This window comes from Mycolicibacterium palauense (assembly GCF_002592005.1).
Classification (GTDB): domain Bacteria; phylum Actinomycetota; class Actinomycetes; order Mycobacteriales; family Mycobacteriaceae; genus Mycobacterium; species Mycobacterium palauense.
Map to the genome: position 1 here is coordinate 56324 of NZ_NVQF01000008.1, position 54189 is coordinate 110512.

Below are 54189 nucleotides of genomic sequence, written 5' to 3' on the forward strand. Positions count from 1 at the left end.
ACCAGGCCCATCGGCCCCGATCCGACGAAGAAGAAGGAGGCCCACGCCAAGAAGAGCACCCAGACCGGCAGCGGCCAGACGGTGGCCGTCATCAGTGTGGAGAGCATCCCCAGTATCCCGACGCTGATCGACAGCGCCGTGAGCTTCGACATCGCGCTTCCTTTCAGCGGCCGAGGCCGTGGTCGTGGTTGTGGTCATGGCCATGGTCATGGTCATGGTCATGGTCATCGTGTGACAGCCTGCGCAATTCCGCGGCGGTGCGCGCATCTAGGAGCGCGGCGTCGAAGAAGTCGCGGTCGGCGGCAAGCCGGCAGAACGCCTCGCCGAACTGGCGGTAATACACTGCAGGATCACTGGTCTCATCCACCGCGCTGTCGCCGATGACCGCGATGAGATGCTCCTTGAACTCGTCCCACTCGAAGGCGCCGGCCTGGCACAGGTGTACCACCAGTCCGAACAGGCGCCCCTGCCACGGCGCGTCGAAGACGAGCTCACCGTTGGACCGCGGTAGTGCGCCGGCGGTGCCCGGTATGTCGAATGTCCCCAGGTCCAATGCGGTCGACGTCATTGCGCCGCCTCCGGGGCCGAGAGCAGCACGGTACCCACCATTGAATCGCGAGTGATCAGCGGGACGAGCTCGTCGGCCGACATTCCTTCTGTTCCCTTGGGCCGCTGCGGCACCACCAGGTAGCGAATCTCTGCGCTGCTGTCCCACACGTCGATCTTGACCCGGTCGGGAAGCGTCACCCCGAACTCGGCGAGCACGCTGCGCGGATCCTTGACGACACGCGCGCGGTACTGTGGGTATTTGAACCAGGCCGGCGGGATCCCCAGCAGTGTCCACGGGTAGCACGAGCACAGCGTGCAGACCACCATGTTGTGGACATCGTCGGTGTTCTCCACGGCGACCATGTGCTCGGTCTGCAGGCCGGTGAAGCCCATATCGGCGATCGCGGCAGTGGCATCCGACAACAGCCAGTCGTGGTATTTCGGATCGGTCCATGCGCGAGCGACGACCTTGGCGCCGTTGATCGGACCCATGTCGTTCTCGAACGACGCCACCACGGCATCGACGGCCTCGTGCTCGGCGAGCCCCTTCTCCACCATGAGGGACTCCAGTGCATTCACCCGAGCCTCGACGTCAGACATTGACAGCCAGTTCATTTCGTTGATCTCCCAATTCTCCTAGTTGACGGGTTCGAGATAGTTCTCGAAAAGGTCGGCGTACAGGTCGAAGTCCTCGGCGGCATCGTCGCCCCAGAGCTCCTTGGAGCTGAACTTGACCATGTAGAGGTGGTGCGGCGAGTCGACCTGCTTGTGGGCGCTGTCGGCGGGATCGTGAAACGCGCCGTACTGCCGGACGACGACGCCCTTGATCTTGTTCAGATACCCCGGCAGACGGTTGTGCGTGACCTCGTTGATGTTGCGGACGACGACCTCGGCGCCGACCGCGAACGCGGGATCGGCATCGGAGGGCAGGTCGTGTGGTGTTCCCTTCCACAGCACCTCGATCATGTCCCGGGCGAACGGCGTGAGTTGCTCCGGTTTCTCGGGGTGGGGTTTCATGTCGGGCGCGCCGAGTTCGCGCATCCGCTCGTCGACCTGCTCGTGGGTGATGTAGCCCTTGTCGTTGAGCAACTTCTCCACCGAGAAGAGCCAGTGGGCGTAGTAGGTGGAGTCGAGGTAGTCGCTCCACTTCATCAGCTCGATCCCGTGGCGTTGTTCATCGAGATTGAATGCGCCGTTCTTGATCGCCATCGCTGTGATCGCGTGCATCCTGCCCTCGAAGGGGTAGCGCCAGTCGGGAATCCCGGGCTCGAGAAACTCGGGCTCGATGGGTCCCAGCCCGTCGCGGCCCCCCAGGTCGTGTGGCCCGTGCATCGCATCAGCTCCAATCATTATTTCGGATGGTTAATACTTCCGTTGTGAAAGTGTGTAGGCAGCTACGACATGACGCAATCGCTGGATGCCGACGTAACAGACGTTTTACATGGTGGGCCCACCGGTTGTTAAGCGCATATTTCCAGATGGAAATACCCGTGCGCCCAGGTTGACGCGTCGACGTGCGCCGCGTAAAGAATGTCATGCAATATTTGTCTCTTGGAACTATTTGGCGTGCGCGACCGGTGTTTCGCGGCGCACGCCGCGCCCAGTGGTGACCCCGGCAGCAGGCCGGGACCAGCCCCGGGCCGTTGTCGACGACACGAAGGAGCCTCGCATGCACATCATCGACTTCACCCCCGCGCGCGATCAGTACGTGTGGACGTTCGGCGGAGCCGCTCCTGTCATGGAGGTGGCTCCCGGGACGGCGTTGCGTCTGTGGACCGAGGATGCGTTCGCCGGGCGGGTCACCTCCCCGGCGGACAAACCCAGTCAGGTGCTCAATCCCAAAGAACTCAACCCGCAAACCGGCCCGTTCTTCGTGACCGGCGCCGAACCCGGGGACACCCTGGCGTTGCACTTCGCCGCGATCCAGCCGGCTCGCGACTGGGCGGCCTCCACCACCATCCCGTTGTTCGGCGCACTGACCGGAACCGACAAGACCGCCACGCTGCAGCCGCCCCTGCCCGAGCTCACCTGGATCTACCGGGTGAATGCCGCCGCGGGTACCGCGACGTTCGTGGCCCACGACGGCGACTTCACCCTCGACCTACCGCTGGCGCCGATGCTGGGGACCGTCGGCGTGGCACCGGCGCTGCGCGAGGTCCGTACCACCCTGGTGCCCGACTATTTCGGGGGCAACATGGACTCCCCCGAGCTTCGCGCCGGTACCACCGTGTATCTCGGCGTCAACGTCCCCGGGGCGTTGTTCTCCGTGGGCGACGGCCACTACCGCCAGGGCGAGGGCGAGACCTGCGGAACGGCCCTTGAGGGCGCCATGAACGTCACCGTGATCGTCGATCTGATCAAGGGCTCGGCACCGGCCTGGCCACGCTTCGAACACGACGATGCGTTGATCACCGTCGGCTCGGCACGACCCCTCGAAGACGCCTGGCGGGCAAGCCAGGTCGAGATGGTGCGCTGGCTCACCGAGCTCTACGACCTCACCGACATGGACGCCTACCAACTGTGCAGTCAGCTGTCCCTGTCGCCCCTGGCCAACGTCGTCGACGTCAACTACAGTGCCGTCACCAAGATCCACAAGACCCTGCTGCCCGCCGCCACCCCGTTCGGCGGCGTGCATCGCCGGCTTCGCGATCAGTCCAGACTGCTCGCCGGCTGAGGGTGCGCATCGACGACTCCGACGAGCGAGCCCCGCAGGGCATCGCGCAGCTGCCCGGTCGTCGACGGACTGGCACCGGCAGGCAGAACGCCGTCGCCGATCAACTCCCGGGCCAATGCCATCAGCCAGGGCATCCTCAACCTCGCCCGCGCCAGCAGGGGTTCGTCGGCGAGAACCTCGACCGGCCTGCCCTGCCGCACCCGCCCACGCTCGATGACGGCCACGGAGTCCGCCCATTCCAGTGCGAGCGCAGTGTCGTGCGTCGAGAGCACCACGGTGGTGCCCTCGCGCTCGAGTCCGGCCAATGTGGCGAACAGCTCATCCACTCCCGCGGGATCGACGCCCGCCGTCGGCTCGTCCAGCAGTAGCACGCAGGGTCGCATCGCGATGGCACCGGCGATGGCGACACGTTTGCGTTGCCCGAACGACAACTGATGCGTCGGCCGGTCCTGCAGTGCGGTGATCGCGAGCAGGGCGCACGCCCGGTCGACTCGCTCGTCGATCTCGGCCCGGGACAATCCCAGGTTCATCGGACCGTAGGCAATGTCCTCGCGCACATTCGCCGAGAACAACTGGTCATCGGGATCCTGGAAGACGAGCTGCACCCGCTGGCGGTGCTCGCGCAGCCCACGCCGAGTCTGCCGCAGCGGATGACCGTCGATGCAGATCTCGCCCGCCGCCGGAGCCAGAATGCCCGACAGGCACTGCAGCAGTGTGCTCTTGCCCGAGCCGTTGGCGCCCAGGAGCGCAACCCGCGATCCCGGCGCGACGTCCAGGCACGCACCGTGCAGCACGTCCTGGCCCCGCTGGTAGCCGAAGCGAATACCGGCGGCGGTGAGGTGTCGGTGACTCATCGAGGACTCCTTCAGAAGAGGGGCAGCCTGGCGGACACGACCGACGACACCACGGCGACGCAGAGCACCGTCGCCAGGGCGGCCCCGAGGAACCTCCGCGACACACCGACGGGGGCGAGCACGATGTGAGTCCGGCCGAAACTGCGCCCGGACAGGCCGCGCTCGAGGGCGTGGCCGCGCTGCCAGGCCCGCACGAGGATGGCCGCGGTCAACATCCCCGCCGATCGGACCGAGCGGCCCGCCGTGCTGTACCCCAGCCGTGCGGTCTGCGACTTGCGCACAACCGTCACCGACTCCAGGAACAGGAACACCATCCGGTACATCGCCGTGATGATGTCCACGCATGCGGCCGGGATCCCGCACCGCCGCATCCCGGCCGCGAGGTCGCTCATCGGTGTCGTCGATGCCAGCAGCACCATGGCCGCCGTGGCCGCGAGCGCGCGGGTCGCCGTGGCGATCGCGGGCAGCACGGAGCCGTCCGGGATCGTCAGCGCCGCCCCGTCAGGGTCCCAGGTCAGCGCTGTCGATCCAGCCGCCACGAGGATGAAGACCGCGGGCACCCGCAACATCCGAAACAGATGTGCCCGCGGCGCGCGCGCCATGCGGGCGGCGACCATGGCGACGATCATCACCAGCGGCGCCGCCGGCCACGCGGGCAGGAGCAAAGCACATCCCAGCAGGCCGCAGCACAGGGTCATCTTCTCGGTCACCGACCGCGTCCGCCAACGGCTGTCCCAGGCGACGGCGTCCAACCGGGGCTGGATCACCGGGGCTCATCGGATGCTGAGGGTACCGGCGAGATCCTTGGGCGCCTGCGGCGCATCGCGCCCAGGACATAGCCGAAGACCCCCGCGCCGACCGCTGCCTGAAGCGCGAACAGCCCGGACTCGATCTCCGCAGACGGGGGCGAGAACACACTGTGGAACCACGGTTCGTAGCCGGGGTCCGTCCTCGCGATCGACTCCACGGCCGCGGTGTCGGTACCGACGAACCCACCGTCGGGAGAGGCCGGGGACCGACCGAGCGCGACGCAGCACACGAACACCGCGACGACCGCCAACAGCAGCGCGATGTTGACCCCGACAGAGCTCGGATACTTCCGTCCTTCACGCATGTTCGTTCGCCTTCCCCCGGGCGTCGACGACGCCCAGTTGATCCAACTCGGGACCCGCAACACTCATCAGAACGCGTAGCACGACGACGCCCAGCAGCCCTTCGATCACCGCCAGCGGCACCTGTGTCACCGCGAACACGGAGAGGAACTTGACCATCGCACCGGCGACTCCGTGATGTGCGTCCGGGAAGGCCAGCGCCAGCTGGATCGAGGTGGTGCAGTAGGTGGCCAGATCAGCGGCCGCCATCGCCGCGAAGATCGCCGCCGATACCCCGGCGACCGGCCTGACGGCCCGCCACAACCCGTAACCCACCCAGGGACCGACGACCGCCAGTGAGAATGCGTTGGCCCCCAGTGTGGTCAGGCCACCGTGCCCCAGCAGCAGCGCCTGGAAGAGCAGCACGACGGTGCCGAGAAATGCCATCACCGGGGGCCGAAACAGCACTGCCCCCAGTCCTGTTCCGGTGGGGTGGCTCGAACTGCCGGTCAGTGAGGGCAGTTTGATCGCCGACAAGACGAAGACGAAGGCACCCGCCGCGGCCAGTAGCAGTCGCGACTCGGGGCGCCGACGTACCTCCCGCACCACCGCGCGTGCGCCGTGCACGACAAAGGGTGCTGCCAGGACGGTCCATGCCGCGGCATGAAGGGGTGGAAGAAATCCCTCGGCGATGTGCATTGTCGGGCCTTTCGTTCGAGCCGGTTCGGCATCATCGTCGGTGCACTGGCCTGCTTGCCGACCTCGCTAGGTCGTGTCACGGGTGGAAACAATCGTTCTCGTCTACATTCCTTTCCCAACAGGACTTCTGGCGGCATGCGCGGGACGCCGGTCGATGTTTATTTCTGTTTGGAAAGTATTGCTCTATGGCACTATCGAGACGGTGCCAGGGGGCTTTGTCGTGGCGGTGACGCCGCTGTTAAGCGCCGGTAACAGCGGCCTCCGCAACCGTGGTTCGCCGGATCGAACAGCGTGGATCCGCCGCCGCATCCACCCGTAGACGGTCGAGCCGGAGAAGCTGCTTCCCAACAATATTGGCAACCACAGCGCCGCCGTCCCCGCCGAGATATCGGCTCTAGACCTGGCACCCCGATGCGGTATCCGCGCACCGCGGCGTCCGCGGCGCAAGGTGTTTGGACCAGCCCGAGGCGCACCGCACCGTCGACGCGGCCGCCAGCACTCCGAGACAGGCCAGCATCACCGGATAGCTGACATAGCGCGCCAGGGCGGCAAGCAGAGCGGGGAAGAGGAATCCGACGTAGGCCAGCGAATAGTAGACACCCGTCAGTCCGACAACCCCGTCGGGCCCGGCGATCCTCTGCACCTCCAGCAGGCCGGAGACGATGGCGATGCCGTATGCGGCGCCCAGGAGCCCGGCCACCAGAACCGCGGCGGCGGCGGAGCGCATCATCGCCGCTCCGGCTGCCGCGATGACGCCGACGGTGATCAGCACCATGGCCACGACGATGGCCCGTGCGCTGGACCGGTCGTCGAGACGTCGGGCGATCGGTTGGACCACAACGCCGCATCCCAGCGTCAGCACGGTGACGGCCGCGGTGTAGAGCAGCGCCCACCGTCCCAGTCCATCGCCGACCGACGCGGGCAGCACGGCGTAGGCGATGGCGGCAGAGCCGAAGATCCACGGCGCCATCGGGACAACCACATGGGTGAACCGACGGTGGGCAACGCCCGGTACCCGCAATGCCGGCAGCCCGGATCCACGCGCTGCGGGCACGCGTGTCTCCACCGTCCGGGTGCAGACCAACCACAGCACGGGCACGCCCAGCAGGGCGTGCAGCACATAGGTGATCACCAGGGGGTCCGGCGCAAACGTCGCGAGCAGTCCCGAACACAACGGGCCGGCACCGAGACCCATCGAGAGCCAGGTGGACGCGCGGCGGGCGCCGGCCCCCGGTCGGACGACCGCGTTGGGCGGTGCGCACAGCTCGATGATCCACGTGGACCCGACGGCCATCGCGATCCCGACGGCCAGCCCGCTGAGCAGGCGTCCGGCCAGCAGCGGACCGTAGCCCGCGACATCGCCGAGCGCCAGCACGAGGCTGCCCATCGCCGAACAGGCGAGCCCGACCGCCAGCACCGGCCGGCGTCCCTGGCGATCGGACAGCGCCGAGGCCAGCAGCAGCCCGGGGACGAGCCCGAGGACGTAGGCGCCCAGGAGGATGTCGACGTCGATCCGGCGGTATCCGCCCTGTTGGTAGGCGATCAGTAGCGGGGTGAACTGATTGCCGCCCCAGGTTGTCCAGGCGACGGCGATCGCGACGGCGAGCCAGGGCGCAATCCCCTTGCGCCGGCCGGACCTCGACCCGCACCTCGGCCCGGACCCTGACGCCGCCGTAGTGGCCGGCAACGCCCTCACGTCAGCGTCACCCGATAGGTCGCCTCCAGATGCCGCAACAGCTCGGCCTCGAAGAGGCCGGTATCCCGTCGCGCGATCGCCGAGATGAGCCTGGCGTGCTCGTCGATGAGCCGCGCCACCTGACCCGGATCGGCCTCAACGGCACCGGCCAGCATTCGCCTTTGTCGGTCACTGAGCGAACAGTAGAACCGTTGACCAATGGAGTTGCCCGCGATCTCGACGATGTGGCGGTGAAAAGCGTCGTCGGCGGCCGCATATTGCCGTAGGTCGCCGGACGACGCGCCGCTGCGTTGCTCATCGAGCAGCGCCTCCAGTTCACCGACCAGCCGGCCGACGGAGTCGGGGCTTCGGAGCACTCTGCGGACGGCGGCGGTCTCCAGCGCCACCCGCATTTCCAGGAGATCCACGGCCTCCCCCACGGTGGGCGGCACGACGACGGCGCCGCGGCGCGGCATCAGGTGCAGCAGGTCCTCGGCGGCCAGACGAAGGAAGGCCTCGTGCACGGGCGTGCGACTGACCCCGAGTGCCGTGGCAACCTCGACCTCGCTCAACAACTCGCCACCCCGGGCGTCTCCGGACAGGATCCGCTCCTTGGTCTGGCGGTAGACACGTTCGCTGCTGGACTGGTCGGCCGTGCTCACCGGCACACGGTATCAGATCTTGCATACAAGCTTGCATGCAAGATCTGATACCCGCACCGGAAGCCGGTCGCGGGCCCGGATCACGGTGTCAGGGCCAGCGCGAAGGCCAGCGCGAACGGCCACCGTCAGTGCGGCGCGCGTTCGTGATGCCAGGCCTCGTCGTGCATGTCCTCCAGCGCCTTGCCCTTGGTCTCCTCGACGAACTGCCAGACGAAGAGGAAGGAGAGCACCGCACAGATGGCGTAGAAGCCGTAGGCCATTCCCAGGACGTCGCGCAGCCCCGGGAAGGTCCAGGAGATGATGAAGTTGGCGATCCACTGGGCGGCGGCGGCCAGACCGAGGGCGGCGGCGCGGATGCGGTTGGGGAACATCTCGCCGAGCAGCACCCACACCACCGGGCCCCAGGACATGCCGAACGCCACGACGAACAGGTTCGCCGCGATGAGCGCGATCGGCCCGGCGGCACCGCTGAGCACCGGATTGCCGTCGACCTGCGGGGCGGTGCCGAACACCACCGCCATGGTGCCGAGGGTGACGGCCATGCCGGTGGAGCCGATCAACAGCAGCGGCTTGCGCCCCACCTTGTCGATGAGCGCGATCGCGATCAGCGTCGTGGCGATGTTGGTCACCGAGGTGATCACCGTGATGACGAACGCGTTCTGCTCCTCGAACCCGACGGCCTCCCACAGCACGTTGGAGTAGTAGAAGATGACGTTGATCCCGACGAACTGCTGGAAGACCGACAGCCCCAGGCCGACCCACACGATGCCGTACAGACCGCCGGTGATACCCACCCACACGGCGAGAGCGACGAAGACGATCGCCAACGGCCACAGTCCGATTCCGAACGAGGTGACCGCCAGTACGCCGAAGATCAGCAGTAGCCACCACATGTACTGCCTGACCACACTGCCCAGCCCGGAGGCGGCCGCGCGCGGTTTGCACAGGTCCATCCAGGACGGCGGTTTCTCCCGGCGCAGGCTGTCCTCGATGCGGCCGATGGTGATCTCGAGATTCTTCTCGCCGAGCAGCATCGTCAGCACCCGGCGCGCCTCGGGAATGCGGTGGGTGGCCACCAGATAGCGCGGTGACTCGGGAATGGTGAACGCGAGCAGGCCATAGGCCAGCGCCGGGACGACCTCGGCGAGGAACATCCACCGCCAGGCCTCCAGGCCCAGCCACAGCTCGTTGGACGACCCGCCCGCGAGCCGGGCCAGGAGCCAGTCGACGGCCAGCGACACGAAGATGCCGCTGACGATGGCGAGCTGCTGCAGCGAACCCAGCCGGCCGCGGATCCGCGGGGGTGAGGTCTCGGCGATGTAGGCGGGCGCGATCACCGACGCGACACCGACGGCGACACCGCCGATCACGCGGAACGCCATGATGATCCAGATGTTCGTACCGACACCGGTGACGACGGCGCTGATCAGGAACAGCAGGGCCGCCAGCTTCATCACCCACAGCCGGCCCATCCGGTCGGCCAGACGTCCGGCGGTCACCGCACCGACCGCGGCGCCCAGCAGGGCCGAGGCCACCACGAACCCGAGGGTGAGGTCGCTGATCGCGAACTCGCGCTCGAGCGCGCTGACGGTCCCGTTGATCACCGCGCTGTCGTAGCCGAACAGCAGCCCGCCCAGGGCGGCCACCGAGGCGACCCGCACCGCGCTTCGCCCGGAGGTGAACTCGTCACCGGCGTCGGCCGGGATCCCTCCACCCACTCCAGCAGTCATCAGCCGCCCCCTTCCGCGCCATTGCATGAGACAGATCACACCTACGATCGCACACAATGCACCCCGGGGGCACCGATATCCGCCGGGCCGCGTCGGCGTGCCGGGTCAGGGAGTGCGCTCGCCGACGGCGCCCCCGAGCTCGGGAAGAATGCCGCCGTACACCGACCGCAGATCACCGAGGCCGATGCGGCTCAGGGAGTGCACGTGCCGGCGCCGCGGGCTGGGCGGGACCACGACCTCGTTGGGCACGACGAGCACGGCGCAGCCGGCGCCCTCGGCCGAGGCGGCCCCGGTGACCGAGTCCTCGATGGCCAGGCACGCCGAGGGCGCCAGGCCCATCAGCTCGGCGGCGCGCACGTAGGGGTCGGGCGCGGGCTTGCCGACGGCCACCTCGTCACCGCACACCGAAACCGAGAAGTAGTGCCGGCCAATGCTGTTGAGGGCCTTCTCGGTGAGCTCGCGCCGGGTGTTGGTGACCAGCGCCATCGGCACGCCCGCGGCGGCCAGCAGATCGAGCAGCTCGCGCGCGCCGTCGCACCACGGCAGGCCCTCCTCGAACAGCTCGCCGACGTAGTCGTGCAACCAGTCGGCGGTCTGCGCCATATGCGCGGGGTCGGGTTCGAGCCCGAGGTCGGCGTAGACGATCTCCATCACGCTCTCCGACGAGCCGCCGACGGTCGAGGCCCGCAGCTCGGGGGTCAGCACCCCACCGAACCGGCGGTAGAGCTCGTGGATCGCGACGTCCCAGAGCTTCTCGGAGTCGACGAGGGTTCCGTCCATGTCCCAGAGCACCGCACTGGGACCCGGCCCCGGCGCCTCGGCCACGGCGTCGTCCGGCGACCACGGCACGCCGCAACGGGCAGGGGGTTTCGTCACCATGTGAGTCTCAGTCCTCCGGGTTGTAGCCGAGGTTGGGCGCGAGCCAGCGCTCGGCCTCGGCCAGCGTCCAGCCCTTGCGCCTCGCGTAATCGGCGACCTGATCCTGGGCCATCCGGCCGACGACGAAGTACTGCGACTGCGGATGCGAGAAGTACCAGCCGCTGACGGCGGCACCGGGCCACATCGCCATCGACTCGGTCAGCTCGATGCCGGTCCGCTTCTCGACGTCCATCAGCTCCCACAGCGTGGCCTTCTCGGTGTGCTCCGGGCAGGCCGGGTAGCCGGGGGCGGGACGGATTCCCACGTACTTCTCGGCAATGAGCGCCTCGTTGTCCAGCTGCTCGTCCGGCTGGAATCCCCAGAACTCCTTGCGAACCCGTTGGTGCATCCGTTCGGCGAACGCCTCCGCCAGCCGGTCGGCGAGGGACTCCAGCAGGATCGCGTTGTAGTCGTCGTTGGCCGCCTTGAACTCGGCCACCCTGTCCGCGCTGCCGAGCCCCGCGGTGACGGCGAACGCCCCGATGTAGTCGGCCAGACCGGTTTCCCTGGGCGCGATGTAGTCGCCCAGCGACCGGTTCGGGATGCCGGCCCGGTGCTGGCCCTGCTGGCGCAGGTTGTGCAACGTCGTCATCACCTGGGTGCGGGTGTCGTCGGTGTAGACCTCGATGTCGTCACCGACGGCGTTGGCGGGGAAGAACCCGATCACCCCGTTGGCGGTCAGCCACTTCTCCTTGATGAGGGTGTCGAGCATCTCCTGAGCGTCCTCGTAGAGCTTGCGGGCCGCCTCGCCGGTCGCCGGGTTGTTGAGGATGTCGGGGAAGCGGCCCTTCATCTCCCAGGCGTTGAAGAACGGCTGCCAGTCGACGTACTCGCGCAGCTCGGCCAGGTCGTAGTCGTGAAACTCCCGTACGCCCAGCCCCTGGGCGGGCACCGGCGGCGTGTAGCCGTCCCAGTCGATCGGCGTCCGGTTGGCGCGGGCCATCTGGAGCGTCAGCATCGGCCGCTCGTTCTTCTGGGCGTGGCGCTCGCGAAGAGATTCGTAGTCCTTCTCGGTGGCCTCCAGCAGGGCGGGCCGCTGCTTGTCGTCGAGCAGCGCAGCCGCGACCGGCACCGAGCGGGAGGCGTCCTTGACCCAGACCACCGGTCCGCCGCGGCGCGGCGCCACCTTGACGGCGGTGTGGGCGCGCGAGGTGGTCGCGCCGCCGATCAGCAGCGGGATCTCCAGGCCCTGGCGTTCCATCTCGACGGCGAAGTTGACCATCTCGTCCAGCGACGGGGTGATCAGGCCGGACAGCCCGATGATGTCGGCTTCGTGCTCCTTGGCGGCGTCGAGGATCTTCTGGGCGGGCACCATCACACCCAGGTCGATGACCTCGAAGTTGTTGCACTGCAGAACCACCCCGACAATGTTCTTGCCGATGTCGTGAACGTCGCCCTTGACGGTCGCCATGATGATCGTGCCGTTGGTGTCCTTGCCCGCGGCGGCGCCGGACTCTTCTTTCTCCGCCTCGATATAGGGCAGCAGATACGCCACCGCCTTCTTCATCACCCGGGCCGACTTGACGACCTGGGGCAGGAACATCTTGCCCGAGCCGAAGAGTTCGCCGACGACGTTCATCCCGTCCATCAGCGGGCCCTCGATCACCTCGATGGGGCGGCCACCGGCGGCGGCGATCTCGGCCCGCAGTTCCTCGGTGTCGTCGTCGACGTGGGCGTCGATGCCCTTGACCAGGGCGTGCGTGATCCGCTCGCGGACCGGCAGGCCGCGCCACTCGGCCGCCGAGGCGTCGCCCCCCTTCTCCGAGCTGTTGAACCGTTCGGCGATCTCCAGGAGCCGTTCGGCCGCGTCCTCGCGACGGTTCAGCACCACGTCCTCGATGCGCTCGCGCAGTTCGGGGTCGATCGAGTCGTAGGGCACCAGCGCGCCGGCATTGACGATGCCCATGTCCAGGCCCGCCTTGATGGCGTGGAACAGGAACACCGCGTGGATGGCCTCGCGGACGGGATTGTTGCCCCGGAACGAGAACGACACGTTGGAGATGCCGCCGGAGATGTGCACCCCGGGCAGGTTCTCCTTGATCCAGGCGCAGGCGTCGATGAAGTCGATCCCGTAGGTCGCGTGCTCCTCGATTCCGGTCGCCAGCGCAAAGCAGTTCGGGTCGAAGATGATGTCCTCGGCCGGGAAGCCGACCTGTTCGGTCAGGATCCGGTAGGCGCGCCCGCAGATCTGCTTGCGGCGCTCCAGGTTGTCGGCCTGGCCCTGCTCGTCGAAGGCCATCACGACGACGGCGGCGCCGTACTTGCGGCACAGCCGTGCCTCGCGGACGAACTTCTCCTCGCCCTCCTTCAGGGAGATCGAGTTGACGATCGGCTTGCCCTGCACGTTCTTCAGGCCCGCCTCGATGACCTCCCACTTGGAGGAGTCGATCATCTCCGGGACCCGGCTGATGTCCGGCTCGGCCGCGACCAGCTTGGTGAACCGGTCCATCGCGGCGACGCCGTCGATCATGCCCTCGTCCATGTTGATGTCGATGACCTGCGCACCGGCCTCGACCTGCTGCAGGGCGACCGACAGCGCGGTGTCGTAGTCCTCGGCCTTGATCAGGTTGCGGAACCGGGCCGAGCCGGTGATGTTGGTGCGCTCACCGATGTTGACGAACAGCGAACCGTCGGTGATGTTCAGCGGCTCCAGGCCCGCGAGCCGGGTGGCCACCTCGATCTGCGGCACCTCGCGCGGCGGCGTGCCCTCGACGGCCTTGGCGATCTCGGCGATGTGCGCCGGCCCGGTTCCGCAGCACCCGCCGACCAGGTTGACCAGGCCGGCCTCGGCGAACTCGGCGAGGTAGCCGGCCTGCCGCTGCGGGGACTCGTCGTACTCGCCGAAGGCGTTGGGCAGTCCGGCGTTGGGATAGCAGGACACGAAGGTGTCGGCGATCCGGGACATCTCGGCGATGTAGGGCCTCATCTCCGGTGCGCCCAGGGCGCAGTTGAGGCCGACCGCGATCGGTTTGGCGTGCCTGATCGAGTTCCAGAACGCCTCGGTGACCTGGCCGGACAACGTCCGCCCGGAGGCATCGGTGATGGTGCCCGAGATGATCACCGGCCAGCTTCGCCCGCGGTCCTCGAACAGCGTCTCGATGGCGAACACCGCCGCCTTGGCGTTGAGCGAATCGAAGATCGTCTCGACCAGGATGATGTCGGCGCCGCCGTCGACCAGGCCGTTGGCGGCCTCGAGATAGGCGGCGACCAGCTGGTCGTAGGAGACGTTGCGGGCCCCGGGGTCGTTGACGTCCGGCGAGATCGACGCGGTGCGCGTCGTGGGCCCCAGAGTGCCGGCGACGTAGCGGGGCTTGGACGGCGTGGCGAACTCGTCGGCGGCCTTACGGGCCAGGGTGGCGCCGACGTAGTTGAGCTCGTAGCTCAGCTTCTCCATGCCGTAGTCGGCCATCGAGATCGCGTTCGCGTTGAAGGTGTTGGTCTCGATGATGTCGGCGCCCACCTCGAGGTATTCGCGGTGGATTCCCTCGATGATCTGCGGCTGCGTCAGGTTGAGCAGGTCGTTGTTGCCGACGAGATCGCTCGGCCAGTCCTTGAACCGTTCGCCGCGGTAGCCGGCCTCGTCCGGCCGGTCCCGCTGGATCGCGGTGCCCATCGCGCCGTCGATCACCACGATCCGCTGCCGCAGTGTCGCCGTCAGTGCGTCGGTGCAGTCGGGCCGGATGTTCGGCTCGAAGGTGCTCGAATCGGTGTCCGGGGCGTTGTTCGAGGCGTTCACATGCGCTCCTTCCGTAACGGAAGGCGTCCTTGACTTCGTCGAGCGTGGCGGATACCGCGGGGACCCCGCCCCCGGATAGCCGTTGCAACGCCTCTCGACCAGGCAAGTCTACGTCGTCACCCGATCGACGTCCGGACGCCCAACTCGTCGCCGCGATCGACCCCGAACCCCGTTCCGACCCCGGCCGTCGCGGCATAATCGCGGGTATCAGGGTCAACCAAATTGCGGCCGAACGTATTTCGTCTCGTCGACCCCGGCCCCGCCGTGGTCGCGGTGGGACCGACCATGATCCGCCGGGACGGCGCACCGACCGGATCGGTGTCATCGCCGGTCCTGTGGGCAGGGGTCACATGGCCAGGGTAGTGGGTGGGGGCAAACCTCTTCGCGCGCGCCTCTTCGCGCGTGGCCGGGGGCCCCGGTCGGCCCCCGCTTCGACGCCGCGCGGCCCGCCGAGGTGTCTGGATGTCCCACGCAGGCCTTACGCTGGATCAGTGACCTCGCAGCCAGCCCGCGGAGCCAATCTGCCCGAACTGCGCAACTCCATCGTTGTGGCGGCCTTCGAAGGCTGGAACGACGCCGGCGACGCCGCCAGCGACGCCCTGCAGCATCTGGACGCGATCTGGGAGGCCACCCCGATCATCGAAATCGACGACGAGTCCTACTACGACTACCAGGTCAACCGCCCGGTGATCCGGCAGGTCGACGGCGTGACCCGCGAACTGGTGTGGCCCTCGATGCAGATCTCGCACTGCCGTCCGCCGGGTAGCGACCGCGACGTCGTCCTGATGCACGGGGTGGAGCCGAACATGCGCTGGCGCACGTTCTGCGCCGAACTGCTGGCGATCGCCGAGAAACTCGACGTCGAGACGGTGGTGATCCTGGGTGCGTTGCTGGCCGACACGCCGCACACCCGGCCGGTGCCGGTGTCGGGGGCGGCCTACTCCCCCGAGTCGTCGAAGTTCTTCGGCCTGGAGGAGACCCGCTACGAGGGCCCGACCGGCATCGCCGGGGTCTTCCAGGACGCCTGCGTCACCGCCGGCATCCCGGCGGTGACGTTCTGGGCGGCGGTTCCGCACTACGTGTCGCAGCCGCCCAACCCGAAGGCCACCGTGGCCCTGCTGCGGCGGGTCGAGGAGGTGCTCGACATCGAGGTTCCGCTCGCCGACCTGCCGATGCAGGCCGAGGAGTGGGAGGAGGCGGTCTCGGAGATGACCGCCGAGGACGAGGAGATCTCCGAGTACGTGGCCTCGCTGGAGCAGCGCGGGGACGCCGAGGTGGACATGAACGACGCGCTGGGCAAGATCGACGGCGACGCGCTGGCCGCCGAGTTCGAGCGCTACCTGCGCCGGCGCGGTCGGGGCTCACGAGGTCAGTAACAAAGGACCGCTCGGCCCTCGACGGCGCGTCAGCGCTGGCCGAAGGCCACCATCGGCAGCTGGTGCACCAGCCGGGCGCGGGCCGCGGCACTGCCGTCGTAGCGCCACCCCACCAGCCTGGACAGCGCGGCGCGGACCACCGGGGTGACCAGGCGATTGCGCCGCTCGTAGTCGGCCATCACCGCGGCGGCCTCGGATTCGTCCACGAACCGGCACCCGGCGGGGCGGTAGCGGCGGCCCGCGCTGATCACCTCGACCGGCGGGGTCTGCCGGATGTTGCGGTACCAGTCCGAGGACGGACCCCAGCCGGCGACGACGTACACCTCGCGCGGGTTCCTGCCCACCACTTCCAGCACGGTGCGGTACTGGCGCCCGGAGCGGCGGCCGACATGGGTGATGCAGGCCATCCGGCCGGTGAGCAGGCGACCCATGTTGTGCGCGTAGAGCCAGGCCGGGGCCTTCAGCAGCCGGCGGGTCACCGGCCCGGGGGTCCAGCGGCGGACGGCCTGCGGCGCCGCCCCGGCGCCCCCGCGGGCCGCCTCGGCGATGATTCCGGTGGTCTTGCCGGCCAGCGCCTTGCCGACGAACCGGTTGGCCAGCGGGAGCCGCTCGGCGGCCCACAGCGCCGCGCGGCGCAGCCACAACTGCCAGGCCGTGCGGGGCAGGAACCAGCCCGCGGCCGACCGGCCGGCCTCCTGCTTCTCCTCGACCACCGGACGCCAGCGTTGCTCGTAGGCGCGCAGCGCCTGCTCGACCGAATCGGCCCGGTCGAGCTCGTGGGCCAGCAGATAGGCGCCGGCGACCCCCAGGGAGGCCCCCTGCCCCGCCAGCAGCGAGACCGCGTAGCCGGCGTCGCCCACCAGCGTGACGCGCCCCTTGCTCCACTGCGGGATGTCGATCTGGGCCACCTGGTCGTAGTAGATCCGGTCGGCGGGCGGGCAGGCCTCCAGCGCCCTGGGCACCAGCCAGCCCAGCCCGCGATAGGCGCCGAGCAGCGCGGCCCGCGCGTCGGGGGCCAGCTCGGGGTCGGGCGCGCGGTGCACCGCGAAGGCCGCCAGCCGTCCGTCGCGCAGCACGTACAACCCCAGCTGCGCGTCGGTGGTGTCGGTGAGCACGAACCGGTCGCCGATCTCGGCGCGGATGTCGGGGTCGTCGAACATGAACGCGCTGGTGTGGAACCCGAGGTAGCGCAGGTACCGCGATTCCTCACCGAAGGTCAGGCGGCGCACGGTCGAGTGGATGCCGTCGGCGCCGACGAGCAGATCGGCCTCGAGGCGGCTGCCGTCGTCGAGGGTGACGGTCACCCCGTCCCCGGGTGCGCCGTCCGCGCCGCCGTCGTCGATGTCCACGAGCTCGGTGCCGAAGCGCAGGTCCACGTTGCCGGGCAGCCCCTTGCGCAGCACCTCCTCCAGGTCGGGACGCATCAGGGTGCACAGCCGTCCATCCAGCGCCTCACGCAGCTTGTCGTAGGGAATCACCGCGCGGGCCCGGCCCTCGCCGTCGACCAGGCTGACCGCCTCGACGGGGTAGGCCACCTCGCGGACGGCCGGCAGCAGGCCCATCGCCTCGACGGCGTCGAACCCGGGGCCGAAGAAGTCGATCATGTAGCCCTGCTCCCGGGGGCCGGGCGCGCGTTCGAGCAGCACCACCTCGTGGCCGAGTTCACTGAGCCGGGTGGCCAGGGTCAGGCCGGCCATGCCGGCGCCGCAGACCACCACCCGCAACGCGGGCTTCTCGGCGGGCCGGCCGGATGTCGGTTCGGGGGTCGTCTCGGGGGTCGGTTCGGACGTCACTGCGGGCTACTCCTCACGCTCTTGTCTCACGCTCTTGTCACGCTGTCGGGATCGGTTCGGCCCGCCGCAGCGGGTCCGGTGACCAGGCGGCGCAGGACGGTGGCCGCCGAGTCGCCGGACACGCCCGCGCCCAGTCCGCGGTGCAGGATCAGCCCGTCCAGGACGGCCGCCAGCACCGCGGCCGTGTCGTCGGGGTCGGCGACACGGTGCCGGCGCAGCAGTGCACCGATGGACGTGCGCAGGTCGCCGAGCACCTCGGCGATACCGTCGCGCAGGCTGTGGTCGCGGTTGGCCGCCAGCGTGGCCTCGATGAACACCAGGGACACCGGATCGTCGCCGGTGTAGGACTCGACCGAGGCCAGCATCGCGTCGACCAGTTCGGCCGGCGAGTCCACCGCTTCGAGCATGTCCCGGGTGTAGGCGGCGACCTCACGCATGGTGGTGAGCACGGCCTGGCGCAGCAGCGCGTCCACCGAGCTGAAGTGGTAATGCACGACGCTGGGGGTGACACCGGCGCGTGCGGCCAGCACCCGTGTGGTGACGCCGGCCCATCCGCGCTCTCCGATGAGCACCACCGCCGTCTCCAGGAGCCGACGCCGGACCAGTTCACCCCGTTCGGCGGATGCAGAACTCACCGCGACCTCCTCACCCGGACTATCGTACAGGTCGGTCGACCTGTACGAGTGCCCTAGTTGGACGGCGAGCTGAATCACCTGGTCAGAAGGTGATCGCCGCGGGTCAGCGGAAACGACGGACGTACTCCGGGAAGTCCCAGCCGCCCAGGAACTGCTCGGCCGCGGTGAACCCCGCGTCGTAGAGGACCCGCTTCTGCTGGGTGGACAGATCGAAGTCGAGCACGCCGACATCGGTGGAATCGACCCGGATGGTGCGGGCGCTGACCCACGGCTGACTCAGATAGGCCTGGTCGCGCCCCACCAGCACGGTGGTCACCACCTGTTCGAGCAGGGTGGGGCCGCCCAGCGCGTGCAGCGGCCGCAGCGCCGGGATGACCTCCTCGTTGCCGCCGGGCAGGTTGGGCAACAGGGTGACCCCGAAGGTCGGCCAGCGGGGTTCGAGTCCGTCGGTGCGATCCAGCGAGTCGATCGGGAAACTGGACAGCAGCCCGCCGTCGACGAGCGTCGAGGTCCGGCCCTGCGCGCTGGTCAGCGTGGCCGGGGCGTAGAAGAACGGGATCGAGACCGAGGCCCGCACCGCGTCGGCCACCGACTGGGCGTCCGGATCGAGTCCGTAGACCCCGTCGTAGTCCCAGGGCAGGCGGACCAGCCGGCCCAGGGTGACGTCGGCGACCGTCACCACCAGCCGGTAGCGCCGTTCGGGCGGCAGCGACCCGTCGGTTAGGGCCAGATCGGCGAAGGTGCGGACCCCGAGCTCGGCGAGGCGGTCGCGCACCCACCCTCGCAGCCGGTCTCCCCGGTAGATGCCCTCGCCGCTGAGCACGCCCCAGGCCGGGCCCAGTACCGGGATCCGCTCCACCGGTCCGGGATCCAGAAATGAGCGGTAGTCGATGCCGAAGGCCAGCTCGCGCAGCTGTTCGCCGGTGATCGGACCGCGCTGGGCGGCCGCGGCGAGCACCGCGCCCACCAGCGCACCGGCCGACGTTCCCGAGATGCGCTGCGGGGTGAACCCGGCGTCGGCCAGCGCCGCGACGGCGCCGACCAGGCTGATCCCCTTGACCCCGCCGCCGGAGAGCACCAGATCCGCGCGCAGAGTGTCGGGCCCCATGCCTGGCACGCTACCCGCGCCGGCTGACAGGACCCCCGCTACAGCGCCACGCCGAGCAGCGCGTCGACGGCGGCGCGCACCGCGGCCGGGGCGGCGACGTCGTGCCCGCCGTACTCCAGGGCGTCGGTACACCAACCATCCACGGCGGCAAGCGCTTTGGGCGTGTCGAGATCGTCGGCGAGGTGGGTGCGCAGGCGCGCGACGACGTCGGCGGGATCGGGCCCGGCGGGCAGCGCCGTGGCCGTGCGCCAGCGGTGCAGCCGGGCCAGCGCCTCCTCGAGCACCTGCGGGCTCCAGAACCGGTCGTCGCGGTAGTGCCCGGCGAACAGTCCCAGCCTGATCGCGGCGGGGTCGACCCCCTCGGCCCGCAGCCCGGACACCAGCACCAGGTTGCCCCGGCTCTTGCTCATCTTGTGGCCGTCCCAGCCGATCATCCCGGCATGCACGTAGTGTCGGGCGAAGCGCCGCTCCCCGGTCGCCGATTCGGCGTGGGCGGCGGAGAACTCGTGGTGCGGGAAGATCAGGTCGCTGCCGCCGCCCTGGATGTCCAGCCCCATCCCCAGCCGGGTCAGCGCGATCGCCGCGCACTCCACGTGCCAGCCGGGCCTGCCGGGGCCGAACGGGGAGGACCAGCTCGGCTCGCCGGGTCGCTCGGCGCGCCACAGCAGCGCGTCGAGCGGGTCGGCCTTACCCCGGCGTTCGGGATCGCCGCCGCGCTCGGCGAACAGCGTCATCATCACGTCGCGGTCGTAGCCGGATTCGTAGCCGAACTGGACGGTGGCATCGGCACGGAAGTACACGTCGGGGTGCTCGGAGTCGTCGACGACGTAGGCCGCCCCGGAGGCCAGCAGCTTCTCGACGACCTCGACCACCTCGCCGATCGCGTCGGTGGCCGCCACGTAGTCCTGCGGCGGCAATACCCGCAGCGCGGCCATGTCCTCGCGGAACAGCTGGATCTCCCGCGCGCCCAGGTCCCGCCAGTCGACGCCGTCGCGATCGGCGCGCTCGAACAGCGGGTCGTCGACGTCGGTGATGTTCTGCACGTAGTGCACCCGGTGACCGGCGTCACGCCACAACCGGTACACCAGGTCGAACGTCAGATAGGTCGCCGCGTGGCCCAGGTGGGTGGCGTCATAGGGGGTGATGCCGCAGACGTACATCCTCGCCGTCGGCCCGGCCGACACCGGCCGCACGGCCCGGTCGGCACTGTCGTACAGGCGCAACTGCGGACCCTGCCCGGGGATCTCCGGAATGTCGGCGGCCGACCACGATTGCATGCCTCGACTTTAGGGTGGCTCCGGGGTGTGGGCTCAGCCGGCCATCCGGATGGCACCCAGCAACCGGCCGGCGAGCTCGGGGCGGCACATCAACAGGTCCGGCAGGTAGGGGTCGGGACGGTTGTAGATCATCGGGGAACCGTCGAGCCGCGAGGCATGCAGACCGGCGGCGAGCACCACACCGGCCGGCGCGGCGGAGTCCCATTCCCACTGGCCGCCGGCGTGAATGTAGGCGTCGACGTCACCGCGGACCACCGCCATCGCCTTGGCCCCCGCCGACCCGATGCGCACCAGCTCGATGTCGAGCACGTCGGCGATCGCGTAGAGCACCCGGGGCGGGCGGTTGGCGCTGGCGGTGATGCGGATCGGCCCGCTCGGCCGCGGGGGCGGGGGCGGCACGGTGTCGCTGCGGTACACCTCGCCGCGGGCCGGGAGCGCCACCGCGGCGTCGGTGATGCGGCCCTCGGGCCCGCCGACGCGCCGCCACAGCGCGATGTGCACGGCCCAGTCCTCGCGGTAGGGCATCGAGAACTCACGGGTGCCGTCGACGGGGTCGATGATCCAGACCCGGTCCGAGCCCAGCCGGGCCAGGTCGTCGTGTGCCTCCTCGGACAGCACCGCGTCGTCGGGGCGCGTCGCCCGCAGCCGGCGCAACAGCAGCTTGTTGGCCTCGCTGTCCCCGGCGTCGCCGAGGGCCCAGGGGTAGTCGAACCCGACCTCCTCGCGCAGGGCCACCAGCATCCGGCCCGCCTCCTGCGCCAGATCGGCGGCCAGCGCCGCATCGGTCTGGTTGTCCGCCGGGCTCACCCCCTCAGTATCGGTGGTGGCCTGTGCGGGCGCCGCACGGGCCCTCGGCCGTCCGGGGCGCGACGTGACACCATGGCAGGTATGGGGGCCTGTGTGGACGCTGCGCGGTCGGTTGCGGCGGTTTCGGTGATCGGGGCCGCCCTGGTGGCCGGGTGCGGCTCCGGCGAGCCCACGGACCCGCTGGCGGGTACCAGCTGGCAGCTGATCGCCGTGCAGTCGATGGCCGACGAGCAGGGCACCACCGAGGTCGCCGATCCGAGCGCGTTCACCGTGAGCTTCGGTACCGGCTCCGAGGCCGGCCGGGCCACCTTCCAGCTGGACTGCAACCGGGGCAGCGGCTCCTACAAGGTCGAGCCCAGCGGCGACGGCTCGGGGTCGCTGACCTTCGGCCCGGTGGCCACGACGCTGATCCAGTGCCCGGAGCCCTCCCTGGACCAGCGGGTCTCCTCCGCGCTGCCACACGTGCGCGGCTATCTGCTCGAGGACAACCAGCTGCACATGTCACTGGTCGCCGACGGCGGGATCCTCACCTGGGAGCCCACCTGACGGGTGTCCCCGGCCCTGATCTCCCACCTTCACCGCACCGAGTGTGCGCTCAGAACGGAACCCCGCACCGCCACCCGTTCACGGCGCACCGAGTGTGCGCTCAGAACGGAACCCCGCGCCGGCACCCGGTCTCACCGCACCGAGCGTGCGCTCAGAACGGGGCTCAGCCGGCACCCGTCCTCACCGCACCGAGCGTGCGCTCAGAACGGGGCTCAGCACCCGCACCCGTCCACGCCGCACCGAGTGTGCGCTCAGGACGGAACCCCGCGCCGCCACCCGTCCTCGGCGCACCGAGTGTGCGCCCAGAACGGGGCTCAGCCGGCCCGCACCCGGGTTCCCGCGCCGCCGGCGACGATGGTGTCGATGTCGACCAGTGATCCGATGACGGCCTCGTTGCCGGTGGCCCGGACGAAACCGCAGGCCGCCTCGACCTTGGGGCCCATCGACCCCGCCGGCAGGTCGAGCTCCTCCATCTCGGCGGCCGTGGCCTCGCCGACCTTGGCCTGTTCGGGGGTGCCCCAGCCGGTGTACACGCCGTCGACGTCGGTGGCGATGACGAGCAGGTCGGCGCCGAGTTCGACGGCCAGCAGCGCCGAGGCCAGATCCTTGTCGATGACGGCCTCGACCCCCTGCAGGTCGTTGTTCTCGTCGTACATCGTCGGGATCCCGCCGCCGCCGGCACAGATCACCACCACCCCGTTGTCCACCAGGGCGCGGATCGGCCGGATCTCGAAGATCCGCTTGGGTTTCGGGCTGGCGACCACGCGCCGGAACTTGTCCCCGTCCGGTGCGATCGACCAGCCGCTGGCCGCGGCCAGCTTCTCGGCGGTCTCCTTGTCGTAGACCGGGCCGATGGGCTTGGTCGGATGGGCGAAGGCGGGATCGTCGCGGTCGACCTCGATCATCGTCAACAGCGTGGCCAGCTGCTGGTGGCCCGGCAGCAGATTGCCCAGTTCCTGTTCGATGACGTAGCCGATCATCGCGTCGGTCTGGGCACCGAGGACGTCGAGCGGGTACGGCGCGACATCGGTGTAGGCGCTGGCCTGCAGGGCGAGCAGCCCGACCTGCGGCCCGTTGCCGTGCGCGATCACGATCTCGTTGTGCGGGACGACACCGGCGATGCGCTCGGCGGCCAGCCGGATGTTGGCCCGCTGGTTATCCGCGGTCATCGGCTGGCCGCGCTGCAGCAGCGCGTTACCGCCCAGGGCGATCACGATGCGCACGGCCCACCCTCCTGCTCTCGGCCCCTTCTGCTTTCACTCTCAGCCCAGCGCCGACACGAGGACGGCCTTGATGGTGTGCATCCGGTTCTCGGCCTGTTCGAAGGCGATGTTGACCGGGCTCTCGAACACGTCGTCGGTGACCTCGATGCCGTTCTTGAGCGCCGGGTATTGCGCGGCGATCTGGGCTCCCACCGTGGTCTCGGAGTTGTGGAACGCCGGCAGGCAGTGCATGAACCGCACCCGCGGGTTTCGCGCGGCGGCGATCAGCTCGGAGTTGACCTGGAACGGCATCAGCTCGTCGATGCGTTCACCCCAGCTCTCGATCGGCTCGCCCATCGACACCCAGACGTCGGTGTGGATGAAGTCGACGCCCGCCACCGCCTCCTCGGGGTCGTCGGTGACGAGCATCCGTGCGCCGGACCGGTCGGCGAACTCCCGGCACAGCGTGACGTGCTCCTCGGCGGGCCAGAGGTCGCGGGGCGCGCCGATGCGCACGTCCATGCCGAGCTTGGCGCCGGTCAGCAGCAGCGAGTTCGCCATGTTGTTGCGGCCGTCGCCGACATAGGCGTAGGCGATCTCGTGCAGCGGCTTGGCGCAGTGCTCGGTCATGGTGAGCACGTCGGCGAGCATCTGCGTCGGATGGAACTCGTCGGTGAGCCCGTTGAACACCGGCACCCCGGCGTAGGCGGCCAGTTCCTCGACGATGTCCTGGCCCGCGCCGCGGTATTCGATCGCGTCGTACATCCGGCCGAGCACCCGGGCGGTGTCCTTCATCGACTCCTTGTGCCCGATCTGCGAGGAGGTCGGGTCGATGTAGGTGACGTGGGCGCCCTCGTCGTGGGCGGCAACCTCGAAGGCACAGCGGGTCCGCGTGGAGGTCTTCTCGAAGATCAGCGCGATGTTCTTGCCCTCCAGGCTACGCCGGACGGCGCCGGAGTACTTGGCGCGCTTGAGATCCCGGGCCAGATCGATCAGGTAGAGCAGATCCCGTTCGCTGTGGTGTACCAGGCTCAGCAGGCTGCGGTTGTGCAGGTTATAGGCCATTGCCGTCTCCTTCGGGGACGCGGGTGGGGGTCGATCCTCAGTCGTAGACGGGATCTCGCAGAATCGGGCAGGTCATGCAGCGCCCGCCGCCGCGACCGCGGCCCAGCTCGCTGGCGTCGATGGTGACCACCTCGATACCGGCCTTGCGCAGCGCGGTGTTGGTCAGCGTGTTGCGGTCGTAGCCGATCACCACGCCCGGTTCGACGGCCACCACGTTGTTGGCGTCGTCCCACTGCTCACGCTGGATGCCGTAGACGTCGCCGGCGGTCTCGACCACCCGGAAGTCCACTCCCAGTGCGGCACCGAGGGTCTCGATGAACCCCTTCGGTTCGACCCGCACATCCAGCCCACCGGGGGTGCCCGGATCCGGACGCAGGCTGATCGGGGTGATGTTGTCGACGACGGGCGCGTAGGCGGTGACCACATCGCGGTCGCAGAAGGTGAACACGGTGTCCAGGTGCATCGCCGAGCGGGTCTTGGGCAGGCCGGCGATGATCACCCGCTCGGCGGCCTCGGCGGCGAACAGGTTGCGGGCCACCTGCGAGATGGCCTGGCGCGACGACCGCTCCCCCATCCCGATGACGACGGTGCCCCTGCCGATCGGCATGACGTCGCCGCCCTCCAGCGTCGCCGCCCCGTAGTCGCGGGGTTCGCCGTCGGCGTCGCCGAGCCAGACGTGGTACTCCGCGCCGGCGAAGGCCGGGTGGAAGTTGTAGACCGCGGTGGTCAGCAGGGTCTCCTGGCGCCGCGCCGGCCAGTACATCGGATTCAGTGTCACCCCGTTGAAGATCCACGCCGAGTTGTCGCGCATGAACTGGGTGTTGGGCAGCGGCTTGAACACGAAGCCGGCCGGCTCGGTCTCGGCGAAGACGTCGAGGAACGGGCCGGCGACCTCCTTGGGCACCTCGTGGAAGGCGATACCGCCGATGAGATGGCTGGCCAGGTCCGCCGCGGGCATCTCCTCGAGCCAGGGGCGCATCTCCTGGCGGATCATCGGTCCGACCTCGTTGTCGGTCAGCTTGCGGTCGAGCACCCACGCCCGCGCCGCCGGGTCGGCGACCACCTCGGCCAGGCAGTCCTGCAGGTCGAGCACCTCGACGCCGCGGTCCTCCATCTTGGCGACGAAGTCGTAGTGGTCGCGGCGGGCCTGGGCCAGCCAGATCACGTCGTCGAACAACAGCTCGGCGCTGTTGTCCGGCGTCAGCCGCTGGTGTGCCAGGCCCGGCGCGCAGACCAGCACGCGGCGCAGCGTGCCGATCTCCGACCAGACACCCACCCGGGATTGCGATCCAGTCATTCCGGAATGTCCTCTCAGTGGTGATTTCCCTCGGCGGACGGCGAGGACCCCTTGCGGGCCAACGCCGTTCGAACGCTATTCCAGGGGATTGAGGCTGCCGCTGACCATCAGGACGACGGCGAGCACGGAGACCGCCAGGATCGCCGCGAAGACCACCCACTCCCCCGCGGTGAAGACGGCGAGCTTCTTCTCCCGGCGCGCCCAGGCGAACAGGACGGTGCCCACCAGGTAGGCCACGGCGGCCGTCAGCAGGTACTCCCAGCCGCCGGCGAAGACCAGCCAGACGGCGTAGACGAGCGCGACCGCGCCCATGACCAGATCCCGCGTGCGTCCATGACCGTCCTGGTAGGTCTCGCCGCGGGCCGCCAGCAACACCTGGTAGGCCGCCGACCACAGGTAGGGCAGCAGGATCAGCGAGGTGGCCAGCAGCACCAGGGACAGATAGGTGCTGTCGTTGAACAGCGTCAGCACCAGCACCACCTGGACGCAACCGTTGGTCAACCACAGCGCCGCCGCGGGCGCGCCGTGCGCGTTCTCCCGGCCGAACAGCTCCGGCATCACGCTCTGCTGGGCGGGTACCCGCAGGATCTCCGCGCACAGCATCACCCAGGCCAGCAGCGCCCCGAGCAGGGAGATGATCAGGCCGATCGAGATGAACCCGGCACCCCAGGCGCCCACCTGCTGTTCCATCAGGCCCGCCATCGACGGGTCCGGCAGCCCGGCGATCTCGGCCTGGGCCATCAGCCCGTAGGACAGGAAGTTCACCAGCAGCAGCAGCGCCAGCACGGCCCCGAACCCGAGCAGGGTGGCGCGCCCGACGTCCCTGCGCTTGGCGGCGCGCTGCGAGTACACCGCCGCGCCCTCGATGCCGATGAACACCCAGACGGTCACCAGCATCATGTTCTTGACCTGGTTGAGCGTGTCGCCCAGGGGTTCGCCGTCGATGGCCGTGCGGGCGCCCCAGAAGTCGGCGGTGAACAGTCCGGCCTTGAACCCGACCGCGGCCACGCCGACGAAGGTCAGGATCGGCACGATCTTGGCGACGGTGACGATCACGTTGACGAACGCCGCGGTCTCCACCCCGCGCAGCGTCAGGAAGTGCACGATCCACAGCACGATGGACGCACCGATGACGGCGGGCACGGTGGTGCCGCCCTCCAGCGCCGGGAAGAAGTAGCCCAGGGTGGCGAACAGCAGCACCAGATAGGCGACGTTGCCCATCCACGCCGAGGCCCAGTACCCGAAGGCCGAGGTGAAGCCGACATAGTTGCCGAAACCCTCACGCGCGTAGCCGTAGACGCCACCGTCGACATCGGGTTTGCGAGTGGCCAGCGTCTGAAAGACGAAGGCCAGCATCAGCATTCCGACACCAGTCACCAGCCAGCCGATCAGCAGCGGGCCGGGCGCGGCGCTGCCGGCCATCTGCGACGGCAGCGCGAAGATGCCGCTGCCGATCATCGAGCCCACCACGATGGCGGTCAGCGCGGCCAGGCCGAGCCCGGCCCGCGGCGAGCGGTGCCCCCGGGTGGCCGGCGATGCGATCTCGGTGTCTGACATGCCCGCTCCCCTGCTGTGTCGTTGCCCGGTGTCGTTGCCCGGCGTGTTACATCGCCGTAATGACCGTAGCCAGGTCGACCCTAGTCAGGTTGGGATCGGCGGTCGTGGGGCCTTTGGTCACCAACCGGGGATGCCGCAGGACTTCGGCCCGCCGCGTCGGGCCGCCCGGAAAAGGGTCGGTTGAGCGGCGGTGAATCGGCGGTGAATCAGAATGCGGGCCAGGGAATGGGCCGGCGGCGGTCCGGTCCGGGCATCACCGGGTTGTCGAGCAGGCAGCGGGCGCGCCGACGCAGGGCCGAGACCTCGCCGGCGGTGAGGTGTCGGCCGAGTTCGTCGGCCAGCTCGCCCCGCAGCGCGTCGGCGAGCTCGGCCACCGACTCCAGGGTCTCGTCGTCGACGGGTTTTCCCGCCCAACCCCACAGCACGGTGCGCAGCTTGTCCTCGGTGTGCAGACACAGCCCGTGGTCCACCCCGTACACGCGGCCGTCGACACCGTGCAGGACGTGGCCGCCCTTGCGGTCGGCGTTGTTGACCAGGATGTCGAAGACCGCCATGCGGCGCAGCCGGGCGTCGTCGGCGTGCATCAGGATGACCTCGTCGCCGGCGTAGTCGTAGGCCCGAAGCACCGGCAAATAGCCGACGGCGGGCCGCCCGGCCGGGCACAGATCGACCAGGTCCAGCCCCTCGGGTTCACCCTCGGAACTCTCGTCGCCGGGCTGGTCCACCCACTGCTGCAGCATCCCGCGGCCGGCCGGGCCGTCACGAATGATCGTGTAGGGCACCACATCCCACCCCAGGGCCGCCGAGACGAGGTAGGTCGCCCGCTCCCGGTCGGCCAGGGTCCCGTCCGGGAAATCCCACAGCGGCTGCTCGCCGGCCACGGGCTTGTACACGCAGTGCGCGACGTGGTCCTCCCACCGCGATTCGCACAGGAATGTGGCGTTGCTGGCAGAGCGGATCCGTCCGATGACCGTCAGTTCGCCCTGGCGCAGTGTGCTCTGCTGCCGGGACTGGCTCTCAGACGTCGGGCTCATCGTCGGACCCGAACAGCGCGGCGCGCCGGTAGCCGTTGGTGCGGACGCAGATATGGCCCTCGGGGTCCAGCGGCTCGTCGCACAGCGGGCACGGTGGCCGGCCCGCCGAGATGACCCGCTCCGAGCGGCTGGCGAACTGGCGCGCCGACTCCGGGGTCAAGAAGACCCGCACCGCGTCGGGCCCCTCCTCGGCGTCGTCGAGCACCAGGGAGGCGTCGAACTCGTTGTCGGTGACCGCCAGCAGCTCCACCACCACGGTCTGGGCCTCGGAGTCCCAGCCCAGGCCCATCGTGCCGACGCGGAACTCGGCGTCGACCGGGGTGACCAACGGACTCAGGTCCTCGACCTCGGTGGTCTCCGGCGGCAGCGGTGTGCCGAACCGGCGGTTGATCTCCACCAGCAGCGCGCCGATGCGCTCGGCGAGCACCGCCACCTGCTGCTTCTCCAGCACCACCGACACCACCCGGGCGTCGTGCACGGCCTGCAGATAGAAGGTCCGGTTTCCGGGCTGTCCAACGGTCCCGGCCACGAAGCGGTCGGGTGTGCGGAAGACGTGGATTGCGCGGGACATGACCCTTCCAAAATACCGGTTAACCGTGCTCAGCCGTAATTGGTCGGGCCCGCCCCTCGCCGCCCCGGCCGATCCCGACCCGAACCCGAGTCAACACCGCAGCGCACACGGCCGGCACCATGTCAGTCGGTGGAGCCGCCGATGACCGCGTCACCACCGTCGGCCGCCGTCGGCCCGGCGTCCGGGCCGCCACCCGACTCGCCCTCGCCGGTCCTCGGCGGGGTGCTCAGCGCCGCGGCCAGCGCCGGGCCGGTGTGGTTGACGTGGACGACGAACGGGCGGTGCGGCGTGTAGCGGATCACGCTCATCGATGCGGGGTCCACGGTGATGCGCTGGAAGCTGTCCAGGTGCAGTCCGAGGGCGTCGGCGACGACGGCCTTGATCACGTCGCCGTGGCTGCAGGCCACCCACAACACGTCGGCGCCGTGCTCGTCGGCCAGCCTGCGGTCGTGCTCACGCACCGCCGCCACCGCACGCGCCTGCACCGCCGCCAGGCCCTCGCCCTCGGGGAACACCGCCGCGCTGGGCTGCTGCTGGACCACCGACCACAGCGGCTCCTTGACCAGGTCGGCGAGCTTGCGGCCGGTCCACGCCCCGTAGTCGACCTCGGCGAGCCGTTCCTCGACCACGGGCTCCAGCCCCAGCCGCTGCGCCAGCGGCTCCAGGGTGCGCGCACACCGCAGCAGCGGGGAGCGCACCAGCGCCTTGATCGGCAGATCGGCGACGCGGTCGACGACGCCGGCGGCCTGGCCGGCGCCCTTCTCGTCGAGGTCGATGCCCTCGGAGCGCCCCGCCAGGGTGTGCGCGGTGTTGGAGGTGGAGCGGCCGTGGCGCAGCAGAATCACCGTCATGTCGCCGAGACCACCCCGGCCCCCAACAGCGCCAGCACCACCGCGCCGACGATCACGCGGTAACCGACGAACCAGTACATGCTGTGGGTGAGCAGGAACCTCAGGAACCACGCCACCGCGGCGTAGCCCACGACGAAGGCGATGAGCACCGAGACGGCCAGCTGCGGGCCCGTCGCGCTCATGCCCTGCGTCACCGGCGCGAAGGCGTCGGGCAGCGAGAACAGCCCGGAGGCGAACACCGCGGGAATGGCCAGCAGGAACCCGAACCGGGCGGCCAGCTCGCGGTCGAGGCCGAGGAACAGCCCCGCGCTGATGGTGGCCCCGGAGCGCGACACGCCGGGCACCAGGGCCAGGCACTGGGACAGGCCGACGAGCACCGAGTCACGCCAGCTCAGCTGCTCGGCGTGGCGGGTCTGACGGCCCAGGCGCTCGGCGGCCGCGATCACCACGGCGAACACGATCAGCGCGGAGGCCACCAGCCACAGGTTGCGCGCCCCGGTGCGGATCTCATCCTTGAACAGCAGTCCGAACACCCCGATCGGGATGGTGCCGATGATCACATACCAGCCCATCCGGTAGTCCAGGTCGGCCCGGCGCTCCGCGTTGAGCAGGCCGGCGAACCAGGCCCGCACGATCCGCACGATGTCCCTGGCGAAATACAGCAGCACCGCCAGCTCGGTGCCGATCTGGCTGACCGCGGTGAACGAGGCGCCGGCATCGTCGCTGAAGAACACCCGCGACACGATCGCCAGGTGCCCCGAGGAGGAGACCGGCAGGAACTCGGTCAGCCCCTGGACGACGGACAGCACCACCACCTGCAGCCAGGACATCGCGGGTACGGCGATCTCCACGGTTGAGCTCCTCCCGCACTGGGCATCGGTCGGCCAGACCGAGACGACCGTACCGTGCGCTTCCTGGGAGTGTGCTGGGGAGATCAGCGATGGGCGCGGGACACCGGCTGGGCGATGGCGACCGCGTCGCGCACCGCGGCGGCCACGCTGCGCTCATCGGCGAGGTCGATGTCGACCAGGCCGCGGGTGGCGGTGGCCACGACGTCCTCGGCCTGCGGCACCGGTCCGGACAGCCGGGGGCGGTACACCTCGACCACGAGCTGCTGGTGTTCGACGAAGAAGGAGAAGCTCCGGCCGTCGCCCAGCTGCCCGAAACCGCTGGCGTTTATTCCGGCCGAGAGATCCTCGATCACGAACTCGCGGCCGTCGGCATCCCTGTCCGCGGCTAGCGTCATATCTGGGACCATACCGCTGACGCACGCGCACCACCGGCAGGACGGGCCCAATTGTTTCCTACAATCGCGATCTGACGGTCCAACCCACGATCAAACCGAGAGCCACTCCTTGATTCAGCACCACAAACACGCGACCACCCGGATTTATGTGGGCCTGCTCACGGCGTTGCTGACCGGCGGAGCGCTGCTGGGTTGCTCGACGAAATCCGTCGATGTGGCCCCGCCGACCATCGAAACCGCCCGGCCGGCGGTGTCCCCGCCGACCAGCGTCGCGCCCGCCGGCACCGTGCGCCCGCTGACCGGGCGGCCGCTGGCCGCGGCGGTCGCGCCCGGGGCGCGCGCCCTGCTGGTGCTGACCGCGGGAACCGACCAGGCCCCGTCGGTGCTGACGGTGCTGCCCACCGGCGGGGGCCCCACCCGCACCGTTGTGCTGCCCGGGCCGGCCACCGCGCTGGTCTCCGACGGTGGCACCACCGCCTACCTGGCGTCCCGGGGCAGCTACCTGACCGTCGACGTCGAGGCCGGCACCGCCGCCCGGGTCGACGTCAGCGGCCAACCCGACACCGAGTTCACCGCCATCGCCCGGCGCGCCGACGGCAGGCTGGTACTGGGCAGCGCCGACGGCGCGGTGTACATCCTGGCCGCCCCGTCGCACCATGCCAGTGCGGTCGAACACCGCACGGAGATCTTCGCGCGGGTGGATTCGCTTGTCACCCAGGGCAATACCACCGTGGTCCTGGACCGCGGGCAGACCTCGGTGACCTCGGTGGCCGCCGACGGCAGCGCCCAGCAGGCGCTGCGGGCCGGCGAGGGTGCAACCTCGATGGCCGTCGACCCGGTGGGCCGGGTGCTGGTCACCGACACCCGCGGCGACGAGTTGCTGGTCTACGGCGTGGATCCGCTCATCCTGCGTCAGCGCTACCCGGTGTCGGAGGCGCCCTACGGCGTGGTCGGCTCGCCGGAGCTGGCCTGGGTGTCACAGACCGCGGACAACGTCGTCGTTGGTTACGATCTGTCCACTGGAATCCCCGTGGAGAAGGTGCGTTACCCCACCGTGCAGCAACCCGACATCCTGGCCTTCGACGACGAAGCGGGCACGCTGTACGCCGTGTCGGGGTCCGGGGCCGGTGTGCAGGCCATCAGCGACGCCGGAGCACGGCGGTGACGGGCGCGCGCCGGGGCCGCATGCCGGCGGGCTGGGAGGCCGGTCTGTCCGACGACTACGAGTGGGTGCCGCTGCGGCTGCCCCCGGACGTCACCCGGATCACCGCGTCCACCCGGCTGTCGATCGAGGCCGAATACCGCGGCTGGGAGTTGACCAAGGTCCGGTTGTACACCGATGGTTCTCGACGAGTTCTCCTGCGCCGCAAGAAATCCCAGGTGCAGAATCCCCTCGGGAATCGGTGTGCCGACGGCCCGGTGGCCGCCCCCACGGAGCCGTAGCCGATGTATGACCTGATGCGCCGGGCGCTGTTCCTGGCGCCCCCGGAGCGGATCCACGGGGTGGCCTTCGGCGCCCTGCGCGCCGCCACCGCGGCCCCCCCGCTGCGGTCCCGGCTGCGCGCGGCGCTGGGGCCCACCGACCCCGCGCTGGCCAGCACGGTGTTCGGGGTGCACTTCCCCGGGCCGCTGGGCCTGGCCGCCGGCTTCGACAAGGACGGTCTGGGCCTGAACACCTGGGGTGCGCTGGGCTTCGGCTACGCCGAGGTGGGGACCGTCACCGCCCAGCCGCAACCGGGCAATCCGGCGCCGCGGTTGTTCCGGCTGGCGCAGGACCGTGCGCTGCTCAACCGGATGGGATTCAACAACCACGGTGCCGGGGCGCTGGCCATGCGGCTCTCCGCGCACCGGCCCGACGTGCCGATCGGGGTCAACATCGGCAAGACCAAGGCGACGCCGCCCGCCGGGGCGGTCGAGGACTACCGGACCAGTGCCCGGCTGCTGGCGCCGCTGGCCGCCTATCTGGTGGTCAACGTCAGCTCCCCCAACACCCCCGGGCTGCGGGACCTGCAGGCCGTGGCCGCGCTTCGGCCGATCCTGGAGGCGGTGAGCGCCGAGGCCGCGCCGAGCGTCACGCCGGTACTGGTCAAGATCGCCCCCGACCTCTCCGACGCCGACGTCGACGCCATCGCCGACCTGGCCGTCGACCTGGGCCTGGCCGGCATCGTCGCCACCAACACCACGATCTCGCGGGCCGGGCTGCGCACCCCCGGGGCCGCCGACCTGGGTTCCGGCGGCGTCTCCGGGCCCCCAGTGGCGCGGCGTTCACTGGAGGTGCTGCGCCGCCTCCACGACCGCGTGGGGGGACGGCTGGCCCTGGTCAGCGTCGGCGGCATCGAGACCGCCGACGACGCCTGGCAGCGCATCGTCTCCGGGGCCTCGCTGCTGCAGGGTTACACCGGTTTCATCTACGGCGGCGGGCTGTGGGCCAAACACATCCACGACGGGATCGCCGCGCGGCTGCACGAGGCGGGTTTCGCCACGCTGAGCGAGGCGGTGGGGTCGGCCCGGCCCTGACCGACGCCGAGCGCAACCCCGTGGTGGGAATCGGCGCGGATTTCCGCTACGGGGTTAGGCTCGGCGCGCGGTCGGTCGGGTCAGCTCTGCTCGTAGGTCCCGTGGATCACCGCGCGGGCGATGGCGTTCATGAACAGGTTGAAGCCCAGGTAGGCCGGGGACGCGTCCTCGGCGAGTTCCAGCTTCTCCACCCTCACCGCGTGCACGGCCACGAAGTAGCGGTGCACACCGTGCCCGGGCGGCGGGGCCGCACCGATGTAGCGGCGCATCCCGGCGTCGCCGACCAGCGTCAGCGCGTCCCCGGGCAGCAGGCTGCCGTCGCCGGCGCCGGCGGGCAGCTCGGTGACAGTGGCGGGCAGGTTGGCCACCGCCCAGTGCCAGAAGCCCGACGCGGTGGGCGCGTCGGGGTCGAAGACGGTGACGGCGAAGCTGCGGGTCTCCTCGGGGAAGCCCGACCAGCTCAGCTGCGGGGAGACGTCCTTGCCGCCGGCCCCCATGATCCCGCTGACCTGGGCGTTGGCCAGCGGTTGGCCGTCGGCGAAGGACTCGCTGGTCAGGGTGAAGCCGGGCAGCTTCGGCAGGAAGTCGTAGGGGTTGTACGGAAACGCCATGGGTGTCCTTTCTCCGGGTGTTCGGCGGCGCTCAGCAGTGCTTGAGGAAGTGCTCCATTACCTCGGTTCCGAACCGTAGCGCGTCGGTGGGTACCCGCTCGTCGACGCCGTGGAACAACGCCGCGAAGTCCAGCTCCGGCGGCAACCGCAGCGGGATGAAGCCGAAACAGCGAATACCCAACCGGGCGAAGTGTTTTGCATCGGTCCCGCCGGACAGCATGTAGGGCACGGTGCGGGCGTCGGGGTCCACGGCCAGCAACGCGCTGTTCATCGCCTCGACCAGATCCCCGTCGAAGCTGGTCTCGTAGGACGGCAGCTCGGTCACCCATTCGCGGGTGACGTCGGGGCCGATGATCTCGTCGACCTCGGCCTCGAACGCGGCCTGCCGGCCGGGCACGATGCGGCAGTCGACCACCGCCTCGGCGGTCGCCGGGATCACGTTGGCCTTGTAGCCGGCCGAGAGCATGGTGGGGTTGGCGGTATCGCGCAGCGTGGCGCCGATGATCCGGGCGATCCCGCCCAGCTTGGCGACCATCCCGTCCAGATCCGGCGAGGTGCGGTCGAAGGTGTAGCCGGTCTCCTCCCCGACGGCGGTCAGGAAGTCGGCGACGGCGTCGTGCACCACGATCGGGAAACGGTGCCGGCCGAGTTTGGCGACGGCCTCGGCCACCGCGGTCACCGCGTTGTCGGAGTGCACCATCGAGCCGTGCCCCGCCCGGCCGCGGGACTTCAGGCGCATCCACAGCATGCCCTTCTCGGCGGTCTCGATGAGGTAGAGCCGCCGCTCGCCGCCGTCGCGGCGCGGAACGGTCAGGGAGAACCCGCCGACCTCGCCGACGGCCTCGGTGACGCCGTCGAAGAGGTCGGGGCGGTTGTCGACCAGCCATTTCGCGCCGTAGTTGCCGCCGGCCTCCTCGTCGGCCACGAACGCGAAGACCAGGTCACGCGGCGGCACGATGCCCGCGCTCTTGAAGTGCCGGGCGACGGCGATCATCATCCCGACCATGTCCTTCATGTCGATGGCGCCGCGACCCCAGACGTAGCCGTCCTCGACGGCCCCGGAGAACGGGTGCACGCTCCAGTCGGCGGCCTCGGCGGGCACCACGTCGAGGTGGCCGTGCAGCATCAGCGCTCCCCGCGTGCGGTCGGCGCCCTCGAGCCGGGCGAAGACATTGGCCCGGCCGGGGGCCCCGGACTCGACGTAGGTAGTCTCGTAGCCCACCTCGGAGAGCCGATCCTGAACCCAGCGGGCGCACTCCTCCTCGCCCTTGGTGGTCGCCAGCTCCCCGGTGTTGGAGGTGTCGAACCGGATCAGCCTGCTCACAAGGTCGACGACTTCATCGGCCGCCTGTCGGGGGGAGGTCACAACACCCTTTCCTACCATTGGTCCGCCCGGCCCCGGGGGGTGGGCGTTTGGGTCCAGGCGCCACGATCCGTTAGCCTTAGCTGCCCAACGCGCAAGTGTGGGCTGGTCCGAGTGGCGGAATGGCAGACGCGCTAGCTTGAGGTGCTAGTGCCCTATTAACGGGCGTGGGGGTTCAAGTCCCCCCTCGGACACAACAGCAGCGCGGTACATCACCGCAGCTGACCGGCGCGCAGAGCGCCGTCGTTGACCCGCGTCCGCGACGTTCGCAGTAGCGCGGTCCGGCCACGTGACGGACTCGGGTGACTCCGGTGGCCCGGCAATGTACCGGTCGCGGCAAGCGTGGAAACGGGCCGGACGATTGGGGCCGGCGCTGTGGTTCTGCGCGACGGGCGAGGCGCTGTGCCGACGGTCCGAAAACGGAATAACGAGCGGGACATGTTCCGCGGCGGTAGGCCCGATGTCGGGGACCTCCCAGGGCCACAGCGGTTGCCGACGTCGCCGAAGAGCTTGCGGTGGAACTGGATCCGGCCCGCTTACAGTTGTTGGCATGTTCACCATCCCGACCCCGCCGCGCGCACGGCACACCGACCAATCGCGTACGCCCCATTCGGTCGGTGACGAACGTGACTGAACCGCCGCTGGACACCTCGACCCGGATGGCCGTCGAACGCACACGCCTGGCGCTCGAGCGCACCACCATGGCCTGGATTCGCACCAGCACCTCGCTGATCGCCTTCGGGTTCACCATCTTCAAGTTCTTCCAGTACCAGGCCGAGCAGAATCACCGCACCGTGTTCAGCCCGTGGGTCGTCGGCATGGTGATGATCGGCATCGGACTCACCGCGCTGACACTGGCCTGGTTTCAGCACCGCCAGGAGACCGCGGCGCTACGCGCGAAGGATGCACACCTGCCGTACTCACTGGCCGGCGTCATGGCCGGCCTGATCGCGATGCTCGGGATACTGGCCTTCGTCACCGTCGCCTGGCGACTCTGACCGCGGCCCTCACCACAGAGCGCTCTGCTGCGGAGCCGCCGGGCCGACGCAGAGTCTGCCGATACTGTCCGTACGCCCGGCCGGACCGGCACTCAATAGACGTCGCGCACATAGCGTTTGGCCGCCACCATGGCGCGCTTGTAGTCGGTGGCGGCCTCGCGTGTCATCCCGCCGTGGACCCTGATGATCTCGGTCAAGGCGGCGTCGACGTCCTTGGCCATCCGCGTGGCGTCGCCGCAGACGTAGAAGTGGGCGCCGTCGTCGAGCCAGCGCCACAGCGCCGCCCCCTGGTCGGTCATCTTGTGCTGGACGTAGACGCGCCGGTCCTGGTCGCGGGAGAACGCCAGGTCCAGGTGGTGGAGCAGCCCGGCGGCGACCATCTCCTGCAGTTCCTCGCGGTAGTAGAAGTTCTCGGTGCGGTGCTGGTCGCCGAAGAACAGCCAGTTGCCGCCGGTGTGCCCCAGCGCGCGCCGTTCCTGCAGGAACCCCCGGAACGGCGCGATGCCGGTCCCCGGCCCCACCATGATCATCGGTGTCGCCGGGTCTGCGGGCGGGCGGAAATGCGGGGAGCGCTGCAGGAACACCGGCACGCCGGCCCCTCCGGGCAGGTCGGCCAGGTGGGTGGAGGCGACACCGCCGCGGGGCCCGCCGTCGGCGCCGCGGTAGCGCACCACCGACACGGTCAGCTGCACCTCCCGCGGGCTGACCAGCGGGCTGCTGCAGATCGAGTACTGCCGCGGGGTCAACCGCACCAACGCCGACTGCCACTGTTCGGGGTCGGCACGCACGGCGAACTGCGCCAGGACGTCGAGCCCGTTGCGGTTGACCAGCCACCGGTCCAGGTCGGCACGGTCGCCGCGCAGCAGCCTGGCCGCCGCGGTGTCGCGGCAGTTCTCGGCAACGAATGCCAGCAGGCCGGGGGTGACCCTGGTGATGTCGTAGCTGACGGTCAGGGCCTGGCGCAGGGTGGTTTCGGCACCGTCGACGACGACGGGCGCGCTGCCGGACAGGCCCGTGCACCCCAGCCAGCTGTCCACCGCGACGTCGCTGTTTCTGGCGAAGACCCCGAGGGAGTCGCCCACGGCGTAGTCGACGGTGTCCGCGTCGTGGGCGGAGAGGTCGAAGCCGAAGTGGCGCACCTCCTTGGCCGAGGACACCGGGGTCAGCCTGGTGTTGCGGCACAGCGGGGCCAGCAGCGGGTCGGCGCGGGTGAAGGGCCGGGCCGGCGCGGCCACCGCGCCACCCCCGGTCACCGCGCCACCCCCGGCGTGCGGTTCCGCGACCGCACCGCCGGCGCCGGCCCGGGCCTCCGGGAGGCGGCCGGCGACGTCGTCGGCCCAACGCGCCATCGGTTCGTCGTCATAGATCTCGCAGTCGGCGCGCTCGAGCAGCCGGGTGGCGCCCAGGTCGGCCAGCCGGGTATCCAGCGACTTGGCGTAACCGCAGAAGTTGTCGTAGGAGCGGTCGCCGATTCCCAGCACCGCGAAGCGCACACCGTCGAGCTGCGGGGCGTCCTCGGCCGCCAGCTGCCGCCAGAGCCCGGCGCCGTTGTCCGGGGGTCCGCCGTCGCCGAACGTGCTGGTGACGATGACCACGTCGCCGGCGGCGGCCAGCTCGGCGACGTCGACGTCGTCCATCGCGCGCAGTCGGGCCCCGCCCAGCCGGTCGCCGAGCCGGGCCGCGAAGTCCTCGGCGTTACCGGTCTGCGACGCCCACAGCAGCAGCGGTCCGGTGCCCGTGTCGGCCGCGGTCGCGGCCGCCGGAACCTCGGCGGTGCCGGACCGCGAGTAGATCCCGGCCAGCAGCCCGTCGACCCACAGCCGGGTGCGGGGCCGCAGCGGGGCGCCGACGGGCAGCACCGGCACCCCGGGCTGTCCGTGCTCGATTCCGGCGAAGAACCCGGTCAGATAGATCTTCTCGTCGTCGTCGAGTCCGGGGGCACCGTCGAGCATCGGCGGGACGGCCTCCAGCGCCACCGGCCGCAGCGCCACCGCGCAGACCTTGAACTCCGGCTGCAACGACGCCGGGTCCACGGCGTCGTTGGTCAGCGCGTTGACGGCCAGGTACTCGCCGTGTTCGTCGTTCCAGTGGAACGGAACCCAGACGTTGCCGGGCCGGACCCGGTCGGTGAGCACCGCGGGCAGTACCGCGCGACCGCGGCGTGAGGTCAGCTCCACCGGGGTGCCCGCCACGATGCCGGCCGCGGCCGCGTCGTCGGGATGGATCTCCACGAAGGGTCCGCCGTTGAGCTTGTTGAGCTTGGCCACCCGACCGGTCTTGGTCATGGTGTGCCACTGGTGCTGCAGTCGGCCGGTGTTGAGCACCATCGGGTACTCATCGTCGGGCAGCTCGGCGGCCTCCATGTGCGGCCGGGGGTGGAACACCGCGCGCCGGGAGTCGGTGGCGAACGCCAGTCGCGGCCGGTGCCCCGCCTCGTCGACGAACAGGTCCTGGCTCACCCCGTCGTTGAGGTAGCGGATCGGGTGGCGGTCGCCGTCGGTGCCGTCCGGGTCCGGTGGCACCGGCCACTGCAGCGGGGTCCGTCGCAGCCGCTCATAGCTGGCCCCCCGCAGGTCGTATCCGGTTCGGGGATTGTGGAATTCGCGGATCTCGTCGAAGATCTCCGCGCTGGACCCGAAGGCGAAATCCGCACCGAAACCGAGGTGCCCGGCCACCCCGCAGATCAGCTCCCAGTCCGGCCGGGCCTGCCCGGCCGGCGGGATCGACTGCTGCAGCAGGGTGAGGTTGCGGTCGGAATTGACCATGACCGCATCGGATTCGGCCCACAACGCCGCGGGCAGCACGATGTCGGCGTAACGGTTGGTGGCGGTGTCGGCGTAGGCGTCCTGGGTGATGACCAACTCGGCGGCCTCCAGGCCGGTGATGACCGAGGCGCGGTTGGCCATGCTTGCCACCGGGTTGGTGCAGATCACCCAGACCGCCTTGATCTCGCCGCGGCTGAGCCGGCGGAACATCTCGACGGTGCCCGGGCCCACCTCCGAGCGGATGGTGCCCGGCGGGCGGCGCCACCGCTGCTCGACGAACGCGCGGTCCTGCGGCGAGGTCACCGTGCGCTGGCCGGGCAGGCCGGGCCCCATGTAGCCCATCTCGCGGCCGCCCATCGCGTTGGGTTGGCCGGTCAGCGACATCGGTCCGCTGCCGGGCCGGCAGATCGTGCCGGTGGCCAGGTGCAGGTTGCAGATCGCGTTGGTGTTCCAGGTGCCGTGGGTGCTCTGGTTGAGCCCCATCGTCCAGCAGGACATCCATTCACCGGCCTCGGCGATCATCGCCGCCGCGGTGCGGATGTCCTCCTCGGCCAGGCCGGTGATCTCGGCGACCCGCTCCGGCGGATAGTCGGCCAGGAACTGCGGCATCGCCTCCCATCCCTCGGTGTGCTCGGCGATGAAATCGCGGTCGATGTCCCCGGATTCGACCAGCAGATGCAGAATGCCGTTGAGCAGCGCCAGGTCGGTGCCCGGCCGGATCGGCAGGAACAGGTCGGCCTTGGCGGCGGTCTCGGTGCGGCGCGGGTCCACCACGATCAGCTTCGCGCCCGCCTTCATGCGGTCGATCATCCGCAGATACAGGATCGGGTGGCAGTCGGCCATGTTCGCACCGATCACGAAGAACAGGTCGGCGCAGTCGAAGTCGGTATAGGAGCCGGGCGGCCCGTCGGCACCCAGGGACTGCTTGAAACCCGTGCCCGCGCTGGCCATGCACAGGCGCGAGTTCGACTCCAGGTAGGTGGTGCGCAGATAGCCCTTGGCCAGCTTGGTGGCGACGTACTGCGCCTCCAGCGACATCTGCCCGGACACGTAGAGCGCCACCGAGTCCGGGCCGTGCTCGTCGATGATCGCCCGGAGCCGGCGGGCCGCCTCGGCGACCCCGTCGTCGACCGGTGTCGGTACGGCCTCCTCCGATCGCGACGGCCGCACCAGTGCCGAGGTGAGCCGACCCTCGGTGGCGGCCATCATCTCCGCATGAGTCGCGCCCTTGGTGCACAGGCGGCCGAAGTTGGTCGGGTGCAGCCGGTCACCGCTGACACGCGCGATGACCGGCCGCCCCTCCTCGCTTCTGGTCTGCACCGCGATACCGCAGCCGACACCGCAGTATGAGCACGCCGTTCGGGTCGTCGTTCCCGATTCCGTGGGAGCAGCCATGGTCTCCAGTAGTGGGCAGAGTCGGTTGTGGTTATCTCACCGGGGTATCCGCGCCGGACGGATCCGCCCGTTCACACCCCGGCCCGGGCCATCCGGGTGCCCTTGCGCAGGTAGCAGTACCAGGTCACGCCGAGCAGGACGAGGAAGAACGCCACGTAGAACTGCAGCGCGGGCTGGATGTTGCCGAAGCTGGCCTTGGACCAGGCGTAGGCCAGCGGCACGATGAACCCGCCGAAGGCGCCCACCGAGGAGATGATCCCCAGCGCGCCGGCGGCCTGCCGGCGCATGAACACCATCGTGTCGGGATCGCCACCGGCGTCCTCGCCCTTGACCTGGAAGATCCTCGAGATCATCCGGTAGGTGGATCCGTTGCCGATTCCGGTGGCGACGAACAGGAACATGAAGGCCACGAAGAACACCGGCAGGTTGACCGCGCGTACCGACCACAACGCGGCGGCGGCCCCGGCGGCCAGCATGACGAAGCTCGCGGCGGTGATGCGGGCGCCGCCGATCCGGTCGGAGAGCTTGCCACCCAGCGGCCGCGCGATCGAGCCGATGCCGGCGCCCAGGAACGCCCAGGCCAGCGCGATGTCACCGCGGTCGAATACGGCCTTGAGCAGGGTGGGGAACGCCGCGGAGTAGCCGATGAAGGAGCCGAAGGTGCCGATGTACAGCAGCGACATCACCCAGGTGTCGGCGTGCCGCAGCGACTGCCAGACCGGCTTCACGTCGGCCTTGGCCTCGGTCAGGTTGTTCATGAACAGGAAGGCACACACCGCCGCGACGACGGCCAAGGGCACGTAGAACAGCCCCGCCCGCGACAGCGCGACGCCGCCCCCGGCCACGACCACCAGCGGGATGATCTTCTGGGCGACCGCCACACCGATATTGCCCCCGGCCGCGTTGAGCCCCAGTGCCCAGCCCTTCTCCTTCTCGGGGTAGAAGAACGAGATGTTGGCCATCGAGGAGGCGAAGTTGCCCCCGCCGAAACCGGCCGTCGCCGCGATCAGCACCAGCGCCGGGAACGGGAACGTGGGATCACCGACCGCCCAGGCCATCAGCAGGCACGGGATCAGCAGCATCGATGCCGAGATCACCGTCCAGTTGCGGCCGCCGAACACCGGGATGGCGAAGGTGTAGGGAATGCGCAGGAACGCCCCGACGCCGCTGGGCACCGCCACCAGCCACAGCGCCTGGGTGGTGCTCAGCGCCCACCCGGAGGCCGCCGCGGAACCGTCGGCACCCGCGGTCATCTGCACCACGACGATGCTCCACAGCAGCCACACCGAGAACCCGATGTGCTCGGCGAAGATCGAGAAGATCAGGTTGCGCCGCGCGACGGGTTTGCCGGTGGTGGACCAGAATTCGGGGTCCTCGGGACGCCAGTCGTCGATCCAGTGTTTGCCCTTGTGGTGGCGGTGTCCGGGAGGCGCCGGAGGGGCGAGAGCGGTTGCCTCGGTGGTGGTCGACACGTCGAAGTCTCCTGTCGGGGAACATGGTGGTGATGCCGGGGCCGGGGGCGCGACGGTGGGCCCCCAGCTGGGTTCCCCGACGCTATGAACGCCGTGTTACGAGTCCGAACGGACGGCGTAAAACGACCGATACAAAGATCTCATCGCGGCGCCGGCGGCGATGTCAGCGACGGTATTCATCCTCGACTCACCCCCGAAACAGCCGCGTAACAATCCCGACCTAGCTTCGGGCCTACACCGAGCTGCTGCCAGTGATGGCAGACGTCGACAACGGTATCTCTGAACAGCTTTAGCTACAAGGCTTTTCAGCTGCCCCCGGCCGATTCTGTCCGGGCGGGGCGACACAATCGACCGGAGGGCGAGCAGACGTATGAACGACGGCAGCACACCACGCTTCCTGCAGGGCGCGTTCGACTTCGACGGCAAGGGCTACGACAAGGCCGATCCACTGGACCCCTCGCTGCGGTACGCGGTGCCCGCCGGCGCCACCACCCAGCCGGTGTACTTCCGCGGCGGCAACTCCAGCGACGAGATGGTCACCGTGATCCTCTACCGCGATGGAAAACCCATGCGCTACTTCCCTATCGGCGCCAAGAGTGCCAGTCATGTCGCACTGCGCGTGGTCGAGGACCTGCTCGCCGACACCGTGCTGGAGCTCTACATCGCCGCGCCGGCGGGCTCGTCGGGCAGCGTCGTCGTCGACCTGGGCCTGGTGGAGTTCTAGATGACCGCCACCGTCAGCGCCGGGTCCAACGGCCACGCCGGGTCCACCGCGAAGGCCCGGCTGGTCGTCGTCGGCAACGGCATGGCCGGGATCCGTGCCATCGAGGAGGTGCTCACCCGCGGCGGCGCCGAGAAGTACTCGATCACGGTGTTCGGTGACGAACCCTACGGCAACTACAACCGCATTCTGCTGTCCAATGTGCTCGCCGGCAGCGACGACCCGGCCGAGATCTACCTCAACGCCCTGGACTGGTACACCGAGCACGAGATCGACCTGCGCGCCGGTGTCCGCGTGGTGCGTATCGACACCTACGCCCACCTGGTCTACGCCGACGACGGCACCGCCATGCGCTACGACAAACTGATCCTGGCCACCGGAAGCCGTTCGTTCTTCCCACCGATGACCGGACTGTGGCGCGACGACAAGACCCTGGCCGACGGGGTGTTCGGGTTCCGCACCCTCGACGACACCTCGGCGATGATCGCCGAGGCCGCCACCCGCACCAAGGCGGTGGTCATCGGCGGCGGCCTGCTTGGCCTGGAGGCCGCCCGCGGGCTGCAGAACCGCGGACTGACCGTCGATGTCGTCCATGCCGGCCCCACGCTGATGAACGCCCAGCTCGACGACCTGGCCGGCAACATTCTGCGGAACTCGGTGGAGGCGTTGGGCATCGGTGTGCACACCGAGAAACGCACCACCGAGGTGCTCGTCGACGACCCGACCGGCCGGCTGGCGGGCATCGTCTTCTCCGACGGTGAGCGGCTGGACTGCGACATGCTGGTGATCGCGGCCGGGATCCGGCCCAACGTCGGGCTGGCCATGCGTGCCGGGTTGACGGTCGAACGCGCGATCGTCGCCGACGACCACATGCGTTCGGTCGACGATGACGACATCTACGTCGTCGGCGAGTGCGCCCAGCACCGCGGGCAGGTCTACGGGCTGGTGGCCCCGCTGTGGGAGCAGGCCAGGGTGCTGGCCGACCATCTCACCGGGACCGACCCGGGCGCGGCCTATCACGGGTCCCGGGTCGCCACCAAACTCAAGGTCGCCGGTGTGGACGTCGCCGCGATGGGCGTCAAGACACCCGAACACCCCGACGACGAATTCATCCAGTACTCCGAACCCAAGCACGGTGTCTACAAGACCGTCGTCATCCGCGACGGCAAGCTCGTCGGGGCAACCCTGGTCGGCGACGTGAGCAAGGTGTCGTTCCTGAGCCAGGCCTTCGACAACGGGCTGCCGCTGCCCGAGGAGCGGGTGGCGCTGATGTTCGACATCGGCACCCCCGACGTCGAGGTCGGGGTCGCCGAACTCGCCGACGACGCCCAGGTGTGCAACTGCAACGGGGTGTCCAAGGGCACCCTGGTGGGCTGTGTCCAGGACGGCGAGACCTCGGTCAGCGGGGTGATGGCCAAGACCAGGGCGGGCAAGGGCTGCGGATCGTGTAAGCAACTGGTCGGCCAGATCGTCGAATGGGCCGCCGGCGGCGCGGTCACCGAGGACCCCTCCGCTTCCTGGTACGTGCCCGGGGTGCCCTACGACAAACCGGCGCTGATGGCCAAGATCCGCGAACTGAAGCTGCACTCGGTGTCCTCGGTGTTCGCCGCGCTGGCCCCGGACGGCAGGCCGGACGCCGGGTCGAAGATGGCGCTGTCGTCGTTGCTGGAGATGATGTGGGCCGAGGAGTTCGTCGACGAACGCGACGCCCGCTTCATCAACGACCGCGTGCATGCCAACATCCAGCGCGACGGCACCTTCTCGGTGGTGCCGCAGATGCGCGGCGGTGTGACCAGTTCGGCTCAGCTGCGCCGCATCGCCGACGTCGCCGACAAGTACGACATCCCCATGATCAAGCTGACCGGTGGTCAGCGCATCGACCTGCTGGGGGTGCGCAAGGAGGACCTGCCCGCAGTGTGGGCGGATCTGGACATGCCCTCCGGCTATGCCTACAGCAAGAGCTTCCGGACGGTGAAAACCTGTGTGGGCAGCGACTTCTGCCGCTACGGACTGGGTGACTCCACCGCACTGGGCATCGCGATCGAGGAGCGCTACCAGGGACTGGCCAGCCCCGGGAAGATGAAACTGGCCGTCACCGGCTGCCCCCGCAACTGCGCCGAGGCGCTGTGCAAGGACCTCGGCGTCGTCGCGGTCGAGGGCGGACGCTGGGAGATCTACGTGGGCGGCGCCGCGGGCGCGCACGTCCGCAAGGGCGATCTGCTGGCCACGGTGGAGACCCCCGAGCAGGTGATGACCCTGACCGGCCGATTCCTGCAGTACTACCGCGAGAACGCCAACTGGCTGGAACGCACCTATGCCTTCGTACCGCGGGTCGGCATCGACCACATCCGCGCGGTGGTGGTCGACGACACCGAGGGAGCCGCGGCTCAATTGGACGCCAACATGGCCAAATCCGTTGCCGCCTATCGCGATCCCTGGAAGGACGGCCGGGAGCCGGCCACCGAGGGGCAATTCCGCAGTGCGCTGCCGCTGCTGCCGCTGCCGCAGGTGCCGGTGCGATGAGCAGCCGGATCCCGGTGGGCCCGGTCGAGGAGATCCCCGTGGGCGAGGGCCGCACCTACGCCGTGGCGGGCGAGCAGATCGCCGTGTACCGCCTGCGGGACGGTTCCCTGCGGGCGCTGGGGGCGATCTGCCCGCACAAGGGCGGCCCGCTGGCCGACGGGCTGACCGACGACGCCGTGGTGGTCTGCCCGCTGCACAACTACAGCTACGACATGTGCACGGGAGCCGAGGTGACCGGCAGCGGTCTGTCGGTACGCGCCTACCCGGTCGACGAGATCGGCGGCACGATCCAGATCACCGTATGACCGGCGTGAGGGGTCGCACGTGATCTCGATGGTCTGGCGCGAATTGTCGGGCGCAGGAGCGCCCCGGGCAGTATCGTCGGCGCGTCGTGTTCCCCCGACCGCGCCGGCAACCGGCATCGGTTTCCTCCGGCACCGAACCGAAAGACACCCGCCATGGACGTCGCCCGCCGCCTGCGCACCGCGGTGGCCGCGCTGGTCACCCTGAGCGTGCTGAGCGGATGCGTGTCCCCGGAGAACCCGCGGCAGGCCACACCCACGACCCATACCTCCACCGCGCCGGAAGTCACCGACCTCGTGCGCGCGACGATGACCGAACAGCATCTCAAGGCGGCACTGGTCCGCGTGACCATCGACGGCAAGGAGGTGCTCACCGAGGCGTTCGGCGACTCGATGACCGGAGTGCCGGCCACCACGGACATGCACTTCCGCAACGGTGCGGTGGCGATCTCCTACGTCGCCACCCTGCTGCTGCGCCTGGTCGACGAGGGCACGGTGTCCCTTCAGGACACGCTGTCCACGTGGCTGCCCGACATCCCGCATTCCGACCGGGTCACCCTGGGGCAGCTCGCGCAGATGACGTCGGGGTACGCCGACTACGTCCTGGGCAATGACGAGTTCAACGCCGCGCTCGACCGGGATCCGTTCCGGCAGTGGGAACCCGACGAGCTACTCGGCTACGCGGTGTCCAGACCGCTGCTCTACGAACCGGGCACCAACTGGAACTACTCCCACACCAACTATGTGCTGTTGGGGATGGCCCTGGAACGTGCGACCGGCCAGCCGATGCCCCAGCTGCTCGACGAGCAGGTGCTGGGCCCCCTTGGCCTGAAGGACACCGCGAATTCCTTCACCGCGCAGATCCCGGCGCCCGTGCTGCACGCTTTCACCTCGGAACGCCGTGCGGCACTGCACGTTCCGCCCGATGTACCCTTCTACGAGGAGTCCACGTTCTGGAACCCGTCGTGGACCATCACCCACGGCGCGGTGCAGACGACCACCATCTCCGATCTGGCCGCCGGCGCGGCCGGGGTGGGTTCGGGCCGGCTGCTGTCCCCCGAGTCCTATGCCGCCATGGCCTCCACCGACCTGCGCGGCCGGACCCACCCGCAACCGGGCTGTCCGACCTGCGCGGCGATGAGCACGGGGTACACCTATGGTCTCGGGCTGGTGATCTCGGGCGAGTGGTTACTGCAGAATCCGCAGTTCTTCGGCTACGCCGCGGTGGGGGCGTATCTGCCCTCGCGGCGGATCGCGATCGCGGTGGCGGTCACCTTCGATCGGGACGCCTTCGACGACGAGGGCGACTACCCCAACGCCGCCGACACGCTGTTCCGCCGGATCGCGGCCGAGCTGGCCCCGGAACAGGCTCCCCCGCAGCGACCGGGCTGAGACGGTACCGTCAAGGCCGTGGCACCGAAAGTCCTGTTCATCTACAACGATCCGACCGCTCCGGAGGCCCTGCTGGGTGACGCGTTCACCGAGCGCGGGTTCGACGTGGAGGTGTTCACCGCCGTCCCGGAGGACCGCGTGGACCACCCGGCGTTCGACGTCGAGTTTCCCGACCCCACCGGCTACGACGTCATCGTCCCGCTGGGATCCCGGTTCTCGGTGCACGACGAGGCCCTGGGGCGCACCTGGGTCGGCGCGGAGATGGCGATGGTTCGCGACGCCGCAGCCGCGGGCGTGGGTGTGCTCGGCGTGTGTTTCGGCGGCCAACTGGTGGCGCAGGCGTTCGGGGGTACCGTCTCCCGGTCGCCGGCACCGGAGATCGGCTGGTACGAGCTCGACAGCAGCGACCCCGGCCTGATCCCGGCCGGCCCCTGGTTCCAGTGGCACTTCGACCGGTTCAGCACCCCGCCGGGTGCCACCGAGCTGGCCCGCACCGCGGGCGCCACCCAGGCCTTCGTGCTGGGCAGGACGATGGGCCTGCAGTTTCACCCCGAGCTCGACGCTCCGCTGCTGGACCTGTGGATCGCCCACGACCACGACGACGAGCTCGGCCGGCTCGGGCTCACCGCCGCCGGGCTGCGGGCGGCCACCGCCGCCGAACGCGATGCCGCGGTGTCGCGGTTGCGGGCGCTGGTCGCGGCGTTCCTGGACCGGGTCGCCGCCGACACCTCCGGGGCCGTGGCTCAGTCCTGAACCGGCGAAGCCCGGCCCGCCCGTTCACGCCCCAGCTGATGTCCCAGGGCGTCGGCGATCCCGGGTGCCCGGAACCGGTGCCCGAGTCCGGCCAGGGCGGCCGGCTCCACCCGCTGGCTGGCCGCCGCGAGTTCCCGGACCCCGTCGGCGCCCAGCAGCAACCGCGGCCCCAGCGCCGGCACCGGCAGCACCGCGGGGCGGTGCAACACCGCCGCCAGGGCGGCGGTGTAGTCGCTGTTGCGCACCGGTTCGGGTGCCACGGCGTTGACGGCGCCGCTCATCCGGGCGTCGTAGAGCGCCCGGTAGTAGATGTCGATCAGGTCGTCCAGGCCGATCCACGACAGCCACTGCCGGCCGGAGCCCAGCCGCCCGCCCAGACCGGCGGAGAACAGCGGCCACAGCAGCCGCAGTGTCCCGCCCCGCGCGGACTGCACGATGCCGGTGCGGACCCGCACCACCCGCAGACCGCCGTCGGCGGCGGGCGCGGTGGCGGCCTCCCAGTCGGTGACGACATCGGCCAGGAAACCGTCTCCGCGGCTTGCGTCCTCGGTCAGGGTCTCGTCGCCGCGGTCATATCCGTAGAACCCGATCGCCGAGGCACCGACGAAGACGCGGGGGCCGTCGCCGGTGCGCGCGGCGGCCTCGGCCAGCCGCCGTGTCGGCTCGATGCGGCTGTCACGGATGGCGGCCTTGTGGCGCGGGGTGAACCGGCCGGCGATCGACTCGCCGGCCAGGTGCACGACGGCGTCGACGCCGGCCAGCAGGTCGGGGGCGGGCGCATCCGGTCGCCACTGCCGTTCGTCGGGGCCGGCGGGGGTCCCGCGCACCAGCCGGACGACCCGGTGTCCGCCGGTGCTCAGCAGCGCGCACAGCGCGGTGCCGACCAGGCCCGAGGAACCCGTCACCGCGACGGTGAGCCGCCCGGCCCCGGCCGCGGCGGCGTCGCGGTGCGCCCCGAGGTCCTCGGCGAGCTGGCGGTGCCGGTAGTCGAAGGTCGACCTGAGCAGCCGCGCGGGCACGGGCGTCTCGACCCGGTCCCGCAGCAGGGTGGTGCCGTCGCCACGGTCGGCGAAGTCGTGGGTGTGCCGCCAGTGCCGGATCACCAGCGGCGGCCACGACATCGGCCCGGCGGCGTCCAACTCGTCGACGAAGCGGCGCGGCGGGTCGTAGGCGGTGGGATCGTGCTGGGCCACCCAGCGCAGTCCGCCGGGCAGACCGAGCACGGCGCGACCGTCGGCCAGTGAGACCGCCTCCTGTACCGCGGACATGGGCTGCCACGGCGGCAGCAGGCGCTCCAGCGCCCCCGGTCGGGTGTGCCAGGCGAAGACGTCGTCGATCGGGTGCGCCAGGACGCTGGAGTATTCGATTCCCATGGCACCGGGTGTACCCGCCCGCGTCGCCGGATGAGCGCGGAACGCCGACGGAAACGGTGACGAATGGCTGACCGAATCTCCGGCGGGAATCTGCGGCCGACTCCACCGGGGAGCGGCACAACGGCACGGCGATGGTGTGCAATGGGGTATGGACGGGTTGATGTTCGCCGACCGCCGTCATGCCGGGCGGGTGCTGAGCGAGGCGCTGGGCGACTATCGGGGCCGGGCCGGGCTGCTGGTGCTGGGGTTGGCCCGCGGCGGGGTGCCGGTGGCGGCCGAGGTGGCCACCTCGCTGGGCGCCGAACTCGACGTCGCCGTGGTGCGCAAGCTGGGGGCGCCGGGCCACGAGGAACTGGCACTGGGCGCGATCGCCGGTGAGCGGATGGTGCTCAACGAACACCTGATGCGGTCGCTGGGGGTCTCCGAGGACTCGCTGGCGCCGGTGATCGACCGCGAACGCCGTGAGTTGGCCCGCCGCGAGACCGCCTACCGGTCGGGACGGCCATCGGCCGACCCGCGCGGCCGCACGGTGATTCTGGTGGACGACGGGCTGGCCACCGGGGCCAGTATGCGCGCGGCCGTGCTGTCGGTGCGCGATCGCGGCGCCGCGCAGGTGGTGGTGACGGTGCCGACCGCACCGGCCAGTGCAGTCGACGAATTCGCCGGTATCGCAGATGATTTCGTGTGCCCGGACCTGAGACGGGACTTCATGGCGGTGGGGTATTCCTACCGGGACTTCCACCAGGTCGACGACGACGAGGTACGCAGGCTGCTCGACGGCTGAGCCGGCTCAGTCGCGGTCGCGGTGCTCCTCGCCGCCGGGCTGCCCGGATTCCGACGCCGGTTCTCCGGTCTCGTCGGTGGCCTCCTCGGTGACCTCCCCGGCGGCCTCAGTGTCCTCGGTGGCCTCAGTCGCCTCGGTGTCCTCGGCGTCCTCAGCGTCCTCGGCGGTCTCAGTGTCCCCAGCGTCCCCAGCGTCCCCAGCGTCCTCGGCGGAATCGCCGGTCTCCCCCGCCTCCTCGGCCTCCCCCGCGTCCTCGCCCGGCTCCCCGGACTCGCCGGTCTCCTCCGACGGTGCTTCCTGCGGGGCCTCCGATTCGCCCGCGGGCCCGGCCGCCGACTCGGCTTCCGGTTCTGCGGCGCCACCGGACTCATCCACGGTGGTCACGGCATCGGCGGCCGCGGTGGTGGCCACCTCGTCCTCGGGATACTCGGCGTCGAAGTTCTGGTAGGTCTCGTCGATCGCATCACCCGATGCGGTACCGGCCTCGTCACCGCCTCCGACCAGGGCGGGCTCGGCCTCGGCGCGATGCCGCTCCCGAATCGCGTCGATGATCAGCAGAATGACCCCGAGCACGCTGGCCCCGATGCACACCCAGGCCACCAGCTCGTTGCTGGTGACGACCGCGGTGACCAACGACGCCAGGCCGATGACGGCAAGCACCAGCGCAACGATCAACATCGATCGATCATCTCCTCCGCGGAACCGGACCGCGCACTACCCGGTTCGGTTCAGTTGTTGCCGCGGTTGAACTGGTTGAAGCCGCCGTCGTTGCCGGCGCCGGAATCGACGGGAGCCGCCGAACCGCGCTGACCGAGCTCCTCCAGCTGGGATTCCAGGTAGGTCTTCAGGCGGGTGCGGTACTCACGTTCGAAGGTGCGCAGCTGCTCGAGGCGGCCTTCCAGAACGGTGCGCTGCTGGTTGATGGTGCCCATGATCTCCGAGTGCTTGCGCTCGGCATCGGCCTGCAGGGCGTCGGCCTTCTCCTGGGCCTGCCGCAGCTGGGTCTCCGAGCGGCTCTGCGCATCGGCGAGCATCGACTCGGCCCGCGAGCGCGCGTCGTTGACGGTGGACTCGGCGGTGCGCTGGGCCTCGCTGATCATCGCGTCGGCGTTGGCCCGGGCATCGGCGAGCATCTTGTCCGACTCCGCCTTGGCGGTGCTGGTCAGGCGGTCGGCGGTGTCCTGGGCCAGTGCCAGCACCCGCGCCGCCTTGATGTGGGCTTCCTCCCCGGTGGCCGCGGGCGCCGGCGTCGGCGCCGGGGCCTCGTAGACCGGCTGCACTGGTTCGGGCTCCGGCTCGGGCTCGGGCTGGTAGAGCGGCACCGCCTGGGTGGCCTGCCCGCCGCCGCCGGCGCGGGCCGCGGCCAGCTCCTGGTCGAGCTCGCTGACCCGCTGGCGCAGGTCGGCGTTCTCCTCGATGAGACGGGTCAGCTCGTTTTCCACCAAGTCGAGGAACGCATCGACCTCGTCCTCGTTGTAGCCACGCTTACCGATCGGCGGCTTGCTGAACGCCACATTGTGGACGTCGGCTGGTGTCAGCGGCATTGTCTGCCCCCTCGTTCGTGGATGGTCGAGCCGATCTCACACTATTAGAGCGAGCGACCCGGGTGGTAGCCGTGGAGTAACTGGCGTCCATCCTGTCACACCAGACCCGCCGGTTGCGCCTGAGGTCGATAATTAAGAGTGAATTTCAATCTTTTTTGCCCGGCTTTTCGGCGTGGCGGCCACCGAAAACGACCTTTTCGAGGTATACGCGGCGCGCGCGGAGCCCGTCGGCTAAGCGCGATGCCAGCCGAATACCATCCGCATGCCAGCCCCGGGAGCGACGGGTCACACGGCGGCCGAGGCAGCCGCCGAGTAGGCCAGCTGCATACCGAAGAAGACCACCAGCAGCAGGACCATGATGGACAGGTCGAACCGGATGGCGCCGATCGTCAGCTGCGGAATGATCCGTCGCAGCAGCTTCACGGGGGGATCCGTCACCGTCAGGATCACCTCCAGGATCACCACGGTGAAGCCGCGCGGGCGCCAATCCCGGCTGAACGACCGGATGAACTCGACGATGACCCGGGCGATCAACAGGAGCCAGAAAACGAACAGCGCGAAGTACAGGACCTGAAAGAACAGCGCCAACGAATGCCTGACCTTACTGAGGACGTGTGATGTTGCCGACATCGCCCGTGCGACGGGACGGTGCCGGCGAATCCGACTCCGTCAGCCTACCTTCGGCCGATTCGGCGGGGCGCCGCGGAGTCCCCGGCGTCGGCCCTCACCGATGGACGGCCCTGATCGGCGGGCGAATCACTGGTAGGCGTAGAACCCGGCCTCGGCCATCCGGCGCCGCTCCTCGGGGGTGACCTCGACATCGGCCGGCGACAGCAGGAACACCTTGGTCGCGACCTTGTCGAAGGAACCCCGCAACGCGAACGCCAGTCCGGCGGCGAAGTCGACGAGCCGCTTGGCGTCGGCGTTGTCCATCGACACCAGGTCCATGATCACCGGGGTGCCGTCACGGAAGCGCTCGCCGATGGTGCGGGCCTCGCTGTAGTCCTTGGGACGAAGCGTGGTGATCTTCGACAGCGGGCTGCCCTCGTCGAAGAGCATCTGCATCCGGCGGGGGTCCATCGCCAGTGCACCGCGGGTCGGGCCGCCACCGCGCATCGACCCCAGTCGCGGGGTCGCGCGCTCGAACTCGCGGGGACGGAAGCGGGGTTCGCGCGGCTCACGGGGATCGTCGAGGCCGTAGCCGCCCCGATAGCCGGGCTGGTAGTCCATCTCGCCGTGCGGATCGTCGTAGTCGCGGTCGTCCATGCGCTCGCCGTAGCGGCCACGGTCGTAGCCGTCGTCGGCGAAACGCTCTCCGCGGCGGGCATATCCACGCCCGTGCCCGCGGTCGTCATCGTCGTAGTACTCGTCGTCGTAGTCCTCCAACGGAGCCATTCCGAAGTAGGCCTTGACCTTGTGCAGTGTGCTCATCGCGTGGACCCTTCTGAAGCTCTGAGGACTTTGGTGCGTGTGATGAAGATGTGACTGGAGTGACTACTCACGGTGACGTTAGCGGGCGAGATCCCAATAAGGCGGTTCCGACACGCACACAGGTGGATCCATGTTTCACCGCCGCCTCCAGATCGCCCGACATGCCCGCGGACAGACCGAGACGCTGCTGGTAGTCGGTCTGTACCCGGTCCCGCTCGGCGGCCAGCCTGGCGTACCCGGCGTCGGGTTCGCTGCCCAGCGGCGGCACCGCCATCAGCCCCACGAACTCCAGCCCGTCGGCGTCGTGCACCTGCGCGCACAGCGCGTCGACCTGCTCGCGGGCGCCGATGTCCACCCCGCCGCGGCTGGTGTCACCGTCCAGGCTGATCTGCACGAAGACCCGCAGCGGTGCGCTGCGCCGGCCCTCCGAAAGCGCTTTGGCCGCAGCGTTTCCCAGCGCCGTGGCGACGCGTTGGCTGCTCACCGAATGCGCCGCGTCGGCCCATGACACGATCGACCTGGCCTTGTTGCGCTGGATCTGGCCGACCATGTGCCAGTGCACGCCCGCGGGAAGGATCCCGGCGAGCTCGCCGGCCTTGGCCGCGGCCTCCTGGTCGCGGGACTCCCCGAAGGACCGGCACCCCAGCTCGGCCAGCGCGGCGACGTCGGAGGCCGGGAAGAACTTGGTGACCGGCAGCAGCTCGATCTCGTCCGGGCTGCGCCCGGCCTGGTGCGCCGCGCGGTGCAGCCGGTCGGTCAGGTGGGCCAGCGCGCTGCGCAGCGCGGCCTTGCGCTCGGCGGAGGCGATCGTGTCCCCCGCTCTCGTGCCCGTCACTGGAACCACACCAGCGAGGCCAGCCGGCCCGTCGGGGCGTCACGGCGGTGACTGAACAGGGCCGGATCGGCCACCGTGCAGCGCGGATCGACATCGATCGCACCGATCCCCAGCTCACGCAGCTGACGGGTGATCCCGGCGCGAAGGTCCAGTCCCGGCGTGCCCTTGGCGGTGCGTGTGCGGCTGCCGGGCAGGACGGCCTCCACCTCGTCGGCCATCGGCGCGGGGACCTCGTAGTTGACCCCGCTGACCGCCGGCCCCAGCAGCACCGAGATGTCGGCGACGTCGGCTCCGGCCTTGGTCATCGCCTCCACCGTGCGCACCACGATGCCCTTGGCCGCGCCCACCCGCCCGGCGTGCGCCGCGCCCACCACCCCGGCACGCGCATCGGCCCTGGCTCTTATACACATCCGACGCTGCCGACGATCCTCCTTTGGTCGCTCTCGGCGGCCGCCGG

At 69.9% G+C, this 54189-nt stretch carries 51 protein-coding genes, 1 tRNA gene and 2 pseudogenes (1 of these 54 running past the window's edge); 15 read left to right on the forward strand and 39 right to left on the reverse strand.

Features of this window, described 5'->3' with window-relative positions:
* The 4 genes in view from CSR00_RS05340 to nthB are tightly spaced (at most 21 nt apart) and all read right to left on the reverse strand, a layout consistent with a single transcriptional unit that may run on beyond the window.
* A protein-coding gene (locus CSR00_RS05340; RefSeq protein ID WP_099021350.1) for a DUF1097 domain-containing protein crosses the window boundary here: on the reverse strand, window positions 1-152 show its start. Its footprint begins 367 nt before the window's first position; 152 of the gene's 519 nt are visible here — the first part of the coding sequence; the start codon lies at window positions 150-152; its stop codon lies off the left edge, out of view.
* A gap of 11 nt (window positions 153-163) precedes the next feature.
* Entirely contained in the window at window positions 164-568 is a 405-nt protein-coding gene (locus CSR00_RS05345; protein ID WP_099021351.1) for a nitrile hydratase accessory protein, read from the reverse strand.
* A complete protein-coding gene (nthA, locus tag CSR00_RS05350) occupies window positions 565-1164 on the reverse strand; it encodes a nitrile hydratase subunit alpha (protein ID WP_099021352.1) in 600 nt (199 codons plus the stop codon). Before nthA ends, CSR00_RS05345 begins: the two co-directional genes overlap by 4 nt.
* 21 nt (window positions 1165-1185) lie before the next feature.
* Window positions 1186-1881 carry a nitrile hydratase subunit beta gene (gene nthB / locus CSR00_RS05355; RefSeq protein ID WP_099021353.1) on the reverse strand — a complete coding sequence of 232 codons (696 nt, stop codon included), beginning with the start codon at window positions 1879-1881 and terminating at the stop codon, window positions 1186-1188.
* Between the two features lie 337 nt (window positions 1882-2218).
* On the opposite strand from nthB, the gene CSR00_RS05360 reads away from it, so the two are divergent.
* The gene (locus CSR00_RS05360; protein WP_099021354.1) at window positions 2219-3223 is read left to right on the forward strand and encodes an acetamidase/formamidase family protein; all 1005 of its coding nucleotides are present in this window, start codon (window positions 2219-2221) and stop codon (window positions 3221-3223) included.
* Here the strand turns inward: CSR00_RS05360 and CSR00_RS05365 are convergent.
* From CSR00_RS05365 to CSR00_RS05380, 4 genes are read right to left on the reverse strand one after another with little or no spacing between them, the layout of a single operon-like run.
* Complete coding sequence (locus tag CSR00_RS05365) at window positions 3199-4077, reverse strand: energy-coupling factor ABC transporter ATP-binding protein (RefSeq protein ID WP_099021355.1); 879 nt, start codon at window positions 4075-4077, stop codon at window positions 3199-3201. The two genes, CSR00_RS05360 and CSR00_RS05365, sit on opposite strands and share 25 nt — an antisense overlap.
* A gap of 11 nt (window positions 4078-4088) precedes the next feature.
* Window positions 4089-4844, reverse strand: a complete 756-nt coding sequence (gene cbiQ, locus CSR00_RS05370) for a cobalt ECF transporter T component CbiQ (RefSeq protein WP_099021356.1) — start codon at window positions 4842-4844, stop codon at window positions 4089-4091.
* Window positions 4841-5191 (reverse strand): energy-coupling factor ABC transporter substrate-binding protein, encoded by a 351-nt coding sequence (locus CSR00_RS05375; RefSeq protein WP_099021357.1) that lies wholly within the window; start codon window positions 5189-5191, stop codon window positions 4841-4843. The genes cbiQ and CSR00_RS05375 overlap by 4 nt, the downstream gene beginning before the upstream one ends.
* On the reverse strand, window positions 5184-5867 hold the full coding sequence (locus CSR00_RS05380; protein WP_099021358.1) for an energy-coupling factor ABC transporter permease: 684 nt from the start codon (window positions 5865-5867) through the stop codon (window positions 5184-5186). The genes CSR00_RS05375 and CSR00_RS05380 overlap by 8 nt, the downstream gene beginning before the upstream one ends.
* An 82-nt stretch (window positions 5868-5949) precedes the next feature.
* On the opposite strand from CSR00_RS05380, the gene CSR00_RS30040 reads away from it, so the two are divergent.
* Complete coding sequence (locus CSR00_RS30040) at window positions 5950-6186, forward strand: hypothetical protein (RefSeq protein WP_141564288.1); 237 nt, start codon at window positions 5950-5952, stop codon at window positions 6184-6186.
* A gap of 75 nt (window positions 6187-6261) precedes the next feature.
* Here CSR00_RS30040 and CSR00_RS05385 read toward each other — a convergent pair whose 3' ends face one another.
* The 6 genes and pseudogenes from CSR00_RS05385 to metH form a co-directional block, all read right to left on the reverse strand.
* Window positions 6262-7554, reverse strand: a complete 1293-nt coding sequence (locus tag CSR00_RS05385; protein ID WP_245905844.1) for an MFS transporter — start codon at window positions 7552-7554, stop codon at window positions 6262-6264.
* 5 nt (window positions 7555-7559) lie between these two features.
* Window positions 7560-8204 carry a GntR family transcriptional regulator gene (locus CSR00_RS05390; RefSeq protein ID WP_099021402.1) on the reverse strand — a complete coding sequence of 215 codons (645 nt, stop codon included), beginning with the start codon at window positions 8202-8204 and terminating at the stop codon, window positions 7560-7562.
* Between the two features lie 125 nt (window positions 8205-8329).
* Window positions 8330-8989: pseudogene (locus tag CSR00_RS31760) on the reverse strand (MFS transporter); the annotation flags it as partial.
* Window positions 8966-9961, reverse strand: a pseudogene (locus CSR00_RS31765) (MFS transporter); the annotation flags it as partial. The pseudogenes CSR00_RS31765 and CSR00_RS31760, both read right to left, overlap by 24 nt.
* A 78-nt stretch (window positions 9962-10039) precedes the next feature.
* Complete coding sequence (locus tag CSR00_RS05400; protein WP_281259672.1) at window positions 10040-10759, reverse strand: HAD family hydrolase; 720 nt, start codon at window positions 10757-10759, stop codon at window positions 10040-10042.
* A 61-nt stretch (window positions 10760-10820) separates the two neighbouring features.
* Entirely contained in the window at window positions 10821-14588 is a 3768-nt protein-coding gene (metH, locus tag CSR00_RS05405) for a methionine synthase (RefSeq protein WP_099021360.1), read from the reverse strand.
* Between the two features lie 491 nt (window positions 14589-15079).
* Between metH and CSR00_RS05410 the strand changes: the two genes are divergently transcribed.
* Window positions 15080-15964 (forward strand): PAC2 family protein, encoded by an 885-nt coding sequence (locus CSR00_RS05410; protein WP_099021361.1) that lies wholly within the window; start codon window positions 15080-15082, stop codon window positions 15962-15964.
* A gap of 29 nt (window positions 15965-15993) precedes the next feature.
* On the opposite strand, the gene CSR00_RS05415 is transcribed toward CSR00_RS05410, so the two are convergent.
* The 5 genes from CSR00_RS05415 to CSR00_RS05435 all read right to left on the reverse strand — a co-directional run bounded on the left by CSR00_RS05415 (window position 15994) and on the right by CSR00_RS05435 (window position 21518).
* Window positions 15994-17757, reverse strand: coding sequence for a nitroreductase family deazaflavin-dependent oxidoreductase (locus CSR00_RS05415; RefSeq protein WP_099021362.1), 1764 nt, complete (start codon window positions 17755-17757; stop codon window positions 15994-15996).
* 26 nt (window positions 17758-17783) lie between these two features.
* The gene (locus tag CSR00_RS05420) at window positions 17784-18392 is read right to left on the reverse strand and encodes a TetR/AcrR family transcriptional regulator (RefSeq protein WP_099021404.1); all 609 of its coding nucleotides are present in this window, start codon (window positions 18390-18392) and stop codon (window positions 17784-17786) included.
* A 103-nt stretch (window positions 18393-18495) separates the two neighbouring features.
* The gene (locus CSR00_RS05425; RefSeq protein ID WP_099021363.1) at window positions 18496-19500 is read right to left on the reverse strand and encodes a patatin-like phospholipase family protein; all 1005 of its coding nucleotides are present in this window, start codon (window positions 19498-19500) and stop codon (window positions 18496-18498) included.
* A 38-nt stretch (window positions 19501-19538) separates the two neighbouring features.
* Window positions 19539-20777 carry a cysteine--1-D-myo-inosityl 2-amino-2-deoxy-alpha-D-glucopyranoside ligase gene (gene mshC, locus CSR00_RS05430; RefSeq protein WP_099021364.1) on the reverse strand — a complete coding sequence of 413 codons (1239 nt, stop codon included), beginning with the start codon at window positions 20775-20777 and terminating at the stop codon, window positions 19539-19541.
* 33 nt (window positions 20778-20810) lie between these two features.
* The gene (locus tag CSR00_RS05435; RefSeq protein ID WP_099021405.1) at window positions 20811-21518 is read right to left on the reverse strand and encodes a 3'(2'),5'-bisphosphate nucleotidase CysQ; all 708 of its coding nucleotides are present in this window, start codon (window positions 21516-21518) and stop codon (window positions 20811-20813) included.
* 147 nt (window positions 21519-21665) lie between these two features.
* On the opposite strand from CSR00_RS05435, the gene CSR00_RS05440 reads away from it, so the two are divergent.
* Window positions 21666-22130 carry an META domain-containing protein gene (locus tag CSR00_RS05440; protein WP_176561916.1) on the forward strand — a complete coding sequence of 155 codons (465 nt, stop codon included), beginning with the start codon at window positions 21666-21668 and terminating at the stop codon, window positions 22128-22130.
* A 314-nt stretch (window positions 22131-22444) separates the two neighbouring features.
* On the opposite strand, the gene arcC is transcribed toward CSR00_RS05440, so the two are convergent.
* The 9 genes from arcC to CSR00_RS05485 form a co-directional block, all read right to left on the reverse strand.
* Window positions 22445-23353, reverse strand: coding sequence for a carbamate kinase (gene arcC, locus CSR00_RS05445; protein WP_099021366.1), 909 nt, complete (start codon window positions 23351-23353; stop codon window positions 22445-22447).
* A 39-nt stretch (window positions 23354-23392) separates the two neighbouring features.
* A complete protein-coding gene (locus tag CSR00_RS05450; protein ID WP_099021367.1) occupies window positions 23393-24397 on the reverse strand; it encodes an ornithine carbamoyltransferase in 1005 nt (334 codons plus the stop codon).
* Between the two features lie 37 nt (window positions 24398-24434).
* A complete protein-coding gene (locus CSR00_RS05455) occupies window positions 24435-25694 on the reverse strand; it encodes an arginine deiminase (protein ID WP_099021368.1) in 1260 nt (419 codons plus the stop codon).
* 75 nt (window positions 25695-25769) lie between these two features.
* Window positions 25770-27251, reverse strand: coding sequence for an arginine-ornithine antiporter (arcD, locus tag CSR00_RS05460; RefSeq protein WP_099021369.1), 1482 nt, complete (start codon window positions 27249-27251; stop codon window positions 25770-25772).
* A gap of 206 nt (window positions 27252-27457) precedes the next feature.
* Window positions 27458-28285, reverse strand: coding sequence for an Rv2133c family protein (locus CSR00_RS05465; RefSeq protein ID WP_099021370.1), 828 nt, complete (start codon window positions 28283-28285; stop codon window positions 27458-27460).
* The gene (locus CSR00_RS05470) at window positions 28269-28856 is read right to left on the reverse strand and encodes an Rv2134c family protein (protein ID WP_099021371.1); all 588 of its coding nucleotides are present in this window, start codon (window positions 28854-28856) and stop codon (window positions 28269-28271) included. The genes CSR00_RS05465 and CSR00_RS05470 overlap by 17 nt, the downstream gene beginning before the upstream one ends.
* 122 nt (window positions 28857-28978) lie before the next feature.
* Window positions 28979-29707, reverse strand: coding sequence for a histidine phosphatase family protein (locus CSR00_RS05475; protein WP_099021372.1), 729 nt, complete (start codon window positions 29705-29707; stop codon window positions 28979-28981).
* The gene (locus CSR00_RS05480) at window positions 29704-30537 is read right to left on the reverse strand and encodes an undecaprenyl-diphosphate phosphatase (protein WP_099021406.1); all 834 of its coding nucleotides are present in this window, start codon (window positions 30535-30537) and stop codon (window positions 29704-29706) included. Before CSR00_RS05480 ends, CSR00_RS05475 begins: the two co-directional genes overlap by 4 nt.
* A gap of 104 nt (window positions 30538-30641) precedes the next feature.
* Entirely contained in the window at window positions 30642-30953 is a 312-nt protein-coding gene (locus CSR00_RS05485) for a hypothetical protein (protein WP_099021373.1), read from the reverse strand.
* A 109-nt stretch (window positions 30954-31062) separates the two neighbouring features.
* Here CSR00_RS05485 and CSR00_RS05490 point away from each other — a divergent pair, with 109 nt between their 5' ends.
* The 3 genes from CSR00_RS05490 to CSR00_RS05500 are packed head-to-tail and all read left to right on the forward strand — an operon-like array spanning window position 31063 to window position 33470.
* The gene (locus CSR00_RS05490; protein ID WP_099021374.1) at window positions 31063-32118 is read left to right on the forward strand and encodes a YncE family protein; all 1056 of its coding nucleotides are present in this window, start codon (window positions 31063-31065) and stop codon (window positions 32116-32118) included.
* Window positions 32115-32396, forward strand: a complete 282-nt coding sequence (locus tag CSR00_RS05495; protein WP_099021375.1) for a DUF5703 family protein — start codon at window positions 32115-32117, stop codon at window positions 32394-32396. The genes CSR00_RS05490 and CSR00_RS05495 overlap by 4 nt, the downstream gene beginning before the upstream one ends.
* A 3-nt stretch (window positions 32397-32399) precedes the next feature.
* A complete protein-coding gene (locus CSR00_RS05500; RefSeq protein WP_099021376.1) occupies window positions 32400-33470 on the forward strand; it encodes a quinone-dependent dihydroorotate dehydrogenase in 1071 nt (356 codons plus the stop codon).
* Between the two features lie 80 nt (window positions 33471-33550).
* Here the strand turns inward: CSR00_RS05500 and CSR00_RS05505 are convergent, their stop codons facing one another.
* Together CSR00_RS05505 and CSR00_RS05510 are read right to left on the reverse strand one after the other, a co-directional pair.
* Window positions 33551-34081, reverse strand: coding sequence for a YbhB/YbcL family Raf kinase inhibitor-like protein (locus CSR00_RS05505; protein ID WP_099021377.1), 531 nt, complete (start codon window positions 34079-34081; stop codon window positions 33551-33553).
* Window positions 34082-34112: 31 nt separating this feature from the next.
* Window positions 34113-35465 (reverse strand): M20/M25/M40 family metallo-hydrolase, encoded by a 1353-nt coding sequence (locus tag CSR00_RS05510; protein WP_099021378.1) that lies wholly within the window; start codon window positions 35463-35465, stop codon window positions 34113-34115.
* A gap of 87 nt (window positions 35466-35552) precedes the next feature.
* On the opposite strand from CSR00_RS05510, the gene CSR00_RS05515 reads away from it, so the two are divergent.
* Both CSR00_RS05515 and CSR00_RS05520 read left to right on the forward strand, forming a co-directional pair.
* Window positions 35553-35638, forward strand: a tRNA-Leu gene (locus tag CSR00_RS05515).
* 432 nt (window positions 35639-36070) lie between these two features.
* The gene (locus CSR00_RS05520) at window positions 36071-36442 is read left to right on the forward strand and encodes a YidH family protein (RefSeq protein ID WP_141564290.1); all 372 of its coding nucleotides are present in this window, start codon (window positions 36071-36073) and stop codon (window positions 36440-36442) included.
* 92 nt (window positions 36443-36534) lie between these two features.
* Here CSR00_RS05520 and CSR00_RS05525 read toward each other — a convergent pair whose 3' ends face one another.
* Window positions 36535-40602 carry a bifunctional nitrate reductase/sulfite reductase flavoprotein subunit alpha gene (locus CSR00_RS05525; protein ID WP_099021379.1) on the reverse strand — a complete coding sequence of 1356 codons (4068 nt, stop codon included), beginning with the start codon at window positions 40600-40602 and terminating at the stop codon, window positions 36535-36537.
* Between the two features lie 71 nt (window positions 40603-40673).
* A complete protein-coding gene (locus tag CSR00_RS05530) occupies window positions 40674-42074 on the reverse strand; it encodes an MFS transporter (RefSeq protein WP_099021380.1) in 1401 nt (466 codons plus the stop codon).
* Window positions 42075-42444: 370 nt separating this feature from the next.
* Here CSR00_RS05530 and CSR00_RS05535 point away from each other — a divergent pair, with 370 nt between their 5' ends.
* From CSR00_RS05535 to CSR00_RS05555, 5 genes are all read left to right on the forward strand, one after another.
* Window positions 42445-42798: a molybdopterin oxidoreductase gene (locus CSR00_RS05535; RefSeq protein ID WP_099021381.1), complete on the forward strand. Its 354-nt coding sequence runs from the start codon at window positions 42445-42447 to the stop codon at window positions 42796-42798.
* Window positions 42799-45318, forward strand: coding sequence for a nitrite reductase large subunit NirB (gene nirB, locus CSR00_RS05540; RefSeq protein ID WP_099021382.1), 2520 nt, complete (start codon window positions 42799-42801; stop codon window positions 45316-45318).
* Window positions 45315-45623, forward strand: coding sequence for a Rieske (2Fe-2S) protein (locus CSR00_RS05545; RefSeq protein ID WP_099021383.1), 309 nt, complete (start codon window positions 45315-45317; stop codon window positions 45621-45623). Before nirB ends, CSR00_RS05545 begins: the two co-directional genes overlap by 4 nt.
* A 153-nt stretch (window positions 45624-45776) precedes the next feature.
* A complete protein-coding gene (locus CSR00_RS05550) occupies window positions 45777-47012 on the forward strand; it encodes a serine hydrolase domain-containing protein (protein WP_099021384.1) in 1236 nt (411 codons plus the stop codon).
* An 18-nt stretch (window positions 47013-47030) separates the two neighbouring features.
* Window positions 47031-47765, forward strand: a complete 735-nt coding sequence (locus tag CSR00_RS05555) for a type 1 glutamine amidotransferase (protein WP_099021385.1) — start codon at window positions 47031-47033, stop codon at window positions 47763-47765.
* Here CSR00_RS05555 and CSR00_RS05560 read toward each other — a convergent pair.
* A complete protein-coding gene (locus tag CSR00_RS05560) occupies window positions 47756-49138 on the reverse strand; it encodes a TIGR01777 family oxidoreductase (protein WP_099021386.1) in 1383 nt (460 codons plus the stop codon). The genes CSR00_RS05555 and CSR00_RS05560 overlap by 10 nt on opposite strands.
* Before the next feature lie 148 nt (window positions 49139-49286).
* Here CSR00_RS05560 and CSR00_RS05565 point away from each other — a divergent pair, with 148 nt between their 5' ends.
* Window positions 49287-49922, forward strand: coding sequence for a phosphoribosyltransferase (locus tag CSR00_RS05565; protein WP_099021387.1), 636 nt, complete (start codon window positions 49287-49289; stop codon window positions 49920-49922).
* 6 nt (window positions 49923-49928) lie between these two features.
* Here the strand turns inward: CSR00_RS05565 and CSR00_RS30050 are convergent, their stop codons facing one another.
* The 6 genes from CSR00_RS30050 to CSR00_RS05595 form a co-directional block, all read right to left on the reverse strand.
* Window positions 49929-50600, reverse strand: a complete 672-nt coding sequence (locus CSR00_RS30050) for a hypothetical protein (protein ID WP_141564291.1) — start codon at window positions 50598-50600, stop codon at window positions 49929-49931.
* Between the two features lie 50 nt (window positions 50601-50650).
* The gene (gene wag31, locus CSR00_RS05575; RefSeq protein ID WP_099021388.1) at window positions 50651-51466 is read right to left on the reverse strand and encodes a DivIVA-like cell division protein Wag31; all 816 of its coding nucleotides are present in this window, start codon (window positions 51464-51466) and stop codon (window positions 50651-50653) included.
* A gap of 285 nt (window positions 51467-51751) precedes the next feature.
* Complete coding sequence (locus CSR00_RS05580) at window positions 51752-52054, reverse strand: YggT family protein (protein ID WP_099021389.1); 303 nt, start codon at window positions 52052-52054, stop codon at window positions 51752-51754.
* Between the two features lie 168 nt (window positions 52055-52222).
* Window positions 52223-52897, reverse strand: a complete 675-nt coding sequence (locus CSR00_RS05585) for a cell division protein SepF (protein WP_099021390.1) — start codon at window positions 52895-52897, stop codon at window positions 52223-52225.
* 67 nt (window positions 52898-52964) lie between these two features.
* On the reverse strand, window positions 52965-53732 hold the full coding sequence (locus tag CSR00_RS05590) for a YggS family pyridoxal phosphate-dependent enzyme (RefSeq protein ID WP_245905845.1): 768 nt from the start codon (window positions 53730-53732) through the stop codon (window positions 52965-52967).
* A partial coding sequence (locus CSR00_RS05595) for a laccase domain-containing protein (protein WP_141564292.1) occupies window positions 53729-54189 on the reverse strand: 461 nt, incomplete at its 5' end. The genes CSR00_RS05595 and CSR00_RS05590, both read right to left, overlap by 4 nt.

Coding starts and splice junctions, on each gene's coding strand:
- CSR00_RS05345 (WP_099021351.1), bottom strand. CDS start 568: ATGACGTCGACCGCATTGGACCTGGGGACATTCGACATACCGGGCACC.
- CSR00_RS05525 (WP_099021379.1), bottom strand. CDS start 40,602: ATGGCTGCTCCCACGGAATCGGGAACGACGACCCGAACGGCGTGCTCA.
- CSR00_RS05375 (WP_099021357.1), bottom strand. CDS start 5,191: ATGCGTGAAGGACGGAAGTATCCGAGCTCTGTCGGGGTCAACATCGCG.
- CSR00_RS05435 (WP_099021405.1), bottom strand. CDS start 21,518: ATGCTGGTGGCCCTGCGCGAGGAGGTCGGGTTCGACTACCCCTGGGCC.
- nthA (WP_099021352.1), bottom strand. CDS start 1,164: ATGAACTGGCTGTCAATGTCTGACGTCGAGGCTCGGGTGAATGCACTG.
- CSR00_RS05565 (WP_099021387.1), top strand. CDS start 49,287: ATGGACGGGTTGATGTTCGCCGACCGCCGTCATGCCGGGCGGGTGCTG.
- CSR00_RS05485 (WP_099021373.1), bottom strand. CDS start 30,953: ATGACGCTAGCCGCGGACAGGGATGCCGACGGCCGCGAGTTCGTGATC.
- CSR00_RS30050 (WP_141564291.1), bottom strand. CDS start 50,600: ATGTTGATCGTTGCGCTGGTGCTTGCCGTCATCGGCCTGGCGTCGTTG.
- CSR00_RS05475 (WP_099021372.1), bottom strand. CDS start 29,707: ATGACGGTGATTCTGCTGCGCCACGGCCGCTCCACCTCCAACACCGCG.
- CSR00_RS05510 (WP_099021378.1), bottom strand. CDS start 35,465: ATGGTAGGAAAGGGTGTTGTGACCTCCCCCCGACAGGCGGCCGATGAA.
- CSR00_RS05535 (WP_099021381.1), top strand. CDS start 42,445: ATGAACGACGGCAGCACACCACGCTTCCTGCAGGGCGCGTTCGACTTC.
- CSR00_RS05365 (WP_099021355.1), bottom strand. CDS start 4,077: ATGAGTCACCGACACCTCACCGCCGCCGGTATTCGCTTCGGCTACCAG.
- mshC (WP_099021364.1), bottom strand. CDS start 20,777: ATGCAATCGTGGTCGGCCGCCGACATTCCGGAGATCCCCGGGCAGGGT.
- CSR00_RS05425 (WP_099021363.1), bottom strand. CDS start 19,500: ATGGGGCCCGACACTCTGCGCGCGGATCTGGTGCTCTCCGGCGGCGGG.
- CSR00_RS05505 (WP_099021377.1), bottom strand. CDS start 34,081: ATGGCGTTTCCGTACAACCCCTACGACTTCCTGCCGAAGCTGCCCGGC.
- nirB (WP_099021382.1), top strand. CDS start 42,799: ATGACCGCCACCGTCAGCGCCGGGTCCAACGGCCACGCCGGGTCCACC.
- CSR00_RS05585 (WP_099021390.1), bottom strand. CDS start 52,897: ATGAGCACACTGCACAAGGTCAAGGCCTACTTCGGAATGGCTCCGTTG.
- CSR00_RS05380 (WP_099021358.1), bottom strand. CDS start 5,867: ATGCACATCGCCGAGGGATTTCTTCCACCCCTTCATGCCGCGGCATGG.
- CSR00_RS05450 (WP_099021367.1), bottom strand. CDS start 24,397: ATGGCCTATAACCTGCACAACCGCAGCCTGCTGAGCCTGGTACACCAC.
- CSR00_RS05545 (WP_099021383.1), top strand. CDS start 45,315: ATGAGCAGCCGGATCCCGGTGGGCCCGGTCGAGGAGATCCCCGTGGGC.
- CSR00_RS05550 (WP_099021384.1), top strand. CDS start 45,777: ATGGACGTCGCCCGCCGCCTGCGCACCGCGGTGGCCGCGCTGGTCACC.
- CSR00_RS05455 (WP_099021368.1), bottom strand. CDS start 25,694: ATGACTGGATCGCAATCCCGGGTGGGTGTCTGGTCGGAGATCGGCACG.
- arcD (WP_099021369.1), bottom strand. CDS start 27,251: ATGTCAGACACCGAGATCGCATCGCCGGCCACCCGGGGGCACCGCTCG.
- CSR00_RS05470 (WP_099021371.1), bottom strand. CDS start 28,856: ATGTCCCGCGCAATCCACGTCTTCCGCACACCCGACCGCTTCGTGGCC.
- CSR00_RS05360 (WP_099021354.1), top strand. CDS start 2,219: ATGCACATCATCGACTTCACCCCCGCGCGCGATCAGTACGTGTGGACG.
- nthB (WP_099021353.1), bottom strand. CDS start 1,881: ATGCACGGGCCACACGACCTGGGGGGCCGCGACGGGCTGGGACCCATC.
- CSR00_RS05480 (WP_099021406.1), bottom strand. CDS start 30,537: ATGTCCTGGCTGCAGGTGGTGGTGCTGTCCGTCGTCCAGGGGCTGACC.
- CSR00_RS05440 (WP_176561916.1), top strand. CDS start 21,666: ATGGGGGCCTGTGTGGACGCTGCGCGGTCGGTTGCGGCGGTTTCGGTG.
- CSR00_RS05500 (WP_099021376.1), top strand. CDS start 32,400: ATGTATGACCTGATGCGCCGGGCGCTGTTCCTGGCGCCCCCGGAGCGG.
- wag31 (WP_099021388.1), bottom strand. CDS start 51,466: ATGCCGCTGACACCAGCCGACGTCCACAATGTGGCGTTCAGCAAGCCG.
- CSR00_RS05560 (WP_099021386.1), bottom strand. CDS start 49,138: ATGGGAATCGAATACTCCAGCGTCCTGGCGCACCCGATCGACGACGTC.
- CSR00_RS05465 (WP_099021370.1), bottom strand. CDS start 28,285: ATGAGCCCGACGTCTGAGAGCCAGTCCCGGCAGCAGAGCACACTGCGC.